The organism is Niabella yanshanensis, assembly GCF_034424215.1.
In the GTDB taxonomy this organism is placed as follows: Bacteria; Bacteroidota; Bacteroidia; order Chitinophagales; family Chitinophagaceae; genus Niabella; species Niabella yanshanensis.
Genome location: NZ_CP139960.1, coordinates 5,478,787 through 5,536,457 on the forward strand (window position 1 = coordinate 5,478,787; position 57,671 = coordinate 5,536,457).

Genomic DNA, 57,671 nt, shown 5'->3' on the forward strand with positions numbered 1-57,671 from the left:
GGGGGTCTAGTTCCAGGGATTCATCACTGGTGTGAAGTGTGGCGCTGCCAATACCGAGTTTATTGATTTTAGACAGCTCTAATCTCAAGGAAGCGATAAAGCCAACCTGCGTTATTTTATCTCCCAAAAGTGTTTGCGATATATGGCGGATGTCCTGCAGGCTATTGGAAATGATTTCCCGGCAGGTTTGCAGTTTTACATTTTGATCCTGGCCAGCTTCCTGCATCAAGAGGTTAAGGTATATGGAAGCTGCGGATAATTGTTGTCCAACGTTATCATGCAATTCCCGGCTAATGTCGTCAAAGGCCTTTTCCTGTATTTCTATGGTACTGGTTAAAAGATCTTCGTTGAATTTTGTCTGGAGCAGCTGTTTTTCCCTCGAATTTTGTTGTTGTTTTTTATAATAGGCGACCACAAAAAAGATGATGAATCCCGCCAGCAATCCGAAAAGAAGAATTCCTGTGATAATAAATACATATATTTCAGATACATTATTGTTCATTTGGTCTGCGCCTGCTGTCCAAATATATAACAATCCCTGTAGTGAGGTAGTATTGCATATTAAGAATATAGGTTATGTCAGACAAATTCAGTGTGCTGTTGTTAGTTCTCAAAAGAAAATTATAGAAGCTCCAGCAGAAGAAATTAAAAGTGTATAGTATTAATGTGGATGTGTTATACCAAAATAAGCCTTGCCGGAGCAATTGCTTTTCTTCTGTATTTTGCAGCATGTTTTTGAATAAAAGCAACGAGCAGAGAACATATATAATATTAGATGGCAGCATCGCATTGGTTGGTACCGTCCAAACGCTCTGCATCAGACCTGTGTTGATCATGGAAAATATAATAAACGCAACCCAGGACCAACAAATTATAATTCTTGATTTTTTTAAATAATGGAAATAAAAAAGGGTGATAAAAAAGTACTGTAGCGGCTGGTAAATATGATAGGGCGGGCAGCTGTTTCTATACTCTTTAATAAAAATACGAGTTATTGATTCGCTAATAAAAGTAACCAGAATAAAAATGGTCAGGACTCTGTAAGGATTACTTAACTTTTTAAAGTTATAAAACCCCATCATCCATGTGATTAGTAAAACGATGAGATATACTAGGAAGCGCGTGCTCATATTTACTCAACTGTATTATTATGGTTGAGGCGTTGGCTCCGGTTCTCCGCAACGATCGGGGCATGCGTCAGTATGATCGTAAAAATCGCCTTCATCTTCCACTTCATCATCAGTGAGTTTTAGTGTTTTCTGTACTGTAGTACCCTTCTGTCCACTTTTCCCGGGCACCGTACCCCGAATGATAAGGGTTAAAGCCTGGTTTTTATTTTTACTATAAGGTTCAGCTTTGCCAAAATAAACGCTGTACCCGACTATATTAGATAATTTATCGATCTTTCTTATAGATTCATCCATGCCTCTTAAGGCCTGCCTCGAAATCCAGAAGCCACGTAAAGTAGTTTTACCATCAGCGGTTACCAGTTTATAAGCATCACCCAATGAATCCTGAGCTGCCAGGTAGTTGGATATGTATGCGTCTGCAACTTCTTTTGTAATAGGCCCGGCTTTAGTGGGGATAGGATTGGCCGTTCCGTCATTATCTCTTTTTATAACCCGGTCGTAAACATAGAAGGATAAAAAGCCTAATAATATTAAAAATAAATAGAAAGGAATACGCTTTACAGATATCGTTTCGTTTTGGGCCATGTGGTAGTGTTTAAATTGCGGTAAATGTATATATTTATAAGTTATAATTATAGTTTTACCAATTCTTTTCTTATTGCTTCCAGGCAAAGTCCCACACGGCTCTGTACGTTAAATTTTTTAAATAATGCCTCCCTGTAACCATCAATGGTGCGTTCACTGAGGTTCATCTCTGATGCGATTTGCTTGTAAGTAAGTTCGCTACAGGCATATTGTAGAAAAATAGCTTCTTTGGGACTTAAGAGCGGCCCTTCTCTTTCATCGGCTTTCATCAATATTCTGCGAAAATTGATATTACCTGCATCGGCATTGTAATAGCCCTTTTTATTAATCTCATCCAATGCTTTTTCAAGCTCGTTGGGGTGCGTGTCTTTTAAAAGATAGCCGCAACAGCCTGCCCTGAACATCGATATGATAGCATCATCGTCGGCATTCATTGATAATGCCACTGGTTTGATTTGGGGATAGCTATCCGTAAGCCATTTAACTGTTTCAATGCCATTCATAACAGGCATATTCACATCTATGAGCATGATTTCCGGTAACTCTTTTTTGTGTTTTATTTTTTCCTGGAGGTCTTTACCATTACTTGCTTCCAGTATTACTTCATATACGTTGAAGCTCTCCAGCATCAGGCTTAACGATTTTAAGAAAAGCTGATGGTCATCTACAAGACCTATTTTAGTTTTCATCGGTTTCTAAAGTTTGGGGTATAACAATAACGATACTGGTGCCTTTAATGGAGGATTCGTGATGGATGGTACCTCCTAAAAGTTTGGTACGGTATTGCATGTTTTTTAAACCCATTCCTTTGTTTTCTTTGTTTTGGAATCCGGTTCCGTTATCCGCCACTGTAATTTCAGCATCAGTACCTTTTCTGTAAAAATAAATATCTATCACTTTACAATTGCTATGTTTTAAGGCATTTTGTACAGCCTCCTGTATAATTCGAAAAAGAATGATCTGTTTGGAAGAGGGGAGAACGGGCTCAGCATGTATATGAAGGTTAGCGCTTATGGCATTTCCTGCATTTACCCTTAATACTTCAGCTTTCAGGTTGTCCAACAGGTTAAATTGAGATAGCCAGTCTTTATCAAGAGATTTAGACAAAGACCTCAATTCCGTAATAGCTTTTCCTATAGTGGCGTTTGCAGTCAGCAAAGTGTCTGGCGGCGTTTGGAGGCTTCGTTCTGCCAATCCGATCAGCATACGGGAAGTACTTAAAAGCTGACCTACATTATCATGCAGTTCTTTGCCGATCTGGGAGAATGTTTGTTCCTGCACCTCTATCTGGGAACGTAACAATTGGCTGTTAAAATCTTCTTCAAGCAACCGCTTTTCTTTGAGGTGTTTATAATCTCTGCGTTTGTAAGCCATTAATAGAACAACTATAAATAAAGTAATTAAAAGAAAAAAGACTGAAGCACCCAGTATTACGACAATATCGTTCGATAATTTTTGCATAAGATGCCATAGCTGATATACAGGCTACAAATAAATAAAAGAATATTGTGAAATCGCCATAAAGCACCCAGCGTGCTGCTGCTGGTGTCTATTACATATTTATAGGATATAAATATAAAGAATGCTCCGGCATAATATGTGAAAATACCTACTACACACCAAAAAATACTTGTTTCGGGAATACTGACCTCCTCATGGGTATTGATGAGCTTGGAATAGAAAAAGTACAGACTAAGAGCAACAATAACAATGCTTTCAAAGGCTGAGCTCCCCGAGCTGAATTGTGAGATACCGTCACCATTTACAATCAATAATATGGAAACAGCAGCATATGAAATTAATGCGGCGTACATTACCTGAGGGCTGCAATGCAACAGATATTTTAAAAAGAGCGTCAGAATAACAAGAAAAGATGCGGTGGCATTAAGCTTATATACCCAATAATTATTTTGCAGAAGAATAAATTTTGTGGGAACTGCCAGGCGCTCGATAATGGAAGCTGTACAATTACAGATTAATTGAATCAGGCAGAAGATCAGAATTAGAAGGACCTCTTTAGAAAGCATTTTCTTACTTCTTAAAAGAAATGCAACTGCTATAGCAGGACCAACAGTATCCAATATGTTTAATATTTGAGAAAGGGTTTTCACACTGATTGTCTCAGATTATTGTTCTACTTCTTCGGCTTTATTATCGCATCCGGGAGGGTAAGGGCATCCATGTGCCGGCCTTTCCACACCGCGGTTTTTTGCCTTCCCGTTATCGGCACGGGCGCATATCTCTATTACATTCAGCTTTTCATTGTCAGCAGAAAAACGCACTTTTATTTCCTGGCTGATGATGATGCCCTTTGCCTGAGGGTTCTCCTTTAGGAGGCTTTCGATTTTTTCTCTGGTGAAGTAAAATTCGAGCTTGCACTGATTATTTTCTAACATTTTTAAGGTGTTTATAATACACAGAATGATCAGCAAACCTACAAAGCCGGATGAATATGCAGTACGGGAAAAATCCCGTATTTATTCCTGTAAATCCCCGTTGTGCTTGCCTGCGTTGGCTTTTATTTTTGACTCATTAAAATTATTAGACCTTAATACGGCTAATTTATGCAACGCACCACTTCCATCTATGAACGATCCACCGGGCGGGGTTAGAAAATGCTACAATTGTAATTTTCCAACCCTGCCATTATTTCCAACAAAGTATACAGCATTATTGGCCTTATCGTAGGCGCAGGTATTAAAACCTTCTTTGCTTATTTGTTTCCAATGCCTGCCACCGTCTTTACTGATGTCAATGCCCGTTATACCGCAGGTAATAGCCATGTTTCTACCGGTAAAGCAAACAGCACTTCTATAACCGGCTGGCATAATATCTGGTAGCCGCCAGGTCTTTCCTCCGTCGTGACTGTATACAAAGGCGCTATCCCTTTTATCGCGATCATTATAATTTCCGCTGGCTACCAGCAATAGGTTGTCCTGTGCCGCAATGCCGTTGGCGCCGGTCATTTGCTGTCCCTGGGTAGTGGGTAAGTTTATAGCTTTATTTTTGGTGAAAAAACGGGAAGCGGCGCCACCGCTTACGATACAGTATCCCAATCGCGACCATATAATATTGGAGCCGCTGGCTGCAAAAAAAGCTTCACCGGGTTGGGCATTAGGCAAACTTAGTTGATTGGTTGGCTGCCAGCTGTTGCCGCCATCTTTTGTTTGAGCCACAAATATTTTATTATTGATGGGGTCGCCTACCACCATTCCTTCTTTCGCATTTTTAAAAGTCATGGCATCTAAAAACATAGCGCTATCCCGGTTCTCGTATACTTTGGTCCAATTTTGCCCTCCATCCGATGTTTTTAAGATATACGCGGGTGATGCTATCCCCATAACAACAGCAGTTTTTTCATCCAGTGCTTCTATATCCCGAAATTCAGTTTTTTCATAACCCCCGATAATTTGCCATTGCCATGTTTCTCCTTCGTCAACAGACCGGCCAACGGTGCCACCGCTACCGCTTACCCAAATGGATTTGCCTTTAATGCTGAGCCCCCGTAAACTGGTCTTGGAGCCTTGTACAACTATTTGAACCTGCTGGGCCTGTACCTGTATAATGGCGAAGGCAGCCAGCAAGAGGAGTAATGATTTTTTCATTCTCTAAATTTATGAAAGATGGAATTAAATTGCAGAGAACCCAACCGGCTTATTTTTCGGCGCCTGTTAGTTGATGGATCATAGAATTAAAAATGAAAAAGTGGAACGGGTAAACTGCATACCAATAAAGGCGGCCCGCTAGTCCGCTGGGACGGAAGGTGGCAGTTTGATAAAGTATATCGTTTTTGATGGTAAACTCCAGCCAGGCTTCGCCCGGCATCTTCATTTCTGCAAAAAGAAGCAACCTCTTTTCCACGCGGTTGGCATATAGTACGCGCCAGAAATCAACGCTGTCGCCAGGTTCCAGGATTCGTATATCTCTTCTGCCCCTGCTTAATCCCACACCGCCGAATAGTTTATCCATAAGGCCTCTTAATCTCCAGAGCATGGAAGAAGAGTACCATCCCTTTGAGCCCCCGATACCAAATATGCGGTCCAGCGTTTCAGGTTCATTCGTTACTGCAGCTTGCTTCTTATCTCTGAAACAACCTTTTTCCGGCACTTCCAGGTACTGCCAAACATTTTTCTTGTGAAAGTGATCAGGAAATGAATCATGCCAGCTGGACAGCACATCGTTTTGTTCAATCTTATCAAAAGCCAGTTGAATCGCATTGGGATAACTGATCAATTGTATGCCTAATTGCCAGTTAAGGTTATTGGGTTGGGCTACCACATCCACTTTCATACTTTCCACCAGGTTTTTTGCCAGTGTATAACTGGTAGATGTGATAAAATATAGCCAATAGGAAGAAAGACGCGGAGAGAAAAAAGGCACTGTTATAATGCTTCTCTTCAGCTTTCTTGCGCGGGCATATTGAAGGATCATTTCTTTATAGGTCAGTATTTCTTTGCCTGCTATGTCAAAATGTTGATGGTAAGTAAACGCTTTTAGCTTTACACCGGTCAAAAATTCAATCACATTCCGTATGGCAATGGGTTGGCACCTGGTTTTGATCCATACGGGCGCCACCATCACCGGAAGCTTTTCTGCGAGATCCCTGATAATTTCAAAGGAGGCACTTCCTGAACCAACAATAATACCGGCTCTTAAGGCGGTTAATGCATATTGGCTGCTTTGAAGCGCTTCCTCAACCGCTTTTCTTGAATAAAGATGCCTGGATAGCTTTTCTTCATTTACAATCCCGGTTAAATAAATGACCTGGACAGCAGTTGTATCTTCTATAGCCTCCCGGAAATTCTGGGCGCTTTGCTTTTCGGTTTTAGAAAAATCGCCGCCTTCTGCCATCGAATGTATGAGATAGTATGCAACATCCAACTCCCTTGGAATAACTGATAAGCTTGCCTTATCCGAAAGATCACACTCAACAACCTCCAGCGTTCCTTTAGCATCTTTATATTTTGAGGTACTGAAACGGCGTTGATCCCTGACAGCGCAAACAATATGATGTCCTTCTTTCAATAACTGAATTAAAAGACGTTTTCCAATATAACCTGTGGCGCCGGTCAGGAGGATTTTCATGATTGGAACCTGTCAAAAGTCCTGCCACAAAAAACTTTAACCTTCCGATAGGCCTGCAGCGTCGGCTCCGTCATCAGGATGATTATTGCGAGTGTCCATTGCATATTGCTTAGGACTGCTTCCAAATTTCTTTTTGAATTCGGTACTGAAATGCTTTCGATCCTGGAAACCTACCGCATAACAAACCTCATAAACAGCCATGTTGGTACTTCTCAGCAGCGCTGCTGCTTTTTGTAGTTTCACTGACTTGATAAAATCATTTACTGACAGGTTGGTTACGGCCTTCATTTTTTTATAAAGCACCGGGACACTCATGGCCACCTTTTGTGCCAGCATGGGGACATTGAACTCCCCGTCGTCCAGATGACTTTCGATGATTGCTAAAACGTTCTTCAGGAATTCATCATCCAGTGGAGTGACTACGGGCCCGTTGGCTGTATTGCGGTCGGAACCGGTGAGTATGCCTTTTCGAATGCGAAGCTCCACATATTGACGAACCCTTTCACTGGTGGTCAGCAGGTTGCCTACATTCAGTTCGAGAATGGTACGATTAAAAGGTTTTGTAAGATACAAGTCGGCTCCTTTATGCAATCCTTCAATATGGTCCTGCTGCGTGGATTTGGCAGTAAGTAATATAACCGGAATATGACAGGTTCTCACATCCGACTTGATCCTGTTACAGAAGCTTAGCCCATCTTCCTCGGGCATCATTACATCGCTGATGATGATATCAGGCAGGTACTCACTTGCATAGCTCCAGCCTTCAGCAGCATTGTCTTTTACTACTACCGCATGCGTTTGCTCCAGTATTTCCTGGATATTTTGCCGGATACCCGGATTGTCGTCAACCACCAGTACTGTGAATTTTTTAAGACTGGTTTGCTTTTCATCAATGACGACCACGGGCGCTGCCTGGCTGTCTGGTTCTGAAGGCAGCGTTTCCGGCAATGCTTTATCTAAAGTTACGTGGGGAGATGGTGTATGGATCCGCTGGTTAAAATGTTCGGATCCTTTTTGCAGGAATACTGAAAAAGTCGTGCGCCGTTCGTCTGGTTTATTTTCAGAAAGTTCGCTTTCCACTTCAATACGTGCGCCATGAAGCGCGGCTATTTTGGCAGATAAAGCCAGGCCGATACCATAGCCTTTATTTTGCGATCCGCTATCGTTTACCTGGAAGAAGTTATTGAATAGCTTATCCTTATATTCGGGAGCGATTCCTCGCCCGTTATCAGACACTGATACCTTGATATAATGCTGCACATCTTCTATATGCACTGCTATCTTGCCTCCATCGGGCGTGAACTTAAATGCATTGCTGATCAGGTTAAAAAAAACTTTTTCCAGCTGCTCTGTATCAAAATACAGGATATGATGTTGAATATTATGGGTAAAAGAAATATGCATATCCCGCACCAGCGATATTTCGGTGAAATGCTCATAAATATTTTTAATAAAGGCTATAATATCATGAGGTGCTATTTGCAGGCGCATGTTTTCAGTTTCTGCCTTCCTGAAATCCATGAGTTCCTCAGATAAGCGTAACAGATTGTTGGCATTCTTCTTAATATGTTGAAACTGTTGTTGCAGGTAACCGTCGCTGGCCCTGTCGGTGATCATTTTGTCAACCGGCGACAGGATTAATGTTAAATGTGTTCTTATCTCATGCGTAACATTGGTGAAAAAATCAAGTTTATGCTGATGTAAGGCCTCCTCTTTTTTTATGAGTTCCCTTAAATAGAAAAAACGGATCACAACAAACAAAACGCCTGCAAACAATAATATATAGATGAGATAAGCCCACCAGGTGCGCCAAAAAGGAGGTAATACTACAATCGACAATTCTTTGACCTCGCTCCATATACCATCATTATTTGCTCCTTTTACGGCCAGTATATACTTACCGGGCTTCAAATTCATGTAGGTGGCAGATGGGTTATCTGTTTCAGTCCACTGCTCATCAAATCCTTTTAGTTGGTAAGCATACTTGTTTTTTTCAGGCTTCAGGTAATTTAATAATGCAAATCCTACCGTGAAAATATTCTGATCGTAACTGAGTTTTAACCCGGCAGAGGTTACAATATCTGTTATGCCGGGGTGGTTTAAAGTAGTTAGTCCGGTGAATTGTATCGGTGCGGGTATGTTATTGGAGCGAAAAGATGCCGGATCAAAACTTACCAGGCCATTAAAGCCTCCGAAATAAAACCGTCCGTCATCCCCTTTAAAATAGGCATTATAATTAAAGGTATTGGATGGTAATCCGTCTGTCTTTGTGTAACGTTGATATTTTGAAGTAGCGGCGTTGAGCTTTATAAGCCCGTTGCCTGAGCTCAGCCATATATATCCTTTGATATCTTCCAGTATGCCATAAATGGTAGTTTGCTCGCCGGGCTTGCTGAATCTGAATGAATAGACTTTTCCGGTGAAAGGGTTGTATTTTCGCAGCCCGCTTTTTTCTATACCAAACCAGATATTTCCCTTCTTATCTTCCTGTATACAATTAAAATAAGCATGAGACGAATCCGGTAGTCCGGCAAAACGGTTGGCCGGTTTTACTATTTTTTCCCCCGCGCGTATTAAAAATAATCCCGATGAAGTGGCCATCCATATATTATTTTTTGAATCGGGGAATATCTTTTTGATGTCCCGGCCCTTTAACGCTGATCTATTGTAACGATGGCTTATGTCAGAGAGTGTTATACCACTTCTATTAAAAACCTGCACATCTTTCAGGCCGCCCTGCACCCCTAACCACAAATTATTTTCTTTGTCTTCAGCAATAGTGGGGATTTCTGATCTTAAAAAGAGTGGGTCCTCAGGATGATAAAAATATTTTTTAAAGGAACGGCCTTCCCATAAATTCAGCCCGCCTGCATGGGTGCCTATCCACATATTCCCGTCTCTATCCCTGAAAATAGATTTTATTAAATTAGACCCAATTGCGCTGTTTCCATACGTATAATAAGTAAAAGTATCCTGTTGCTTATTGTATTGATTCATGCCGCCACCTTCTGTACCGATCCATAAGTTTCCTGTTTTGTCAGAGGCGATAGAGCTTACTACATTATTACTCAGCCCGGCAGCTGTGCCATTATTTTGCCAGGTACGGAATTGCGAGGAAAAAGGGTCAATTACATTAATGCCTCCGAAAAAAGTGCCCACCCATACCAGCTTATTTTTATCTATATAAATGCTATGTACGGAGTTTTGGCTGAGACTGTGTTTGTCTTTCGGATCGTTCCGGTAGTTTTCGATGGTTTGGGACACCCAGTTTATTCTGGATAACCCCTCCTGGGTTCCTACCCATATATTACCATCCATATCCGGCTTAATCACCCTGATGATATTATTGGTTAATTGTAGACGGGTTGAATGGGTGTTAATACGGGTAAAAGTTCCGTCGCTTTTATTCAACAGGTTGATGCCCTGGCTTTGCGTACCTATCCAGAGATTATGATACTTGTCGGTATTGATGGTGGTGACAATATTGCTGCTGATGCTCAACGGGTTTAAGGGATCATGGCTGAAATGTTGGTATTGAAGTCCCTGCCGCGTTGCTGACATGCGGGTAAGACCGGCATAAGTGCCTACCCAAACCGTATTTTCATGGTCTACAAATATAGATCGTATCCGCTGCTCGAAAACTCCATCCTTTTTTGAACTGCCCCATTGTTCAAAAACAAAGTCCTCCCTGTTTTTTATTTTGAAAATACCGGTATCGGTTCCTGCCCAGATATTGGACTGCTGATCCTCGAACAGGCATAAAATGGAGGGCTGTCGTCCGTTGCCGAATCTGGCCCGGTGATATTTATTGTTCTCGATATCGTAGATCCACAAGCCATTACTGCTTCCCATCCACAATAGATTCTTTCGATCGATCAACAATGAATTGATGTCATTTTCGGCGGCGATGCGATCCTGCGTTGGCGGTTTGTATGTCCTGAATTCTCTTCCGTCGAACCTGTTTAAAACATCGCCCGCAGCCAGCCATATAAACCCCGATCGATCCTGGGCTATGGCATAAACGCTGTTGCGCGAAAGACCTGCTTCTGTATTCCAGCTATTGAAGGTTGGTTTTTGAGCTTTTGCGTTCATTGTAAACGCGAATACACTTAAAATCCTGAAAGCAGTAAATAAAATGTTTAAAAAAGTAGAGGCCATTTCCTGGCCTGAAACTACAATTTGTTGGGGACTTTAAAATACTTTTCCTGAATATCCTGTCAGAACGCGGATTTGATCTTATTATGTAAATCAGCATTTTATAGTACCCTTTATAAAAACCTCCTGATTTATTTAAGAAAACCCCCGATTTTTTTGAGCTGGAAAATACCTGCTTCTGACCAGTTCGCCATATATATAGTAGATATCAGACTGTATCAGCCTGATAGTAATTAAAAAAGTCTTCTTTTTTAGACTTGTTCATCGGGTTATTCAACCAGATGAATAATTTTTTTATTGAATATCAGTCTTTTACCCGGCGTGTTTATAATTACCCCCTTTTTTATTTAAAAGAGCCGCCTGTACCATTTTAAAACCGGATCTACATTCATCACCTGATGAGCGATCCGCGTTAACGATTGATATACCAACCGGAGCTGCGCATTCAAACCAATATTAACAGACTCTTCAAACGCAAGTGCAAATGGAAAAATTAACGGGTATTCTATTTTTTAAGCGGGTTATGGTTGTCTCGCTGGCTTTGATGCTACCTTATCTGTCGTTTTCGCAGGACGAGGATACAGTAACATCCGTTCAATATAAAAGTCCATTCCAGACTTTTCTACCTCCAACCGGATCTCTGGACTCAGTTAACGGATCGCGGCTTTTATCTTTTCCGGTAACAAATATAGAAACGGCTTTACACGGACTGCTTTCCGGTTTGGACATCCGCATGTCGTCGGGTGAACGGTTCAGTGGAGGTGCACTGAACCTGAGAGGGCAAACACCTTTAGTTGTAATAGATGGCATAGTAAGGTCCTGGTCTTCCATTAATCCCGAGCAGGTGGAGCATGTTACTGTATTAAAAGATGCGGTTAGTTTAAGCCGTTACGGGATGCGGGGTGCCAATGGCGTACTGCTCATTACCACCCGGCGCGGAGGAATTTCCAAACCAAGAATTTCTGCAACCGCACAAGCCGGTGTACAGCAGCAGCTTTTCCAGGCAAAATACCTGGATGCTTATAATTATTCCTTATTGTTGAATGAGGCAATAGTGAACCAGGGCGGTACCGCCCGCTACACCCAGTCTGACCTGGACTTATATAAATCGGGTGCCGATAAATTCGGGCATCCTAACGTTGACTGGCGGGATCTGCTGACCAACAGGAATGCGGGCATGCAGCGCTACAACGTCAATATTGATGGAGGAGGGGCCGCCGCCCGCTATCATCTCGATTTTGACTATCTGAACCAAAATGGCTTTTTGAAATCGGGAAAAGATCTGAACTCCTACGAAACCAACGATTATGCAGAGCGCTATCTGATAAGAGCTAACGTAGATGTGAAAGCCACTAAAACAACAACCCTGGGTGTGAACATCTTTACACGGATACGCGAACTGAATCAGCCGGGTGCAACGGTAGCCACGATATACAATAATCTTTATTACACGCCTAATAGCGCTTACCCGGTTTTTGATCCGCGCGATTCCCTGGCTGGTACACTTCAGTACCGGGATAACCTTTATGGTAGCGCCTTTAATTCAGGCTATAGGAGAACTTTTGACAGGATACTCTATTCTGATGTAGCCTTAAGACAGGAATTACCCTTTATTAAAGGCTTGTATGCCAAAGGTATTGCATCGTTTAACTATTCATTCGGGCAAACGATCAATCGCTCCAAAACATTCCCGGTATACTCCATGTCCATTGGAACGGTTAATGACACCACTTACTCCCAGATCGCGACAGCGGGTGCCCAGGCCAACAGTATTACTTATAATGGTCAGAACCGGCAATTTTACATGGAAGGAGGGCTGGGCTATGATTGGTCAGGAGATAAGCATCAGCTTCATAGCGAGTTATTATACAATATTGACCGGTCGGATATCGGTGGATTCGGAGATCTGCCTGTTTTAAACAAAAACATCCTGAATACCTATTCTTATAATTATAGCGATAAATATTTTGGAGATGTATCTATTGCCTATTCTTACTTTAACCGTTTGCCCGAGGCCAATCAGTGGGGATTATTTCCTTCTGTAGGATTGGGATGGAAACTGTCATCTGAAAATTGGTTTACCTCTAATGCAATAGACCTTCTTAAACTAAGGGCCTCCTATGGTAAAGTAGGTAATAATCTGAATATTGGCAATTTCACCTACCTGGTAGAATATGCTGAAAGTGGTCCTTTGTTCTATACCGGAACATCTACGACACCCACGTCAAGTGCAACCATCAGGGAGCCGGCTTTGGTGAACAAAGATTTGAGATGGGAAAGTTCCTGCAATCTGAACCTGGGAGTAGATATGGGTTTGCTGAACAACCGGTTGTCGCTGTCTGCCGATTACTTTAACAATACTATTACTGACAATCTTATTTTACGGAGGAGCGGTGCCAGCACTGTTCTGGGCTCAGCTTTAACCGTAGAGAACCTGGGTGAATTGAAATATTCCGGTGTTGATATCAGCGCTGACTATAATAACGGGGCAGAGAAAAAGTTTAACTACTTCATTAACGCCAACGTAGGAATAGCACAGTCCAAATTAGTGTTTGATGATGAATTACCGGTCTCTTATTCATACATGGCGAGAACAGGCCAGCCGGTGAACCAGGCTTTTGGTTACGTAGCTGATGGCTTCTACAACACGCAAAGCGATTTGGATAATGCTCCTGTTATTGAAGGTTACACGCCTCAACTGGGCGATATAAAGTATAAAGATCTCAATAACGACGGATGTATCGACATCTTTGACGAAACTGCCTTAGGCAACAAAGGACCCCGGTTTTTTTACGGATTATCTTTTATGGCCAGGTGGTCGGGTATAGAATTTTCGATGTTGTGGAACGGCTCTCAAAATAATAATGTGTGGACGAATGTATTGAATAACCTGGAGTTTCAAACAGGCGCTAACAATAGTATTGGCCAGGCATCAGAAATGCATTTAAACCGATGGACCGCAGCTACCGCTGCAACTGCTACTTACCCCCGGTTGAGTTTAGGCTATAACCCCAATAATCACCGGGCCTCCAGTTTCTGGCTGAAAGATGGTAGTTACATAAGGCTCAAAAATGTAGAGCTGGCTTATAACCTTCCTCAAAACTGGATCAATACCATTAAGCTAAAGGGAGCCAGGATTTTTATCAATGGCCTCAACCTGCTCACGTTTACCAAACTCGAAAATATGGATCCCGAAGTAACCGCATCCTTGTTACCTAATACCCGGGTGTTTAACTGTGGTTTAAACCTGAAATTTTAACAGACAGGGATACCTGGCAAACCAACACGACAAATTTAAAAACTGATGAAAGCTATTATATATACATTATTGATTGTAGTGCTGATGGCATTGGCAACTACATCTTGTAAAAAGGAAGTGGAGAAAATTCCTTTTGAAAGAAATGACCTCGACAATATTTTCGATGTGCGCGATTCGAATGCCGATCAGGCCAAGAAATATCTGTACGGAATTTATACCTATCTCCCCGAAATTTATGGCCGTCTCAATGGTGGGTTTTTGGAGTCGGCGACAGACGACGGCGTTCATATTAATTTCGATAATACCACGGGCTCATTTCGTCAGAACTGGGTGTCTTCACGAAATGTGTTTGAAGGAACACTATGGGCACAGAACTATGAAGGCATCAGAAGGGCTAATGTTTTTTTGGCCAATATTGATAAAGTACCGGTGCGACCTGCTGTTTTAAAACCGCAGATGAAATCCGAGGCCCGCTTTTTAAGAGCCTACTTTTATTTTGAATTATTGAAGCGATGGGGCGGTGTACCGGTAGTGAATGATGCTGTTTATGAATTCGATTCCAAAATTGATATTCCCAGGAAAACTGCCGGTGAAACTTTTGATTACATTATAAGTGAGCTAGATGCAGCGGTGGAGGACGCGCTGCCATTGGCCCAACCCGATGTTACCTGGGGTATGGTATCCCGTGGCGGTATTATGGCCCTTAAGTCGAGGGTGCTTTTATATAAAGCAAGTCCATTATTTAACACTGGTAACAACGTGGACTACTGGCGTGAAGCATCGGTAGCCGCTAAGCAGATTTTAGATGCTAACTATTACAGTTTAGCCAGCAACTACATCACTTTGTTTAATTCTGTGAGACTAACCGGTACCGCCCGTGAAATCATTTTCACAAAGATAAAAACCGCAGGTATAGGTATAGAAACGCTCAATGGACCGGTTAGTTATGTACAGGGTTCGGGAGGCGCCAACAATCCCTCTCAAAACCTGGTAGATGCTTACCTAATGAAAACGACTGGTAAAAGAATCAACGAAGCCGGGTCGGGCTATGATCCTGCCCATCCTTACGCTGACAGGGATGACCGGTTTGCTGCCAGTATTTTTTACAATGGGAAAAGCTGGTTCAACCGGCCGGTGCAAACTTATGATGGCGGATTGGATAACCCGTTCAATACGCAAAACAAAACCAGAACGGGTTATTACCTGCGAAAATTCATGGGAGCTTTTGAAACATCGGCCTCTATATCCAACCAAACACACAACCATATCCTGTTTAGGCTGGGTGAGATAATGCTGAACTATGCGGAAGCTGAAAATGAATTAAATGGTCCGGGAGAAACTTCTTCACCGGTATACCAGCAACTGATCAATATACGTAAAAGAGCAGGTGTTGCCGCCGGTGTTGATGCGCTGTATGGATTACCCGTTGCGGCAACCAAAGACGAAATGCGTGAAATTATCAGGAATGAAAGGCGTATTGAATTGGCTTTTGAAGAGCATAGATTCTGGGATATAAGAAGATGGAAGATTGCTGAAACGGTGATGAATCAACCAGTGAAGGGAATGAGAATCACCAATGGCTCTACCTTAACGTATAATATATTCAATGTAGAACAATCCACGTTCGACGCATCGAAGATGTACTGGTATCCCATACCATTTTCAGAAATACAGCGGAATCCATCATTAACCCAAAATCCTAATTGGAACTAAAATAATAATCCAATATTATGAGAAATATTTTCCTGTTGCTGTTTATATTTTTTCTGAATATGGCCAGCGCTCAAAATACAAAAACGATAAACGGGCGTACCGTAAATCAGGACGGGTCGCCGGTTATTTATGCTACTATTAAAATAGCGGGAGCTGGATCCAAACAAGTGCTGTCATCAGAGGACGGATCTTTTGCCATGGAAGTGAGCAATTGGGACCTACTCGAGGTAAGCTCGGTTGGTTATAATGCTACGAAGATTACGATAAAGCCAGATTCCAGCTATTACTTGATCAGGTTACAGTCTAACAATACAGAAATGGGCGAAGTGGTGGTAACCGGCTTTCAGAAGCAACGAAAACTTACCGTTACAGGAGCTATCAGTACGGTTAGCGGAGCGGAGCTGGCACAAAGTCCTTCGGCCAGTTTTCAAAACGCATTGGTAGGCCGTATGCCGGGTATTTTTCAGCAACAAACTACGGGGCAACCTGGAAGAGATGCTGCCAACGTATTCATCAGGGGCGTTAGTACTTATGCTACTACCGGAGGCATCAATACACCCCTGGTTATAGTAGATAACATGGAGTTCGATTATTCCAAGCTCAGCCAGATAGACGTAAACGAGCTGGAAAGCTTTTCTATTTTAAAGGATGCCGCCAGCACCGCAGTATATGGGATAAGAGGGGCCAATGGTGTGATTGTGATTACTACTAAAAGAGGTAAAGAAAGCAAACCCGTTATCAACGTTACCATTAACAACGGTTTACAGTCGCCCACATTTTTGAGAAAGCCGCTGGGCTCTGCAGATGCATTGTCATTGATACGGGAACAGCTCATACAGCAGGGTGCCAATGCAGATGTGGAAGAAGGCGGCCTTTATTCCCAGGCATCTATCGATAGTTTCAGGTATAGCACCAATCGCTACAAGTATCCTAGCGTGAACTGGTACGATGAGTTGATCAGGAAATACGCGGCGCAAAATAACCAGAACATTGATATGTCGGGTGGTAATCGTATTATGCGTTACTTCTTTACCTTATCGCATTGGTTCCAGGATGGTATATTAACCGAAGTACCCAAAAGTGAGCCTTTTAATAGTAACTACTATTTAAGGAGGTTCAATTTGCGTACCAACCTTGATTTTACCGTTACTAAAACGTTGACTGTAAAAACCGACCTGAGGGCCAATTTCAGCGAGATCAACGAACCTAATTTGCCCGATGTAATGACTGGCGGGGCCTGGCCAATGTGGAGGCGTATTACAAGTGGTGTGTTAACACCCTGGTTGTACCCGGTAAACAACCCAGATGGAAGCTATGGCGGAAGGATCGGTAACTATAGCCTGAACCCCAAAGGAATACTGGAATATGCCGGTTATAGCAGGGAATTCAACAACGACTTTAATATAAATATTACCGGTAACCAGAAACTAGGCTTCATAACGAACGGCCTTGAGATAAGCGGCGCCTACTCATTTGCGCAAAACACAGGTTTCACCAGGAATTTAACCCGGCCCAGATTTCCAACTTATATCTATAATGATGACGGATCATATACCCCGGTATTCAGTGATCTGACTAGGTTGGCTCCTTTGAGTAGGTCGGCAGGCATTACAAGGCCGGTGAGAAGAACGAATAAGCAACTGCAACTTTCTTACAACAGGAGCTTTGCTTCCTTACACAGCATATCCGCTAACCTGGTGGGTATGGAAGTCATCACCCGAACCATTAATGGAGCTTCAGGTCAACCTAACAGAACTGAAGTGTATAAAGGTGTCAACGGGCAGTTTGTCTATACCTATGACAATAAATACATCGTAGGTTATACGGGTTCTTACAGCGGAACAGATAAGTTTAAATCTTCGCAGAAATTTGGTTATTTTCCAGCTTACTCTGCTGGATGGATCCTCTCTGAAGAAAGTTTTTTCAGGGATCATGTAAAATTTGTAAACCTGTTTAAGATACGTGGTTCTTATGGTACAACCGGTACAGATAATATTGCAGCAACCGATTATCTGTATGTAGACCGTTACAACAGATCAACCAATAGCTATTTATTTGGCGAAGTACCCAGTGGTATAGCTACTATCTCCCCGGCGTCCATTGCTAATGAAACTATTACCTGGGAAAAGAAGCGCGCTTATAATATCGGGGCAGATATAAAGCTGTTTAATAATAAGATTGATATTGTAGTAGACAGATTTGACGAATTACGTTACGATATTTTGTCTACCCGTGCTACCGTACCCACTTTCGCTTCCATTGAACTAACGCCTACCAATATCGGGCGGGTATCCAACAAAGGCTGGGAATTTGAATTAAAATATAAAGATATGGCAGGTAGCAACCTAAGCTATTTTGTTGGAGGCAATCTGTCTATTGCCAAAAATACCATTGTATTCAGAGACGAACCCTTTAATTTTCGGAACCCTTTAAACATGACAACAGGCAATCCGGTAGGCCAGATATTTGGATATAGAGCTTTAGGCTTTTTTCAAACCCAGGAAGAAATTGACAATGGACCTAAAGATTTCAGGAGTAACCTAAAGCCTGGCGATCTGAAGTATGAAGACATAAATGGAGACGGTGTTATAAGCGACCAGGATATTGTCCCTATCGGTTTGCCCGGGGTACCGCCTTATACTTTTGGTATTTCTGCCGGCTTTAGTTACAAAGGCTTTGATCTTTCCGTATTATTCCAGGGAGCAACCGGTAATAATCTGGCTGCTAATACTATGCTGCAGATTGGTAATGTTAACGGTGCTCCGCAGGAAATACATCAGCAAAGATGGACGCCCGAAACCGCAGCCACGGCCGAGCTCCCCAGGCTAGGCGGGCCCAACTGGGACCTGTCCTCGTTTTGGTTAAGAGACGCAAGTTACCTGAGGTTTAAAAATTTTGAACTGGGATATACGCTTAAAAGCAAGCTCTTAAATAAGGCAGGCATCAAAGCATTCCGGATTTTTGGAAACGGTCAGAATCTGATTACCTGGTATAGGTTAAAGATCTATGATGTAGATCCGGAATCACAGAATAACAATACGGTTGCAGCCTATTCTGATTATCCGCAAATGAAAGTGGTAAACCTGGGCTTACGCGCTACATTTTAAAATTCAGTTCCCTGGTTATCTAAATTAAAAAAACAAGCTGATGAAAGCAAAATATGTACTATTGACCATACCTGTTTGGATTAGTCTCTTGATAGGCTCATGCAGGAAAGATTCGGAGAGCAGTCTCTTTGATGTAAACCCGGATGATATTCCATACAATGAACAGAAGGTTTTTTCGGACAGTATCCAGACAATGGAGTTCGTTACCTCTATTTATAGAAATCTTTCTTATAACTACTTTTTAGACAATGCGGAACACAGTGGAGGTGGCTACTGGAGCTTCGCCGATATCACAGACGATGCCGAAAACCGGTGGAGTGGTAACGCCCAGATTGCTCCGATGTTTAATCTTAATACTTTTCCTTCAGAGTCTGGCTGGTCGCGCTTCAACAATGCCTGGACCATGGGGTATAGGAATATACGGTGGTGTAATATTTTTTTAAAGAACAGCGGGCGGGTACCTATTTCTGGCCCTGTTAAGAGCCGCTTGGCGGGCGAAGTTAAATTTTTAAGGGCCTATTATTATCTGCATCTGTTTAGGTTATATAGTGGTATTCCCCTGGTTGGGGATAGTGTGTATACACTTACAGATCCTATAAAAGCAACCCGCGCAACTTTTGCAGAAACTGTTAATTATCTCAGTAAGGAGCTGGATGAAGCCGCTGCAGCGCTGCCTTTAAAGCACCAGGCCAGCGATTTTGGAAAGCCCACAAAGGGAGCTGCCTTAGCATTGAAGTCTAAATTGCTCTTGTATGCGGCAAGTCAACTCTTTAATGGCAACAATATAGCAACCGATCCCACCGTGGCTCCACTGATAGGGTATACGGATTCAGACCCTCAACGCTGGAAAAAAGCAGCTGATGCCGCAAAAGCCGTGATCGATCTGGGCCAATATAGTCTTTTACAGGGGAACCCTGCAATCACCTCACAACACGGATTATACCTTGCAACAACGCAAAGGGTGAACGATGAGCTGATATTTTCCATTCTTCCAACTTCGGGCAGATTTACTGAGAACAGGTTATTACCACCAAGCAGGGGAGGCCAATACTATTCCTTTCCTTCACATGCTTTGGTGGATGCGTTTGATATGAGTAATGGAAAACCGATTGCCGATCCGCAATCTGGCTATAGTGAGACGAGCCCGTTTGTCAATCGTGACCCAAGGTTTTATGTTACCATTTTGTACCAGGGGGCTTTGTGGCTCAACAATAATCTTACTACATCTTCGGCAATCAATTTTGCGGTAAATTCTACAACAGGCGATGTTTTTGGCACTTCTACAAGGACAGGCTTTTTATTCAGAAAGCTTTGTAATGAAAGTGCCACAGGGGGCGGGGGACTCTCTACCAATGCAGGGCTAATTGTAAGCAGGTATGCAGAGGTGTTATTGAATTACGCCGAGGCGCTTAACGAGTTTCAAGGTCCCGGCCAGGAAGTATACCAGGCAGTAGAAGCGATACGTCAACGTGGGGGACTGAATCCCTACACATTACCGGTTTCTTTAAATAAAGATCAAATGCGTGCTGTTATCCGAAATGAAAGAAGAGTAGAGCTGGCTCTCGAAGAAGCGCATCGTTTTTTTGACATCAAAAGATGGAAGATTGCCGAAGATGTTAATAAAGGACCATTGGTAGGAAGACGCTATGCTACCCCGGCTTCAACCGGTGAAAGGGTAACGGCTGAAACCCGCGTGTTTATAACACCCAAAATGTATAATTTCCCCATACCGCTAACTGAAGTAAATAAAGCCGGAGGTGCCATATTACAGAATCCCGGGTGGTAAGATTGATCAATTAATAATCAGAAATTTTAGTGGACAAACAAAGTATGTATAGAACCTTATTGACAATTGGATTACATCTCATTGTTGCGCAGGCTGGTGCCCAGGAAGATATGGCCCGGTTAATTAAAGAAAATTTTGCCTTTGCCGATTCGCAGTATCAGTATATGATGAAGCAACTGCCGCCGGATAAAATGCCCCAGTCTTACGATGAGAAGAATAAAAAATTTATAGCTTATCAACGCACCTGGTGGTGTACCGGCTTTTATCCCGGCTCTCTCTGGTATATTTATGAACAAACCGGCGACCCTGTTATCAAAAACGAAGCTGAAAGGGCTTTGAAAGTAATTGAGCCTAATAAAACCTATACCGGCAATCACGACCTGGGCTTTATGATGTACTGTAGCTTTGGTAATGCTTACCGGATAACAAAGAATGGATCGTATAAAAATATTATTATTCAGTCTGCGGCGGCTTTGGCAAGCCGTTACCGGCCCAGGGCAAAAGTCATACAATCCTGGAATACCAATCAGTATTTTAAAGGCCCGGTGATCATAGATAACATGATGAACCTCGAGCTGCTGTACTGGACAAGCCTCAATGGCGGAGACGCAAAGTATAAAGAGATTGCGGTAACGCATTCCAATACTACGCTCCAACATCACTTCAGACCTGATTTTAGTTCCTTTCATGTTATCGACTATAATATGGAGACGGGTGATGTCATCCGCAAAGCTACCTGGCAGGGTGCAGCCGATTGCTCGGCCTGGTCGCGCGGGCAGGGCTGGGGTTTATATGGTTATGTAATGATGTACCGGTTTTCCAAAGACAAACGCTATTTGGATCAAGCCAGGAAAGTGGCTGGTTTTATATTAAATCATGTCAACCTTCCAAAGGATAAAATACCCTACTGGGATTTTGATGCGCCGTATATTCCTCATGCGAAAAGAGATGCTTCAGCCGGCGCTGTAATTGCTTCCGCTTTATTGGAGCTGGGGCAATACACTAAAGGAGCTGAAAAGGAAGGATATGTGAGTAACGCAAAGGATATGATTATTTCATTATCAGGTGAAAAGTATAAAGCAAAAGTGGGTGAGAATGGTGGTTTTCTGTTAAAGCACAGTACGGGCGCACTGCCTTCCAATTCTGAAGTGGATGTGCCATTGATTTATGCTGATTATTATTATCTTGAAGCCCTGAAACGCTATAAAGACTGGTACTTATAACTATACTGATATATTAAGCAACTCATAAACCATCAGGATGAAAAAAAGAATATATAAAGTAACGGCTATATTATTTTGGATTGTTTCCTGTACCAGTAGCCAGGCCCAATCCTGGGAAGGTCCTAAAGAAAAACCCAATGATCACATTGATGTAAAATTTGGTCCGCTAAACAAAGGAAAAAGAACCGACGCCGATATGCAGCGGTTTCGTGAATATGGCCTGGGACAATTTATACATTGGGGGGTATATGCCATTGCAGGTGGCGAATGGAATGGCGTAAAAGCTCCTACAGCCTCGGAATGGATAAGAGTATGGTCGGGTAATACCGCTCCCCCCAACTGGCAGCAGACCTATGATAATCTGTACAAGCAGTTCAACCCAAAAAATTTTGATGCGAAGCGATGGGCTAGCCAGGCAAAGCAAATGGGTGCCCGCTATATGATCATCACCACCAAACACCATGATGGTTTTTGCCTGTGGCCGAGCAAGTATACCGGTTATACGATTGCACAAACACCTTACAAAAAAGATATCGTTAAGCAATTGATAGATGCGTATACTGCCGAAGGAATCGACGTATATCTTTATTTTTCAATCATCGACTGGAACAATAAAGATTACAGAACTTCTGCACCTAAAACAGAAGAAGAAAAAGAATCCTATAATCGTTTTTTAACTTTTACACGCAACCAGTTATTTGAGTTAATGGATAATTATCCGAAGATGAAAGGATTTTGGTTCGACGGTACATGGGATAAGGCATGGATCAATGCTTATGAGTGGACCTACCAACTGGAAAAGGATTTGCGTAATGCGCATCCTGGTCTAATTATCGGGAGCCGTTTTAGAAACGATGAGCATGGTAAAAGACATTTTGACTCAAATGGCGACCTGTTGGGTGATTATGAGCAGGGTTGGGAGCGTAAGCTGCCGGCCCAGTACGAATGGCTGAATGGTAATGATTGGGATTGTGTAATGACCATACCGCCTAATGGTTGGGGATATATCAAAGACTGGTCGCGGTTTTATACCAAAACATCCTATGATTTAATTGATATGCTGATGCATTCGGTATCAATGGGTGGCAATTTTGTGCTTAATTTCGGTCCGGATGGAAACGGGAAAATGCATACCGGGGAAGATAAGCTGGCTAAAGAGCTGGGTGATTGGATGAAGCTCAATGGCGAGGCTGTTTACGGAGCTACCCACGCGGCACTGGCGCCTTCCCCGTATGGCTATTACACGCAAAAAGTAAATGCGTTATATCTAACTGTTTTTAACCGTCCGGTTAATAACCAGATCAGGTTAAAAATTCCAAGATCGGCAACCCAGGTGCCCGAGGCGGCAAGTCTATTGGCAAATAAAACATCTTTAAAAATGAAGTTCGTTGATATAGGTATCGATTTAGATAAAAATGTTTATTTTGATATTACCCTTCCCGCAAGCTTTATGAGTAAAGATCCTTTTGTAATTAAAATAGATACCAAAACGGGGAAGATCAATGCCCTTGAGCTGGAAAAAGCCCATATGTAGCATGAGTCAGCCGGTTACATTTGGTGACGCTACTTTCAGAGTTACCCTAACAAAAATGAAAGGCTCAGCTATTTCAATCCTTTTAAAAAGTAAATGCCCGATATGCAAAGAAGGAATTTTTTAAGATTATCATCTTTATTAGGCTTAGCAGGCTCCATACCTTTTTCCAGGAGCGTAGCCGCAGAAAAAGAAAATGCATCCTCTTTAGCAGCACCCGCCAATGACCGAGCTTATTGGGTTTCGCTTTTAGATAAGATCGCAACACCGGTATTGCTGAACATGAGTAAAGGTGAACTGCGGAAAAATATGCCAGTGGAATATAGCGCTACATGGGACGGGCGCAATAAGCAGGTGGCTTATATGGAAGCGTTTGGGCGTTTGATCGGCGGTATTGCTCCCTTCCTGGCCTTACCTGTTGATGGCACTGCTGAGGGTAAAGTGCGTGCGCGATTATTAAAACAAACGCAGGAAAGTCTTGCTCATTCTGTAGATCCGGAGAGTCCCGATTATTTGTTTTGGGGAGAAGGAAAAACAGCTCAGCCGCTGGTAGATGCAGCACATATTGCACAGGCATTTTTATATGCACCCGATGCATTATGGAAACCGTTAGACGAGAAAACCAAACAGCATTATATTCATGAATTTAAAACGATCCGCCGGATAAAACCTTTTAAAAGCAACTGGTTATTATTTGCTGCCATTATTGAAAGCTTTTTGCTAAGCATTGGAGAAGATATAGATGCCTCAAGAATAGATAATGCTATTGACCAGGTGAACCAATGGTATGTGGGTGATGGCTGGTATAGCGACGGGGATCAGTTTCATTTTGATCATTACAACGGGTTTGTAATGCATCCCATGTTGGTAGATGTGTTGCGGGTAAATGTAGCACATGGCCGACGCACTGCAAAAGAATATGAGACCGCTTATAAACGTATGCAGCGTTATGCGTCGTTCCAGGAGCGTTATATATCACCCGAGGGGTCTTATCTTGTGGTAGGTCGATCCTCTACTTACCGGGTAGGCGCTTTTCAACCCCTGGTTAAATTAGCTTTAGAGCAAAAATTACCTAAGGAAATTCAACCGGCCCAGGTTCGTTGTGCGCTTAGCAGGGTAATGCGGCGTATGTTTATTCCATCAACTTTTACTAAAACAGGCTGGCTTACCATGGGCCTCGTTGGCGGCGCACAAGCTGATCTGGCCGATTATTATTCTAACACGGGTAGCATGTACGTAACATCTTTGGTGTTTCTCGCATTAGGACTTCCTGTTACCGATGCATTCTGGTCGGCTCCTTTTACAGAATGGACGCAGCTAAAAGCATGGTCGGGCAAGCCTTTTCCGAAGGACTATGCTGTGGGATATTAATATCGGAGGTTGATTTTATCGTAATATGACCTGTCTTGCAGGTTCAATCTGTTTATATGCCGGCATCTAATCCTGGTATTGCTTTTAAAAAAGAACTGGTTAGAGTTCTGAACCGGTTAGAGGGTGACTGGAGTTACCGGGAAGCTGCTGCTGTAATAAAGCCTGTGCTGGCAGGATACATAACACCATCCTACCTTATTGATATGTCGATAATGGAAGATCTCTTTTTTGAGGAGCACAGGCATATCTACATATCTATACAGCAAAAGCTATCACCGTTGGAAACAATGGATTACAGGATCCATTTTTTTACGCAGCCTCATTCTATTTCCGATGATTTGATTCCTTATTTGCAGGTGTTGGATATGATCCTGATTTTTCAAAGAAGGGAGGAGTTACAGCATAGCTCCGTTACAAAAAGATTGGAACTGGTCATTAGTCGCTTAACTTATGATGAACAGAAATTAACGATCCGGCTGGCCAGGAAATATCCGGTAGCAGTAAGGGCCTGCCTGGGCTTCTTCCTGGCAGGAATGAATCAGGTTCTGTTATCTTCTAAAACACTGCAGACGCTTAGCCCGGCCACTTTAAGCCGCTATAAAAAGGAGTATAGCAGGTTATAGCTCAAATCCTGGCCTTACATTACCTGGCCATTGTTTCCTGCATGCATCCCTCATAATAGGGAGGATGAGACTGGGTAACTTGTTTCATTTTTGCAGTGAAACTTTTTATCATGATCTCACGCCGGAACTTTGTCAAAAAATCTGCTTTAATCTCAGCGGGACTTATCATACAACAGCATGTGAGTGCTGTTGCAACAATCAAAAAGAAACCAGCCGTTATTTGTATCGGCGCCGGGCTGGCCGGCCTTTCCGCTGCATATGCTTTAAAGCAAAAAGGCTACGAGGTTGCGTTGTTAGAATCGAGAGACCGGATAGGGGGGCGTGTGTTTTCGCATCAAATTACTGATCAGCTGGTGATTGAGCTGGGTGGCGAATGGGTAGGCAATTCGCATAGTCGTATCCGGGAACTATGCGGACAGTTTAAGCTGGATCTGGTCAATAATCAAATGAATACCCATTTGATTTATAAAGGCACTTATGCTCCTGCAGGAAGTTGGGATTTTAGCGAAGCCTGGAATAAAAAATGGGATCAATTGCTAAAAGGCTATGCTGATTTAACCGATAAGGATAAGCAGTATCTGGACCAGTATGACTGGTGGCGCTACCTGGTGAATAATGGATGTGATGGCCGGGATCTGGAGATTAAGGAATTGCTCGATAGCACTGATTTTGGAGAGAGCATCCGTCAGGTATCAGCTTTTGCAGCGCTGGCAGAATACGCAGAAAGCAGTGAGAAGAACGAAATGGATTTAAAAATTAAAGGCGGTAATCAGCAATTGGCTATAAAGCTGGCCAATGCTATTGGCCGGGAAAATATCCTGTTAGGTTGTACGGTTATGAAGGTGGATCAAGCTGATAAAGTAACGATTACCAGCGCTGATGGAAGACAATTTACCGCAGATAAATTAATCTGTGCCATCCCGACGTTTGCAATGTCGAAAATTAACTGGAGCCCGGTTTTGCCGCCAGAAAAATTACAGGCCATAAATGCTTTACAATATGCCCGCATCAATAAACACGCCGTGTTGTTTAAACGGCGGTTTTGGAAGGAAGATGGGTTTGATATGGTTACAGATCAGCTGCCCCATTATTTTTATCATGCAACAAAGGGGCAACCGGGTGCTGAAGGTGTATTAATTTCTTACAGCATAGGTGATAAGGCTGCGGTAGTAGCGAACCAGAATGATATAATGAATGCTCGCACCATCGCAGATACGCTCCAACCTCTTACAAAAGATGCAGCTTACCTCATACGTAAGCAGGTGAATTATTACTGGGGTAATGATGCTGTTTCCAGAGGAGCCTATGCTTTGTACGGTCCCGGTCAATGGTTTTCTTTGCGTCCCATATTGAGTCGCCCGTTCAAACATGTACATTTTGCCGGCGAACACCTGGCCGATTGGCAGGGCTTTATGGAAGGAGCTATTAATACCGGTGAAGAAGCAGCTTTCCAGATTATGAGTTAGCCGGTTGTTGTGTATTTAGTCATCTTTTTTATTACGGCTCCATTTAGTTTGCATGTCTTCGTAAGCTTTTTTGCTGATGGTAGAATCATCTTTGCTTCTGCTCACGCCTTTTTCTTTGCGGGCGTTGATATTATTCACCAGCGAGTTTTTTACGCCCAACTTGTTAGTCGCACTTTTAGCTTTTGCCATTGTTTTTTGGAGTGAAAAACAAATAGTGTGCCCCGAAATTTTACTCCTGATCACAGATGGTGCGCTGATAGAACGCTATTCAACCTAAGGATCTGCCCATAAAGATTTTATAGGATCTCGTAAGCATCCCAGAGGTCTGCATCATTTTTTCGTTCTTTCATCTGGCTCATGAAAATATGACTTCCGTTACAACGGAGGTTGATCATTCCAAATAGTATTTTGTTACTGTTGATATCTGTAGACCGGGCCAGTTCGGTAGAATATACCAGTGGGCGCTTGCTTTTCGAATATTTACCGGCGCAGCCAATGGCATCCGCTCGCGGGTGACTATACCCTTCGTTGTCGCCGGATGAAATGACCGTGGCGTAAGGATTTACCAGTTGCATGAACTTTTCGGTAAAGTCGGAAGCTCCATGATGGCAGGATTTGGCTACATCTACTTCGAAGGGATGATCATTTCCGTATTGGTTTATGAGATATTCCTGGGAAAGCGTATTGAGGTCGCCGCCCAGCAAAACGGTTCTGTTGCCAAAATAAAGTTTAATCACCAGGCTGTGACCGTTGATGGTTTTGCCAACGTCTTTCCAATACATAAAGCCTTTTCCATTGGGTGTATTTTCCGTAAAAGGAGCAAGCACTTCGATGTTAAAAGGTTTCCCTTCGACGGTTGTATTGAGTATAGAGGATCCTTGCTCATATCTTTGAGTAGCCGTGATTCTACCTTCGCTGTGCGCTTTATGTAAAGCTTCCATGAAATTGGAGGTATCGCGGTTAAAGGGATGGGGTTCATTGATGTTCAGCAGATCGTCGAAAACATGGGTGAGTATGGTTTTGCCTGAATGTTTAATGGTGTTACCCAACCCCGTGGTATAGGGATTGTCTTTGGTCGCAAACTTTAGGATGCCGGGATGAATCAGGGTACCAAAGGTAAAGTTGTTGTCGTCCAGTATTTTGATAAGGCCTTTATAATGATCGGTATCAAAATGACTGATAATTACATAATCTATATGGATCTTTTTATCGGAATCCAGCAGGTACCTGAACTGCCATTTAGTGAGATAGCTATGCATGCTGTTATCGGGACCCGCGTCAATCAACAGGCGATATTTGCCTGTTTCTATCAGTACGCCATCTCCCTGTCCGACGTCCAGGAAGAATATTTTAAGACCCATATAGTCGGTTAGATTATCTGAGTGTATCCATCCATCAGGACCAGCTGTAGCAACCCTGTACCAGTTGCCCTGCTGTTCCAGTATCGTGACATAAGTGCCCATCAATATTTTATTGATGATTTTTTTACCTTTATCGTTGACTACCGATTCATATATTGGCGCTGCATTTTTTGCAGCGTATTTAAAGGAACTCATTTTGATTGGTTTAGTTGCTATAAAGCTAGCCATTTGCTGGTTGCCGGGTATATCTGATAGATACCTAATTCAGGTGGTTGTTGCTCTCCCGTAAAGCCTGACCTGAACTATGCATAGTTTAAGTGTTATTCTTCTATCCCAGAGGCAATCAGATATTTTTTAAGGCCAAACACCTTACCAGAGCCAAGGCCGGATAGCGGCTATGTATGTATGTTCGGCTTTGCATACAAAAATTCCCCACCGGTCAAAAAATATGCTATTTTGCATGCCCTTTTTTAAACTCTAAACGAATCAATAACGAAAAGCTGACAATGGATAAAGGATTTATACATATAAAAGGCGCCCGTGAAAACAACCTCAGGAACATTTCACTAAGCGTACCTAAACAAAAGATCACCATCTTTACCGGGGTATCCGGTTCAGGTAAATCATCCATTGTGTTTGATACTATTGCGTCGGAAGCACAGCGCCAGCTCTATGAGAACTTCACGATGTTTGTGCGCAATTTCCTGCCGCGGTATGCACCACCACATGCAGATGCAATTGAAAATTTAAGCATGCCGATTGTAGTGGACCAGAAGCGGTTAGGCGGAGGATCTCATTCAACCGTTGGTACGATCACCGATATAGCGCCTGTATTGCGATTGTTATTCTCCCGGGTGGGACAGCCTTTCGTTGGCAACTCAAATGTCTTTTCTTTTAATGATCCTGAAGGTATGTGCCCTGAATGTAGCGGCCTCGGTAAAAAAATGGGTGTAAAGGCAGACTCTTTTTTGGATAAGGATAAATCTTTGAATGAAGGCGCTGTTCAGGTGCCCGTGTTTGCTGCCTGGGAAAATGCGATGTACCAGGGATCGGGATTGTTCGATAACGATAAGAAACTGCGTGATTATTCTGCTGAAGAAATGGACTTGTTGTTGTATAGCAAACCTCTTAAGGTTAAAATGGCTTTTGGCGGTGGTGAAATGAATGTGACTTACCAGGGAGTTATCGAAAAATTCACCAAAGCGTTTATCAAGCGCGATCTTAAAACAATGTCGGAGCGCACCCAAAAAAAGGTGGCGCCCTATATCGGATTGCAGGAATGTCCGCTGTGCAAAGGAGCCCGTTTAAACCAGGCGGTATTGAACTGCAGGATCGCCGGCAAAAATATAGCGGAATTAGCTGCTTTGGAAGTGACGGAATTGATCAGCATTCTAAAAGATATTGAAGAACCGATCGCAGGTCCTATGCTGCACACCCTGAAAGAGCGCCTACAGCACCTGGTTGATATAGGATTGGATTATCTGAGCCTTGACCGGGAAACCAGCACACTTTCGGGCGGAGAATCACAGCGTATCAAAATGGTAAAGCACCTGAGCAGCAGCCTGGTAGACGTGATGTATATTTTTGATGAGCCCAGCGTTGGGTTGCATCCCCGGGATGTGCACCGGCTCACCGATCTGCTGAAAAAACTAAGGGACAAAGGCAATACGGTAATAGTGGTAGAGCATGACCCTGATGTTATAAAAGTGGCTGATCATATTGTAGACGTGGGGCCACATGCAGGTAAAAGGGGAGGAACCATTATGTTTGAAGGCAGCTTTGAAGGATTGTTGAGTTCAGCTACACTAACGGGGCAATATATGACGCAGGATGCTGTTGTTAAAAAAGATATTCGTAAGGCTACAGGCTTCTTACCTGTAGTTGATGCTCATGCCAATAACCTGCACCATGTAAATGTAAGTATTCCGGTGGGTGTACTCACGGCAGTTACCGGTGTAGCCGGATCAGGTAAAAGCTCTCTCATCCATCATGCTTTCCTGCAGCAATATCCGGATGCAATAGTGATTAATCAATCAGCTGTGGGTACGTCTACCCGTTCTAATCCTGCCACCTATACGGGTATAATGGATGATGTCCGTAAGGTGTTTGCTGCAACCAACCAGGTGAGTGCTTCTCTGTTCAGTTTTAATTCGGAAGGCGCCTGCGAAAACTGTCAGGGTGCCGGAGTAGTCTATACCGACCTGGCTTTCCTGGATGGAATTAAAATACCCTGTGAGATTTGCCAGGGCCGCCGTTTTAAGGAAGCTGTATTAGCTTATACGGTCGATGATAAATCTATAGCGGATGTGTTGGACATGACTATACGGGAAGCATCCGGCTTCTTTCAGCAAAAAGAAATCCAGAAAAAGCTAAAGGCATTGTTAGATGTAGGCTTGGAATACCTGAGTTTGGGACAGCCTTTGAGTACTTTGTCAGGGGGAGAGTGTCAGCGTATAAAACTGGCCAGCGAGCTGCATAAAAAGGGGAGCATTTATGTGATGGATGAGCCCACAACAGGTCTGCATATGTCAGATATTGAACACCTGTTAGCGATTATGAACCGGTTGGTGGATGCGGGTAACACCGTAATTGTTATCGAGCATAATGTAAGTGTGATCAGAAATGCCGATTGGATCATCGATATGGGACCTGAAGGAGGACATAAGGGCGGGCGGGTAATGTTTGAAGGAACACCGGAAGCTTTATTAAAGGCAGACGACTCTCTAACCAGCCAGTATCTCCGGTAAGCATATTTGACATCATGAGGATTTCCGTAAAATTGTTTTGCGATGCTTCCTGCCCCAATCGATCATAGATTGAATGATTGCTCCAAAAGTCCGGCAGTATTCCGTAGGTTCGTATTCCACGAGAACCGGCGTGTCGGGATACACGGTTCTTTTCACCAGCTTGTTCAGCTCCATGTCTTTTAATTCCTTTGATAACATGCGCGTGGTAATGCCTGGTATGCTGCGCTCTATTTCACGAAAGCGCCTGTTGCCATTGCACAGCGCATTAATAACAGGTATGCGCCATTTACCCCCGATAAAGTACAGGGTGTCCTGGAGCGCTTTTAATTCTTCTTCCTGGTTCCGCGTAATTGCCATAATATAACTGGTATACTCTGTGATACTGGTTACAAAAGTATACCATTTAGCTGGTAGTTTTGTAAAAAATTATACGATGAATCATACATTACAACACAAAGTAGCAGTCATTACAGGTGGTAACAGCGGTATCGGCCTGGCTGCAGCGAAAGAGCTGGTAGCGCGGGAGGCAACCGTATTGATTACCGGAAGAAGGAAAGAGGCTGTATATAAAGCGGCCGCAGAAACAGGGACCATCCCTTTTATAGCCGATCAGGCCAGTTTGGAGGATATTGAAAAATTGAAAGAGGAGCTGCAGGAGCGATTTGGTAAAATTGATATCCTGTTTATTAACGCGGGCATCACCGGCGGCTTTGCATCTATAGCAGACGTTTCTGTTGAAAATTTTGATTCGGTAATGAATATCAATTTCAGAGGGGCCTATTTTACATTGAGTAAGTTAATTCCCCTGTTGAGTGATGGCGCTTCGGTAGTGATCTTGTCGTCCATTGTAGCAGCTACTTACCACCCCAATAGTTCGGTTTACCAGGCCAGCAAAGCGGCGCTTAACTCCATAGCCAAAACGGCAGCAGCAGAACTGGCTTCCAGGAATATCAGGGTGAATATTATCAGTCCGGGGCCCCATAAAACAGAAGTGATGAAAAAAGCAGGACTAGATGCGACAACCCTGGAGCAGATCAATGATCAGCTGGTAAATTCCATCCCGTTGAAAAAAATGGGAGACCCTGCAGATATCGCAAAGCTGGTTGCTTATCTCTCCGGTCCTGAAGCTGGTTTTATTACCGGTTCGGAAATTATTGTAGATGGCGGTATGATGTTATAGCCAATAGCATCTGCAGGAACCGGGATTGGTCGGCCGGTATTCCTGAAAACAGGGTCAAATAATTTTTACAGGTTTATGGTGTTCGTTGATCGCAACCAAAGTAAATGAACCGGTGACAACCTTATCCCTGCCTTCCTCCAGCATTTTTTCAAGAAATATATCTACACGAATACGCAGGCTTGTTGTACCTACCCGCTCTACGCTTCCTATCAGTTCAATTAAAGATGAAGCTGGAATTGGCCGCATAAATTCTACCTGCTCGCTGCTTTTAATAACAAAGCCTTTCCTGGCAAACCGGGTGGCCGTCATAAAAGCGGTTTCCGTCATCATCAGCAATATCTTTCCACCAAACATCGTGTTATGATGGTTGGTACTATCGGGAAAAACGGTTTTAAAAACATGGGTTTCTGCCTGTGCTAACTTTTCTTCAAGGGTCATACTAAATGGATTACCCTGCAAAATAACTGTTTTACAGCATTAGCTCCTTATACTTAACTTAATGGCGCTTTTGTAAAGGTTTGTATGGGTAGGCTATAGTTAGAAGGTATGGCACTATATATAAATGCCGGTAAGGAGATGCACAGATCTCCTTACCGGTTAAATTATTACTGGGAGGGAAAACTTTATTTACTTACGTTGCTGCTTACAATCTTAGCCAGGTCAAACATAGATACCTGTGTTTTGCCGGCAAATAGTGCTTTAAGTTTGTCATCGGCATTGATCATACGCTTGTTAACCGTATCCTGCAGCCCTTGTTTTTTAATATAAGCCCATACTTTTTTGATAATATCGGGTCTTGATGCAGGTTTGTTACCTATTACCGCAGCCAACACAGCACTAGGTGTTAGTGGCACTAATAATGCAGGATTGATTTTTCTCTTCTTTTTCGCTGCTGCTTTCTTAGGAGCCGCTTTTTTGGGCGCCGCCTTTTTTGCCGGAGCTTTCTTGGGGGCTGCCGCAGGTTTTGCCGCTGCCTGTTTTTTTGCTGGAGCCGCTTTTTTAGGGGCTGCTTTTGCCGGAGCGGACTTTTTAGCTGCCGCCTTCTTCACGGCTGCTTTTTTTGTTGCCATATCAGAGTTTTATGTTGAATTATAAACGGGTTAACCTACTAAAGTTAGGAAGAAATCAAATGCACCAACAAAATGTTGAAATAATATTTTAAAATCCAGGTATTTTATTTTCACCGGGTATCAGATTCTTTTTCCTGCTCCTTCTGCTGAACTGTTTTTCTGCCGGTTTCCACCTCTATTTCTCTGGTGGTAACCGCATAATCATTTGGATGGATATCATCCCCGTATGCCACAGCATAAGCTTTGGTGAACTCGGCGCCAAGGTAAAGAATAATGGAGGAGTAGTAGATCCATACAATCAATACGACCAGAGATCCTGCTGCACCGTAAGTACTGCCTACCTGGGTTTGGGAAATATAGATTGAAATGCCAAATTTACCCAGCATGAATAAAACGGCTGTAACGAATGCGCCTGCTATCACATCGCGCCAGCGGATCCTGGCGTCTGGCAGCACTTTAAAAATAACTGCGAATATAATGGCGCTGATTACCAGGGTTAATACCAGGTTGATAATGTAAAAAGCCACCACTGTCACATCCGGATACCTTGCCTGCAGGGCATTGCTGATACCCTCAATGACTCCCGACAAAGTCAATGATACCAGCAATAAAAATCCCAGGCTTACAATAACGGAGAAGGACAGGAACCGGTTCTGCAGCATTTTTAGCCAACCTTTTTTCGGTTTGGCTTTCAGTCCCCATATAGAATTAATAGAGTCCTGGATCTCGCCGAAGACGGTGGTGGCGCCTATCAGCAGTGTTATACCGCCAATAATGGCAGCAATCCTGCTTTTGCCGGCAAGCGATGCGTTTTTAATGATCTCCTGAAGCTGAATGGCTGTATCCTCACCAACAAATCCATTTAAAACCGCAAAAACTTCGCCTTCTACTGCCTCTTTCTTCAGGAAAAGTCCGCAGAGCGAAATGATCATCACCAACAACGGACCCATCGAAAAAACGGTGTAGTAAGCCAGTGATCCGCTTAATTTGGTGATCTTATGTTCTGAAAAACCTTTGAAGGTTTCTTTTAGTACATTCCAGATCCCTTTAAAAGTAAGGGGTTTTCTTTTACGGGCTGCCGCCGATAATATTGCCATACGGTATCAATTTAGGGCTGACTATTTATGAATGAGTAACCTGCTTTTTGTCAAAGCTTAAAAGGTGTGGTTGCATAATAAATAAGCATGCCAAATATCAATTTGGCAGAAGGGAATATGATGTCTTGAAAATAGTTGTGTTTATGATAGGCTGGGGTACAGGTTTAGAGCAAACAGATCATATCTTGTTGTACTTATGTATTTACCTGTGTAATTAAAATATAACCTTCGTCATATTGGGTGAAAATAAAGTCTTGTTTATTTAAAGATTTTTCCTCCATTACTTCATGTACCAGCGTTAAAAGAAGCGTACCCCTGTTGAACGGGTCATCGCTGTTCGATAAACGCATAGTATGCAGTAACTCGTCATAGTTCAGTTGTTTTCTCATATATAAACAATGTGGAGTATTCTATAAAGATACTAAAACTTCCATTTTTTCGATCAGCAGCATTATAATTTAGACAATTAATAATAACTAAAAGCAATATATTAATTATTGAAAAGAAAATCGTTGTTTCCTGTCAAAAGACGAAGCTTACGCTCCTGTGCCCCCAGGCTAACGGGCTGCTTGAAGTCCGTCATCTCTATGATCAATGCAGGAATAATAGCCTAAAGAAATTCCGCATTTAGTAAACAACCTCGGTGCAGTCGCAGGTACTTTTGTACGCGATTCTTTTAATTTATCAAAAAGCTATGTATACATTACTGGCCGTTTGTTGTCTTTTAGGTTTTTTTCAGCAGTATAATACCTCCGCTAAAGCTAGGCTTGCAGTTGCGGGAAATTATGAGAAATGGCTCCGTTCCAATCCGGCCAAAGCCAGGTGGATCGGGCTGTTGCTGATGCTGTTTGGCCTTGCCATGTTAATAATAGCCGATGGTTGGATGCTGGGTATTTTTACCTTTATCCTGCTGCTAATGGCAGGGGCCTGTTATACCATTGTATTGGCGCCCCTGGGGTTTGTTAAACTCAAACATATCCTGCTTATGGCTACCCTGAGTTTATTGATTGAATTAATGATATTGAAATAATGCCCGCCAACAAAAAATACCTGAGCGCACCTGGTCAAAGAGTTTTGAAAATTACCGCTGCATTCATAGGTGGCTACCTGGTCACACTCAGTTTTCACCAGTTGTTAATGCGGCTTTTTGATGCAAAGGCTATTGCCGTTACTGCTTCTTTTTCAACTTATCTTCTATGGTGTGCCCTGATGATACTGGCTTTTCTTTCTAAAAGCGGATGGAAGATCTGGCTTTGGTATATCATCCTAACCTTACTGTTTGCAGCACCTTTCCTTCTAAAATAGTTTTAAAGTCTAATTTGAATGAACAATCGTAATTATAATATCTATTTTCATACCCATACGATTAGCGGAATTATCATCAGTGCGATACTGTTCGTAATTTTTTTTGCCGGGTCATTTGCCTTTTTCAAAAGCGAAATATCCAACTGGCAGAAGAACGTTTCCAACCCGGCTGCTTCGAGGTATAACCTGGATTTTAATACCATAACGGATTCATTGGATCAACAATACGGGTTGTATGGCCGCAATGTTTCCTTTTATGTATATCCTCATACACCACGCCTGGGTGTTTCAGTCTCCGAATCAAAGGATACGACTAATAAAGCAAAGGGTGGTTTTTTCTATTACGATATTCAAAAGCATACAAGAGCTGATTATAAAGAGTCGTACGACCTGGGAGAATTTTTATACCGGCTTCATTTTCTGGCACAGGTAAATAGTATTGCTAACCTGGGTTTCCCTCTGGGTTATTATATTGCCGGTCTGGTGGCCTTTATATTCCTTTTCGCATTGATCACGGGGCTTTTGTTGCATTGGAATAAGATTGTATCCAATTTTTATGTGTTCAGGCCATGGGAGAAATTAAAGACAGTATGGACGGACCTGCATACCGCATTAGGTGTCATTAGCTTTCCGTTCCTGTTGATCTTTGCGGTTACCGGCAGTTTTTTCCTGGTAAGCTATCCCTTGTTTACACAGCCTACGGCTAAAATTCAGTATGCAGGAAATGAAGATTCATTAAATACGGTGCTGGGATACGGCCAAAGAAAAATAGATTTTTTGAACCAGCCATTACGGGATAAGGCTGATGTTAATTATTTCCTGCAGCAGGCTGCTGGCAAATGGGATCATACCCGCTTGTCTGGCCTTCAATTGGTTAATTACGGCGATGCCTCAATGGAAGTTATCATTGAAAATATATTGCCCACTCAACAAAAATTTGTAGGCAGCGGCGAAGTTATTTATAGTGCAGCTTCTAAGCAGGTAGTAGAAAGCAAGGACCCCGGCAGACCAGCCGGCTATACTGATGTGGTGCAAAACCTGGTTTATAACCTGCATTTTGGTAACTATGGCGGGTATGCAGTAAAAATACTGTACTTTTTCCTGGGCATATGCGGCTGTGTAGTGATCATATCCGGGGTATTGATATGGCTGACGGCCCGGAATAAAAAGAATATCCCTGAAAAGAAAAAAAGATTTAACGAGTGGTTGACGCATATCTACCTGGCTGTAAGTCTCGCTATGTTCCCGGTTACTGCCGCGGCCTTTATCGCAGTTAAAATTTACCCGGGGGGTGGTATGGCTTTTATATACCCGTTTTATTTCTGGAGCTGGCTGGTGGTAGCAGTTTTGCTGAGCATTCGGAAAAACAATTACAAAACGAACCGGGACTGTATGCTTTCAGGCGCATTGATCGGGTTGGCCATACCTATAGTAAATGGTATAGTAACCGGCAACTGGATATGGATAACTTATAGTAAAGGATATTCGGATATTTTATTGATCGACCTGTTCTGGATCATTCTATCTGCGGCTTCTTTTACCTGCTGGTGGTTGATTGTGAAAAAGCAAAAGCCGGTTGAAAGTGCCGGATTTGCATAGATACCAATCTGTCAATTTTTTACAGATGTAACTACAGTGACTGGTGATTATATATTGTTGTTCAAGAATATCTAAGTAATATTCGTCTTTTCATTGATCTTTTTTACAACCTGGTCCAGGTCTTCTACTGAAGCTACCATCATATTCAGTATTTCCTGTAACTCAGCCGAGATGCCGGCTTCCATATCCTTTATCAGGCTGGCAAGTCCCAGCAGTCTCATTAATGGGGCACGTACCTCATGCGATTGCGACCAGGCTATATCTCTCAGTGTTTTGTTATATTGCTCAATTGAATTAATATAGCGAACCTGCTCGGTAATATCCCGGAAAAATATGGATAATCCGGTTGAAGAAGGAAATGCTCCAACATCGAACCAGGAGCAGGTACCTTCATAGTAAGCCTTAAAATATTGCGATTGTCCCGTCTTCATCGCTTCCTGGTAGTTATAATAAAAAGGCGTATCGACGGCATCTGCATATACTTCCCATAAATTGTGATTGATGATGTCTTTTCTTTTACGTCCCAATATTTGTTCGGCGCGATTATTCCAATAGGTGACTTTCCAGGCCTGATCCACCGCAAAAAAAGCATCTCCGATCCGCTCCAGTACCATTTCCTTTTCCAGTAAGGCTTCCACAGCAGCCAGTTCTGCTTTTTTAGTAGCATCAATGTCCTGTAAAGTGCCTTCAACGCAAAACGGTTTGCCCGTGGCGTCTTTTTTTAACCGGCCTTTACCATGCACCCACTTCACGATCCCATTTGCCAGAACAATGCGATGCTCTTTATCGTAGCCGGGAAACATACGAATTGATGGTGAAGCTGGAGGGGGAAACAGGTTACGGTCGTCGGGGTGAATGGAGTTCAAAAATGTCTCATACTGTGGAGAAAAATGCCGTTTGTCTACGCCCAATATTTCATATATCTCATCAGACCAGAATAATTTGCCGGTGTCAAAATTGTATTGCCAGTACCCGATGCGCGCGATCTTTTGCGCCGCTACCAGCTTAGCCTGCAAATCAGTAAGGGTTTCTAATGCTTCTTCGCGTTGTGTGACATCAACACATAACAATAGGGTGTGATTGACTCCGCGGCTATTAAACAAAAATGAAGAAGCCTCCAACTTTACGACCGCCTTATCGGGCCTGAGGTAAGCGAGTATCGATGTGGTCGAATCGACGGGATATGCCTTATAGTTAAGGGTATTAAGTTCGGGCAATAAAGTAAAGATGTTTTTGCCGATAATTTTTTCCTTTGTAAAACCTAAAAGGTTAACTGCTTTCTGATTGATATCCAATAAAATCCCGGTATCAGTCTCATATATCAAATTCGCAATGGGCCCCAGGCGGAATAGTAGCTGGTGACTCTGTTGAATGTCTTGCAGTACCTCATCTTTTGCTCTTAGCTCGTTATACTTCCGGAGTTGGCCTTTTGAAAAGCGCTGCATAATGAAGTATAGCAATAAAGCAGTGAAGCAAACAAGCAAAAATCCTTTTGCGGTTTGATACCATAATACTAACTGGCCTGAGGGAAAGAAGAATGCTATTATGCGATCGCTCAGGTAGATCCATAACATTCCTGTTCCCAGGTAAAGTAGGGTTAAAGGGAGGGCTTTTAGGAATTTCATCACTTTTCTTTTTCTCTTCGGGGCTGGAAATATACTGCAAGAAATGATAACACAAAAAGTCTGCCCTAATGTACTGACGATCAAATATGCTTCACGCTCCAACCGTGGGAATAAAATAAGCAATGTGTTCTATTTGCTTTGGCGCGGCATTTGCATACATCTAATCTGTAAAATTCAAATGATGAGAAGTGAAGTGGAAAAAGCCGATGTCAGATTATTGTATCAGCTAAAAGATCAGAAGAGAAGATTTATTATACTGGCCCCTTGTCAAAACACAACCTCCCTGACCAATGGATCTCAAAAAACAGTGTTAACCCTCCATCACTATGACGCGCTGATAACAGCGCGGGCACATAGCAATACTTTAAAGGGAAAGTATACATTTATATTTGACCTGGAAAATGAAACCCATTTGTACAAGCTGGAGCAATTGTTGACCAGTGATACGCTTTATGATATTTGTATACAACCTAATGTCATAAAGTGGGGTGGTGAGCCGGTTGATTCGTTTCAGTAAAGTGTGATAAACTACCATTTGTTATGCTGGGTTTTGAAGGTTTGGTCCTTTAAACAGGGTTTAAATGCATTTAATCGGAATTAAATAAATTATTTTTTTGTTAATAACGATAAAGATTGTATATTGGGTCTAGTAATTTAAGTTATTGATTTTTTGCTTTTTAGATGCCGAAGGAATTTATTTAATCATGATTTTTTTAGTTGTTTGAAATGACGGGTTTTACCCGTCATTTTTATTGTTCAGGCAGTGCAAAAGTGTCGATCATTGACTGCTGCCTGATTTGCGTTGCTTTTTTTCTATTTTCATACGTTCCCGGATGCCGCCATCTACTCCCGGAGTGGGTAGCGATTCATAAAGGTTTCCTTTTGTGGGAGGCATCGGCGGCGTTATTTCGGCCTGGTATTTATGTACAATATTTGATCCTGCTCGTTCTATCATACCTGGAAAGCCCCGATGAGCGTTGATGCTTAATCTTGCTTTCCAACCAACAGCTAATTCCCTTCGATTAGAAAATATGGCGTGCATAACGGTATTGACTGCCTTTTGCGGATCGTCCATAGCGATCATGCGGGGAGCATGGCCCGTGAACACGCCTGCATGGTCCCAAAGAGGTGTGTCCAGAGCATAAGGTAAAATGGTGACCACTTTAATGTTTTTATAACCGGCCAGTCTTAACTCCTGTCGCAACGTATTGCCCAGCGTTCTGACACCTGATTTGGATATGGAGTATGCGGCCTGGTATGCGGTGGGAATCTCAGCTTCAACAGACGAAATATTAATGAGTACACCTGCATTTTGTTTTTTGAACTGATTCAATGCGTAATAACTGCCCGACATAACACCTTTTAAATTAACGTTTACCACACGTAGCTGATCCTCAAGAGGTATTTCCCAATACCTGCCTAACACAGCGATACCTGCATTATTGATCCATACATCTATACGCCCAAAGCGGTCAACTACCTGTTCCGACAGGGATTTTATATCTGCCTCGATGCTTACATCGGTTGGTGCTACCAGGGCCTTACCTCCCAGTACCGTTATCTCTTCCGCTACTTTTTCCAACTCTGCTTTATTACGCGATGCCAGAACTACCGTTGCTTTGGATCGGCCCGCCTCCAATGCGATGCCTCTGCCCAAACCACTGGACGCACCGGTGATGACAATCACCTTTCCGGATAATTGCTGCCGTTTCGCCGTACCGGGGCTTTGGGTTTTACAGGCCGTAAAAGCGGAGCCCAGTAGTATTAATAACAATATGTTGAATAAGGATACATGTTTCATTGCCTGTGTTTATAAATAATGTGTACCCATCAAATGGCAAGCACTATGCCGCAGCGGCGTTATGACCTGCCCGATGCCCGCACAGACGGAAAAGTACAGCTGGCTGCCGGTTAGGCGCTGCCACTGCTGATTCTGCAACGCAGGATCCATTAAAAATGGCTGCAATTGCTTTCACAAACTGTAGAAAAAAACTGCCCGGTTCCACAATGCGCCCGACGGTACTGTTTTTCGAAAGACGGCTGATGCTGGTAAAAATCAAAAAAATAGAAAAGGGTATTGCCTGTGGCACTGCCTTTGGACCGGCAGGCTATAAGAGGCCTTGTTGACTGTTCTGCTTTCGACGGTAATGTTTTATGATGGTGCAGCTCATCACTTCAACGGATACAGACAGGTTGCAATCGCTACAGGTCCCAAAACAGCATTCTCTTTTATAACTTAATAAATCTATTCTTATGTTTCATCATGTAAAAGAACTACAATTTAATGCACGGGTGTCCGCTCCCGATCCCCGTTTTGCCCGGATACTGCTGGAGCAGTTTGGCGGGCCCAATGGAGAACTGAAAGCTGCTATGCAGTATTTTGTTCAGGCTTTTCCCTGCAAGCAACCCCATCCTGATAAGTATGACATGCTAATGGATATTGCTACTGAAGAGTTCAGTCACCTTGAAATAGTGGGCGCTACTATCCAAATGTTGCTTTCCGGCGTCAACGGCGACTTGAAAAATGCTGCTGACGAATCTGAGATTATGCAAACTATGAATCCCACTTCTAAAGAAAGCTATATACATGAATCAATGATGAATCCACAGTTTGGCGTTTTATCAGGCGGAGGTCCCATTCTGTCTGATAGTAACGGTAATCCGTGGACTGCAGCTTACGTTAATGCCAACGGTGATTTATCTGTTGACTTAAGGTCTAATATGGCTGCAGAGTCGAGAGCTAAGATTGTTTATGAGTACCTCATGAAGTTTACTGACGATCCTTATGTGAAGGATACGCTTCGATTTTTGATGACACGTGAGGTGGCCCATTTCCAGATGTTTGAAGCGGCATTGCAAACCGTACAGCCGAATTTTCCACCGGGAACTTTGCAGGGGGATGCCCGTTATAGTAACAAGTATTTTAACATGTCGGAGAGCCAAAGCATGAGGGGACCCTGGAACCAGGGTACGAGCAGCCAGCTGAATGAGGATTGGGTGTATGTAGAAAACCCTTTACAACGGGTGCGGGAAACCAATGGATTGGTAGAGGAGAAAGTTGAGGGGACGAATCGTAGTAATGAACAAATTGAATCCATGGATAAAGCTTTAGGGCAGGAGAGAAGTGCTGAGGTGGCCAGTGCTACGCCGGATAGCAATATGCAATGGAGTACTTATGACAACGATAGTATTATTTGATGGCGTATGTTTTATGATGGGATAAAACAAACAGCAGATCCGGTAATCCGTGATCTGCTGTTTAATTTAGATGTGATGCCATTGCCCAGATTAGCGTACCGGAAACAGAGCATTAGCCAGGCTGTCGGCCATCATTTTATGATGACGGATGATCTTCAGTTTGTCAGATGCATAGCCCTTTACATTCGCGTTGGATCCGGCCTGCACTTCAGGTTCATGAAGCTGAATAGCTTTTTTAGGGTCTTCCACCATCATATAAATATAAGTTGAGTTGAACCGGTTCTGGTTCAAGTCGGCAGGATTAATGCCGCGGTAATATGCTATGTGAAGCAATGAGCGAGATTTTTTCAACGGTAATTTTATTTCCCGTATTGTAGAGAAAAGAGACTCGCTTCCACAAGGTAATTGGTGATGCCCCGATTTTTTGCTCTAAAAACAATGGACCCGACATCAAGTCTTTTGTGGCATCTGCTTTGAACCGGTTGAAGAAATAAAAGCCATGTTTGTAATTATCGGCGCAACAATACTGATCCTGGTTTTGGTAGTCCTGTTTTTTGTGAATAGGGCGCCTAAAAACAGCGACAATAACGGCGGCAGAATGAAATAGCATCTTGCTGCTGTCTAATAAATTTTAATACTTATCGTTTATGATTAACACGAAATTACATGGGCTACTAGACTACCTTGTGGGGGTACTACTGATCCTGGCACCCCGGATATTGGGCTTTGATATGCCCGGTAGTGAGCAAACCTTTTCTATGACAATGGGGGTGGTCATTATCTTATACAGTTTGTTCACCCGGTATGAATGGGGACTTGTGCGCATTCTCCCCTTTAAGCTTCATTTATTGATCGATTTTTTATCGGGGTTATTGCTCTTATCTTCAATGTGGATGCTGGGTACAAAGTCCTGGTTCTTCTTTGCCGTTGGGGCATTAACTATTGTGGTAACCACACTTAGCGGGCGCAGGCGATTTCCGAAGCTATAAATCGGAAATATTGTATAAAATGGCCTTGGCAGTTACGGGATAAATACACTCTTTTTAATCTCTGTGCCACACCGCTTAAAATACCACTATCTTATCCATGTCTGCCTTTTTGTCGGATAGGGGTGCTTGCTACTGGTAACAACACGAACGTTCAGCGACAGGTTGTTTAGTTACATCTTTTTCCAATATCAATTTCTGAAAGAAGTGGGAAACGGGGCTTACTTTTTTAAAAAAGAAGAGTTGGGTAAGAGAATAGGGTAAAAGCTACCTTTTTTGTACAAAAACTACCCAAAATCTGCTTCCTGTACAAAAATATACCATTTCCGAATGAAACCCACCCATCCCTGGTTCATGTCCATGCTACATTCGTTATCAAAGATGCACCGCCGGGTTATTCGCGTATAATTCACTAAAAGGTGAATAAGTTGAAGTTCAGGATGCCTTCTTCTTTAGATTGATCAAACAATAATCAAACGGCTCTTGACAAATTGGCGGAGCATAACTATTGCTGATAAACGTAAAACGATTGTATATGAAAGGTAGTTCGATAACGATTGTAGATATAGCTAAAAAACTAAATATATCAAAATCTACGGTTTCCCGCGCGTTAACCAACAATCCCAATGTAAATCCGGAAACCCGGCAGAAAGTATTAGCATTGGCCGACCAACTGGCTTATCAACCTAACATGTTATCGATCGGTTTACGAACGAATAAAACCAAAACCATCGGGATTGTAGTGCCGGAGCTGATCTCATCTTTTTACCCGACAGTGATGGCAGGTGCACAGGAAGCAGCAGCTCAACGGGGTTTTTCTGTGCTGACGGCCTCCTGTAATGAAAATTATGCAACGGAAGTGGCCAACTCAAAAGTGATGCTGGCCAATTGCGTGGATGGCGTATTGGTATCTATTACTAAAGAAACCATCAACTATGATCACTGGATGACTTTTTACCGCAGGGGTATTCCCATTGTATTTTTTGACCGGGTCTGTGGGGAAATGATGGTACCCAAAGTGGTGGTAAGCGACTATGAATCGTCTTTTAACGCGGTGGCGCACCTGGTGGCTTCGGGCAGGAAACGCATTGCGCACCTGACCGGCCCGGCGCAAATGCTGATCATGCAGAAAAGATTGAACGGGTACCGGGCCGCGCTTAATAAGCATGGTCTAACCTATGACGAAAGCCTGGTGATTGACACGGATCTGAATGTGACCAATGTAAAAATGCAGGTGAAATACCTGCTGGAGCAAAAACAGCCAGTTGATGCCATTTTCGCAGTAAATGATGCCATAGCAATGGAAGCCGTACAGGTTCTTAAAAAAATGAACAAAAGAGTACCGGAGGATATTGCTGTAGTGGGTTTTGGCGATCATTACGGATCGGGCTTTGCCGACCCTGCACTCACCACCATTGCCGTACCTAACAGGGAAATGGGCAAAACCGCTATGTCGTTATTGTTAAGTTTAATGGATAAAGAACCTGCCAGCTGGAAACCGATCACGCGTATCCTGGATGGGGAACTGGTAGTACGACAATCTACCATAAAACCAGAGCCAATGGTATCTTATGTTTCTTCTTACCCGGGTGTATTCCAGATGAACAGCCTGCATAACCGGGAGTTTTCTGACGATAAAAAATTAAAGGCGATTTAATGAGGCTTTTTGTAAAAATAGCAGGGTGCATTCTAATACCTTTTACTGCTTTTTCTCAAAACGGTTATTATAGCCGGTTGGATAAGGATACGCTGGTGATGGGCAATGGATTCATTGAAAGAAGGTTTTCCTGGAATAAGGGTAACCTCATCACCTACAGTCTTACCAACAAAACCAGTAAACATACCTGGTTAAATCAATCCCGGTCACCGGATTTTTCAGTGTCAGGTGACAAGGTACCTGCCTCCAATAGCTCATTTACTTACCGGGAAGTGGCTGAAAACTCCATCCGGCCCCGATACCTGGAAGCTACAGTAGGTTTCACCTTAGGAACAATGGAAGTAAAGCGGGTTTTTCGTATTTATAAAGATTGCCCGGTTATCGCCTGCGATACCTATCTCAAAGGATCGATGAACCACCATTCGGAAAGATCAGCCACCAGCCAGGGAGATCAGAAGAATATTGAGTTTGCTGCCGATATGCAATCAAAGCCTGTACCGGGTATATTGGATCAATTTAAACCAGGAGGCTATCACTGGCAAACAAGGGTAGTGGAATTTTACGATATCACAGATTGGAACAATAACCTGGTTTTTGAAACGAATATCATCCCTTACCGGAAAACTTCCTACAGGGGTAATCTTTTGTTTGCACAGGATATGGAAGCAGATGCGGGATTTTTTCTTCTTAAAGAAGCGCCTTCTTCAACAACACAACTGGCATACCCTGGCAATGATTTTACTACGGAGTTCGGCCACTTTATGGTTACGGGACCGGGCTTAACACCTAAAGATATCAAAGAAGGCGAATGGCGTAAAGCATACAGTGTTGTGACCGGCGTATATAACGGAGGAGAACTCAATCGTCTTACTGCCCTGCGTAGCTATCAAAAAAATATGCGTAAGCTGCTTCCGGGGCGTGACGAGATGGTGATGATGAATACCTGGGGCGACAGGAGCCAGGACTCCAGGGTGAATGAACAATTCAGTTTACAGGAGGTTGAAAAAGCGGCGCAGTTAGGCATCACCCATTTCCAGATAGATGACGGCTGGCAACAGGGAAAAAGTCCGAACTCAGCAGTAGCGAAAGGCTCTTTTGAAAATATCTGGAATAATCCTGATTACTGGACGCCTGACCTGGTGAAGTATCCCAATGGTCTGGGACCGGTAGTTGAAAAGGGAAAAAAACTGGGTGTGGAAATCTGTCTCTGGTTTAATCCAAGTGTACAAAACAATTATGCCGACTGGGAAAAAGATGCGCAGGCCCTGATAAAGTTGTATCAAATGTATGGTATCCGCACTTTTAAAATAGACGGGTTGGCGATACCTACCAAACAGGCGGAAATTAATCTTCGAAAATTATTTGACCGGGTGTTGGAGGCCAGCGATAATCAGGTAGTATTTAACCTCGATGCAACAGCCGGGCGCAGGAGTGGCTATCATTCTTTCAACGAATATGGCAATATCTTCCTGGAAAACCGTTACACAGACTGGCAGAACTATTATCCCTATTGGACTTTACGGAATCTCTGGTTATTGTCTAAGTATGTGCCTGCCGAGAAATTACAAATCGAGTTCCTGAACAAATGGCGTAACACCGGTAAATATGGAAAGGATGTTTTTGCTCCCGCTCATTATTCTTTTGAATACCTCTTTGCTATCACTATGGCTGCTCAACCGCTGGCCTGGTTTGAAGGGACCGGTTTACCGGCGGAGGCCTTCGAACTGGCCAAGGTAATCAAGGCTTACAAAAAGATCCAGCACGACTTTCATAAAGGAACCATTCTGCCTATTGGTGACGAACCGTCAGGCCGGTCATGGACAGGCTTTCAATCTATACATAAGGGTTATGGTTACCTGCTTGTTTTCCGGGAGAAAAATCCACAACAATATGTAACTATAAAAACCTGGTTACCGGAAAATACGAGGTTGATGGGCACAAAGATCTTAGGAAGTGGCCCAAATATAAACCAGGTTACCGGGCCGGGCGGCCTATTGAAACTGCAGTTGCCGGGGGAGAACGATTACGTTTTATATAAATACCAATTAGCCGGATCCGGCCATTCAAAATAGAAGATTGATTCATGCGATTATTTTTACTAACGTTTTGCCTGTTGAGTGGTATTGTCCCGCTTATTGCTCAACGAAATTTTAAGCTGCAATCGCCCGATGGCAGGCTGTCTGTCAGCATCCAGGTGGGAAAGCGCATTACCTATTCAATTGTTCATGAGAAAGACTTAGTGCTAAGCCCTTCGCCGGTGGCTATGGAACTGGAAGATGGATCGGCTTTTGGGGTGGGATCGACCCTAATACGGCAGCAAACTACAACTATAAACCAGGAGATCAGGACGACACTATATAAAAAAAGTTCCATTACCGATCATTACAAAGAATTGGTATTGGAATTTAGAGAAGGCTTTAACCTGGTGTTCCGGGCTTATAATGAGGGGGCTGCCTATCGTTTTATATCAACCCGGCAAACTGGCTTTCATGTAAAAAACGAACCGGTGGTTTTCAACTTCGCCAAAGATTATGATGCATGGGTGCCGTATGTCAAAAGCAAAGCCAAAGATATAACGGGACAATATTTTAATTCTTTTGAAAATACCTATACCTATACGCCTTTAAGCAAAATGAGCCCGAACAAGCTGGCATTTACGCCGCTGCTGGTGGCATTGGACAATGGTAAAAAAGTTTGTATTGCAGAAGCTGACCTGGAGAGCTACCCGGGTATGTACCTGGTTAATTCTGATGGAGCTACTTCTTTGAAGTCCAATTTTGCTTCTTATCCGTTGGCAACAGAACAGGGTGGCCATAACCAGTTACAGCAATTGGTTACGTCAAGGGCGCCTTATATCGCGCGGTGTAAGGGAGCAACCAATTTTCCATGGCGGATATTGATTGTATCAGCAAGTGATCGGGAGTTGCCCGATAACGATATGGTCTATAAGCTGGCTGCTCCTCAACGGATCAATGATCTTTCATGGATCAAACCTGGTAAAGTAGCCTGGGAATGGTGGAATCACTGGGGTATTTCCAGGGTTGATTTTGAAGCGGGGGTTAATACGGCTACCTATATGGCTTATATTGATTTTGCTGCTAAAAACGGTATTGAGTATGTGATACTGGATGAGGGTTGGGCGGTTAATTTAAAAGCAGATCTCATGCAGGTGGTACCGGAGATCGATCTGGAGAAACTGATTGCTTATGGAAAGCAAAAAAATGTGGGGATCATTTTATGGGCCGGTTATTATGCTTTTGACCGGGACATGGAACAAGTATGTAAGCATTATGCTGAAATGGGAGTTAAAGGCTTTAAGATCGATTTTATGGATCGCGATGATCAGCCCATGGTAGACTTTCATTACCGGGCGGCGCAAACAGCAGCCAGGTATCAACTGCTCGTAGATTTTCACGGCACGTATAAGCCAACCGGTTTAAACCGCACCTATCCCAATGTGATCAATTACGAAGCAGTGAACGGGCTGGAACAAATGAAGTGGACCGGGCCTGAAATGGATATGGTAACCTATGATGTAACTATGCCTTTTATACGGATGGTGGCGGGTCCTGTAGACTATACGCAGGGCGCGATGCGTAATGCTACCAAAAGAACCCACAGGGGTATTAACGACGAACCGATGAGTCAGGGTACCCGCTGCCGGCAGCTTGCCGAATATGTGGTGTTCGAGTCTCCTTTAAATATGTTATGTGATAGCCCCGATAACTATGAAAAAGAAGCCGAATGTACAGCGTTTATTGCGCATATCCCCACTGTTTGGGATCGCACCATCAGTTTAGACGGAGCTGTTGGACAATACATCGCCATTGCGCGGCAAAAAGGCGACTATTGGTATGTAGGTGGATTGACAAACTGGGAGGCCCGCACCATGGAAATCGATTTGTCATTTTTGGGCGCCGGCGATTTTACCGCTGAAGTTTTCAGGGATGGGGCAAATGCCAGCCGTATTGCATCTGATTATAAAAAGGAGATAACCGACATTCCATCTAACCGGAAAATGGCGCTGAAGATGGCGCCGGGTGGAGGATTTGCTTTAAAAATTTACAGGAAAATAAAATAAGTGAACATGATCAGCAGAAGTTTTATAACGATGATCGTTACGGTTTGTATGGGAATGGGGAGCAGTAATGCACAACAGCTGATAGCAAATGTGTATGGCCGCAATACCCAATCCCTGAATGGTAAGTGGAACGCTATTATAGATTTATACGATCAGGGCGGGAAGAATAAGATCTACCTCAATAAGAAGCCGGAGGGTAAAACGGACTTTTATGAATATGCTTTTGAGAATGGGTTGAGGCTTAATGTACCGTCTGACTGGAACAGCCAAACACCCGAGCTAAAGTATTATGAAGGTACGGTATGGTATGCCAGGCGTTTTGATGCAGCTAAAGGACAGGGAGAACGGATGTTCCTGTACTTTGGCGCAGTAAGCTATCGTTGCCGCATTTATTTAAACGGGCTGGAGATTGGCAGGCATGAAGGAGGGTTTACGCCTTTTCAGATAGAGGTAACGAAGGCTGTTAAAGAATCAGGAAATTTTCTGGTGGTAGAAGCTAATAATACCCGTACCACAGACGCAATGCCTGCAATGGCTTTTGACTGGTGGAACTATGGTGGGATAACGCGCGATGTTTCCCTCGTAAAAACACCAGCGGTTTTTATTGAAGATTATTTTGTACAGTTAAATAAATATAAGACGGACCAGGTAGATGCCCGCATACAGCTCTCAGAAAAAGCAGCCAATAAAACTATAGAACTAAACATACCCGAGCTGAACGTAAAACAAAGGTTGACTACCGATGCCAATGGAATCGTTGCGGTTTCTTTTAAGGTAAATAAATTGGAGCGCTGGTCTCCGGACTTACCTAAACTATATAAAGTGATCATTAGCTCCGACACCGATAAGATAGAAGAGCATATAGGGTTTCGCAATCTGTATGTAAAAGGCGAGGATATCTACCTCAATGATCAGCCGATATTTCTGAAAGCAACCAGTTTTCATGAAGAAATACCGCAGCGGCTGGGACGAGCTTTTTCCGAAGCAGATGCCATGATGTTATTATCTGAAGCAAAGGCGCTGGGGTGTAATATGATTCGCCTGGCACATTATCCCCAAAATGAACATACGGTTCGACTGGCAGAAAAAATGGGTTTCCTGCTTTGGGAAGAAATACCGGTTTGGCAGGGTATCGATTTTGAAAATAAAGAAACCCGTTTAAAGGCTGGCAATATGATCAGGGAAATGGTGACACGTGATAAAAACCGCTGTGCACTTGCATTCTGGGGTGTAGCCAACGAAACCCAGCCTTCGGAGCCACGCAATGAGTTTTTAAGATACCTGGTTCAAACTTGTAAAAGCATAGATACTTCAAGACTGATCACTGCGGCATTTGATTTGGTTCGTTTTGATAAAGCAAAACAACAGTTTGTAATGGATGATCCTTTTATAAAAGAACTGGATGTAGTAGCCGTTAATAAATATATGGGCTGGTATCACCAATGGCCGGTCAGTCCTGATAAAGCTATCTGGAATGTTGCCAAAGGACAACCATTGATCATCTCTGAATTTGGAGGAGAAGCCCTGCTGGGGCAAACGGGCAATGCCGATATAGTAAGCTCCTGGAGTGAAGATTACCAGGCTACGCTTTACCGTGATAACCTGGCCATGTTTAAAAATATACCCAACCTGCGCGGCACTGCACCCTGGATCTTGTTTGATTTCCGGTCACCCTTCCGTTTTCATCCCACCAACCAGGATGGCTGGAACCGTAAGGGACTGGTTTCTGACCAGGGTATTCGAAAAAAAGCCTGGTACCTGATGAAGGCCTATTATGATAACATTAAATAAATAAAAGAATACTGCATATATGAAAAGACTTATTGTAGGTGCTATTTTCCTTTTAGGATATGGAACGCTTCATGCGCAAAAACCTAATTACGACGAATCGAAGATGCCGCCTTATACTTTACCCGATCCGTTAAAAATGGAAAACGGGCAGGCGGTTACCAGCGCTAAAATGTGGAAAGAAAAACGCCGGCCGGAGATACAGAAATTGTTTGAAACGCATGTATATGGTAAAGCGCCGGCTCATCCCAAAGACCTTCATTTTAAAGTGTTGAACGAAGATAAGTATGCGGTGGGTAACATGGCTACCCGTAAAGAAGTAGCCGTTTACTTTACCAAAGATGAGAAACAGTTTATGACCGTGTTAATGTATATACCTAATAAACGCAAAGGCGCAGTGCCCATGTTCTTTGGTTTGAATTTTAAAGGAAATCATTCGGTGAGCGAAGATCCGGGCATTACGCAGTCTGTTATTCGTATGAAACCCGGGCCCGACGGCGTGGAAGGCCGAACCGGCGTTTTTAAAAGAGGCGCTGAAGCTTCGCGCTGGCCTATAGAAATGTTGATCGCCAACGGCTATGCGGTAGCTACCGTATATCGGGGTGACATAGACCCCGACTATGATGATGGCTATCAAAATGGCGTGCAGCCTTTGTTTTATAAAGAAGGTCAAACAAGACCGGCAGCTGATGAATGGGGTACCCTGGCGGCATGGGCCTGGGGTTTGAGCTGCGCAATGGACTATTTTAAAACCGATCCCGATATTGATAGTGAAAAGGTTGCAGTAGTCGGCCACTCCCGTCACGGAAAAACGGCTTTATGGACAGCAGCTATCGATCCCCGTTTTGCAATGGCTATATCTAATGATTCGGGTTGTGGTGGTGCGGCACTTACCAAACGTATATATGGCGAAACGGTTAGTATTGTCAATAAGCTTTTCCCTCATTGGTTTTGCGACAATTTCAAAAAATATAATGATAAGGAAGAATTGCTGCCTGTAGACCAGCACCAGCTGATTGCTTTAATGGCGCCACGCCCTGTGTATATCGCAAGTGCTATAGATGATAAATGGGCCGATCCCAAAGGTGAGTTTTTATCAGGCGTGCATGCAGAACCTGTGTACAAATTATTCGGACTTGACGGCCTGAATACTACTAAAATGCCCGCAGTCGATCAGCCGATAAGAGAAGGTTCTATTGGTTACCATGTGAGAACCGGGGATCACGATATCAACCTGTACGATTGGCAGCAATTTGTAAAGTTTGCGGATCAATTCTTTAAATAAAGCCAATACTCCCTGAAATGAAAAATGGTAAAGTTATACTGGCGATGATGTTGACGGCTTGTATTGCCCTGGGTAATCATACAAATGCTCAAAAGGAAATACCCTTTAAAGTTGTCGTGACCAAAGCATTGGCTGCCGCTGAAAAGCAGTCCCTGCTCATGGCAAAGAAGTATGAAGGACAGGAGGGAAGGCTGCCACGTACATTTGAAAATAGTAAAGATGTATCTTCTGATTCGCGCTGGTGGTGCAGCGGCTTTTTTCCGGGTGTTTTATGGTATTTGTATGAAAATAACAGGAGCCCGGAATTGCTGCAATATGCAAAGCTATATACAGCAAGGGTAGAAAGGGAAAAGTATACTACCGATAATCATGATGTAGGCTTTATGTTGTATTGCAGCTTTGGTAATGGTTTAAGACTTACCGGAGATTCATCGTATAACGAAGTATTATTGACCGGCGCGAAGTCTTTAGCCACCCGCTACAAACCAAAAGTAGGGTTGATCCGTTCATGGGATCATAATAAAAAGCTATGGCAATACCCTGTTATTATTGATAATATTATGAACCTGGAATTGTTGCTATGGGCAAGCCGCTATTCGGGTGATCCTGTTTTTAAACGGATCGCTATCTCACACGCCGATAAAACAATCCAATATCATTTCCGCCCCAACTCCAGCTCCTACCACCTGGTGTCTTATGATACACTCAGGGGCCAACCGCATTTAAAACAAACCCATCAGGGTGCAGCCAACGAATCGGCCTGGAGCCGCGGCCAGGCATGGGGTTTATATGGCTATACCTACCTGTACCGGGAAACCAGGGAACAGCGTTACCTGGACCAGGCCAGGAAAATAGCTGCATTTATTATCGATCATCCCCGGATGCCAAAAGACTGTATTCCTTACTGGGATTTTGATGCGCCTCAAATTCCCAACACCCCCAGAGACGCTTCTGCAGCGGCTTTGATAGCAGCAGCCTTAACCGAATTGACTGACTATGTGGATTTATCGACATCAAAGAAGTATATGCAGGTGGTAGAGACACAGATCCGCACTTTAGCATCACCTGAATATACAGCAATAATTGGTGAAAATGGCGCCTTTATTTTAAAGCACAGTACAGGAGCCTATCCCTTGAAATCGGAAGTGGATGTGCCATTGACTTATGCCGATTATTATTACCTGGAAGCACTCACCCGTTTAAAGAATAGAAAATAACTATTGTTTCATTCAATATTAAGAGAAAAAATAAAAGGAATCAGTTTAAGCGTATCAGTATGAAGAAAGCAAAGCTATGTTTAAAGGTATTGATGATAACGGGACTATTGTTATCATTTATGCCGTCTAGGTCCCAGACGCAGGAAATTGATCTTTCCGGCACCTGGGGGTTTCAAACGGACGTCATGGATTTCCGGAGAGGGTCGCTCTCTCCAAGGTATAAACATGCATTACAGGAAACGATTGTTTTACCCGGAATTACCGACGACTACCAGATCGGGTATAAAGTGCCTTATCGGTATATAGACCGGTTGACCCGGAAATATGAATATATGGGGCCTGCCTGGTACCAGCGGGATATTGCCATTCCCAAAGAATGGAAGGGAAAACGCATTTTCATGTACTTTGAGCGTACCCACTGGCTTAGCTCTGTCTTTGTTGACACAAAAGAAGTAAGCAGGATCGATTATATCAGCGTGCCTCATAACCACGAGTTGACTGAGTTTGTAACACCGGGTCAAACGCACCGTATTACTGTTGGTATAGACAACCGCTTTCAATACAATACACATAAGTGGGATCACGCACACACAGAGTTTACGCAGATTAACTGGAATGGCATTTTGGGGGCGATAAAGTTAGTCGCTATTGACCCGGTTTATATCGACGACTTGCAGGTCTATCCCAATATCGCTGAAAAGTCGGTCAAAGTAAAAATGCAGATTCGCAATCGTACCAATAAACCTGTAAATGGAGTTGCCCGCTTTGTTATAAATGGAATTAATTATCAACTCCATAAAAAGATTGATTTAAAAATTACAGACACCCTTGCATTAGTAGAGGAAACGATTGTATTAGGCAAGGAGATGAAGTTATGGGATGAATTCAATCCCAACTTATATACTATTAAATGTACGTTAAACACAAAGTCTGAAAAGACCGGCTATCAACATGATAAGGCTGCTACGTTTGGCATGCGTGAAGTGACACAGGGAAAAAATCATGTGATGCTCAATAATCGCCCGATCCATTTGCGGGGTACCGTAGAAAATGCGGTCTTTCCAAAAACGGGCCATGCTCCTGTAGATGATGCGGAGTGGGAACGGATCATAAAGATCCTGAAAGATTATGGCATGAATCACCTGCGCTTTCATTCCTGGTGTCCTCCGGCAGCGGCTTTCAGAATGGCTGATAAGCATGGAATTTATTTTGAAGTAGAAATGCCTATGTGGGGTAAAGATGCCGAGCCGGATGAGGCGCGTTATAATTTCTTTCGCCGGGAAATGCGCGCGATCCTGAAAGAATATGGCAATCACCCGTCATTTGTATTGTATTGCAATGGAAATGAAATTACGGGCAATTTTGACTTTATTGAAGAACTGACAGCCGATGCCAAAGCCTTAGATAGCCGCCATTTATTTAGCGGTTCTACGGCCCGTACGAGGGTGAAGTCAGATCAATATTATGTTTCCCAACAAACCAATAAAGGTCCGGTAAAAGTATACGAAGGGCTTCCCTATACTAATTGGGATAGAAGCAAAGAGTCAGATGTAGACGTACCGGTGATCTCCCATGAATCGGGCCAGCGCTGTATTTACCCTGATTTCAGGGAAATCAGGAAATACGATAAAAGCCCTGTAGAAGCACGCAATTTTGAAGTATTCAAAGAGCTGTTGGATAAAAACGGCATGCTCGACCAGGCCCATGATTTTTTCCGTGCATCAGGCGCCTTAACGGTGTTGGAATATAAAGCGGTGACAGAGGCCTTGCTGCGTTCTGCTAAATCAGCAGGCTTTCAGCTATTGTCTTTAAATGATTTCCCCGGCCAGGGCTATGCGCCTGTAGGATTGCTGGATCCTTTCTGGGATTCTAAGGGACTCGTTACCGCCGGGAAATTCAGGGAGTCCTGCGCACCTACTGTGGCATTGTTGCGATATGCACAGAGCTCTTATTTCAATAATGAAAGCTTTACAGGTAATGCTGAAGTATACAATTTTAGCAATACTCCTTTAAAAAATGCCCGGATCAAATGGTGGGTGACCAATGCCCATGGTAAAATAGTTAAGAAAGGGAATTTGAAAACGCAAAGCATCGGGAATGATGGGGTATTTCCGGTTGGGTCTTTTGCTTTCGATCTGAAGGGGTTTAATGCGGCACAACAATTAACGGTTCATGTTTCGGTAAATGAACAGGTGCGGAACAGCTGGAATATATGGGTGTTTCCGAAGAACGAAACTATCATGCAATCAACGGATGATATATTATACACCACTACTTATGATGATAAGGCAAAACAGTTTTTATCGCAGGGGAAGAAAGTAGTATTGTGTCCGCTTCCGTCCAATGTTAAAGGCCGCGCATCAACCTTTCATAATCATTTCTGGAATCCTATCATGTTTGCATGGGCGCCTATGACCATTGGCGCATTGATCAAAGAGGATCATCCCGTTTTTAATCGGTTTGTTACTTCTTATCATACAGATTGGCAATGGTGGGATATACTTAACAATGCAAAAGTTATAGAGATGCAAGATGCGCCAAAGGAACTAAGGCCTTTCATACAGATTATAGATGCCTATGACAATAATGAGAAACTGGGCATTGGCTTTGAAGCAAAAGTGGGTAACGGAAAGCTGCTGGTACTGGCGGTGGATACACAAAAGGACATGAGTAAACGACCTGCTACCCGCCAGTTGTTGGCTAGTGTGGATGAATATGTGAAAAGTGACCAGTTTGAACCACGGGTGGCCTTAGATGAATCTTTTATCCGTTCATTCTTGCTAAAATAATTTGATAAATGATGAAAAGAACAGGAATGGCTATTATGGCAGCTGTCGTAAATGTTATGTTTCTACAGGCACAGGAAATAAAAATAACGGAGTATACCACATTAGAGCAGGTATATGACGCGCCTGTTAAATCGGAAAAATCTTTGCCGTTTAACGAGCTGAACAAAGAGTCGGGATATGTGCTTTATGAAGCAATAATAAAAGTGAACTCCAACGGAGAGGTTTTGGAGTTGGAAAATGTAAGAGATTATGCTGCAGTATATACCGACAGCACATTACAGGGCACGATTACGGATAACGACAAAAAGCTGCCGTTGAACATAACTGCGGGAGAATATACTTTACGGATCTATACCGAAAACATCGGAAGAATTACCTATGGTCCTGAAATACTGGATAATTCCAAGGGATTGTTTGGTGGTATGAAACTCGATGGAGTAACGATAAAAAACTGGACCATAACGCCGCTAAATATCAGGGAAGCCGATGTTCAGCATTTAAAGTTTTCAACGGCAAAGGCCGGAAAACTTCCGGGTTTTTATAAGGGAATATTCGATGTTACTATTCCTAAAGACCAGTACCTGGACATGTCGGGCTGGGGTATGGGCGAAGTGTGGATCAATGGCCAGTATATCGGTGCTTATTGGGAGAAAGAAAAACTGCAATCAATACAGGTGGTTGCCGACCTGCTTCAAAAGGGAAAAAATGAAGTAGTGGTCTTTGAAATGAAAAACAATAATCAAAAGACGATCAGGCTTACCGAAAAGCCTGTGTTTAAATAAAATTTAAGAACAGATAGATACATGATATATATTAAAAAGATCACCGGGGCCTTATTGTTGGCAATGGCCGGCGTAACAGCTGTTGCCCAGTTTTCAAAGAGTAACCCGGTGTATAAAAATGCGGGGAAGCCGGTGGAGGAGCGCGTTGCAGACCTGGTAGCCAGGATGACCCTGGAAGAGAAAGTAATGCAGCTCAACCAGTACACATTAGGAAGAAATGATAATGCCAATAATATGGCAGATCCCGTGAATGATATACCTGCCCAGATTGGTTCGCTTATTTATTTTAGCAGTAATCCTGGATTACGCAATAGGGTACAGAAAAAAGCGATGGAGCAATCGCGCCTGGGTATACCCATATTGTTTGGGTATGATGTAATACATGGGTATAAAACGGTATATCCTATTTCGCTGGCGCAAGCCTGTTCCTGGAACCCGCAGCTGGTGCAGCAGGCTTGCGGGGTAGCTGCGCAGGAAGCCCGTATGTCAGGCGTAGACTGGACCTTTTCTCCTATGATCGATGTAGCCCGCGATGGGAGATGGGGACGTGTAGCCGAGGGATACGGGGAAGATCCTTATACCAATGCGGTATTTGCAGTAGCTTCTGTAAAGGGTTACCAGGGTGATAATTTAGCTGCGGCAGATAAGGTTGCTGCCTGTTTAAAACATTATGTGGGGTATGGAGCATCAGAAGCCGGCCGGGATTATGTATATACTGAAATTTCGGAGCAAACACTTTGGGATACCTATATGCCTCCCTACGAAGCAGGTGTAAAAGCAGGAGCAGCTACTTTAATGAGTTCGTTTAATGATATCAGCGGAACACCCGGCACGGCCAATCGTTATATACTTAGAGATATACTAAAAGGA

The 57,671-nt window shown here is 43.1% G+C and carries 44 protein-coding genes (2 of these 44 only partly in view); 26 read left to right on the forward strand and 18 right to left on the reverse strand.

What is annotated here, in order from left to right; all coding sequences use genetic code 11:
* The 8 genes from U0035_RS22660 to U0035_RS22695 all read right to left on the reverse strand — a co-directional run.
* Positions 1-535, reverse strand: the 5' portion of a protein-coding gene (locus U0035_RS22660; protein ID WP_162817881.1) for a sensor histidine kinase. The gene continues 272 nt to the left of window position 1, outside the view; 535 of the gene's 807 nt are visible here — the first part of the coding sequence; its start codon is at positions 533-535; the stop codon falls past the left edge of the window.
* A gap of 613 nt (positions 536-1,148) precedes the next feature.
* Positions 1,149-1,715 carry a hypothetical protein gene (locus U0035_RS22665; RefSeq protein WP_114791236.1) on the reverse strand — a complete coding sequence of 189 codons (567 nt, stop codon included), beginning with the start codon at positions 1,713-1,715 and terminating at the stop codon, positions 1,149-1,151.
* Positions 1,716-1,762: 47 nt separating this feature from the next.
* On the reverse strand, positions 1,763-2,404 hold the full coding sequence (locus U0035_RS22670) for a response regulator transcription factor (RefSeq protein WP_114791237.1): 642 nt from the start codon (positions 2,402-2,404) through the stop codon (positions 1,763-1,765).
* The gene (locus tag U0035_RS22675) at positions 2,394-3,176 is read right to left on the reverse strand and encodes a sensor histidine kinase (protein ID WP_114791238.1); all 783 of its coding nucleotides are present in this window, start codon (positions 3,174-3,176) and stop codon (positions 2,394-2,396) included. Before U0035_RS22675 ends, U0035_RS22670 begins: the two co-directional genes overlap by 11 nt.
* A 665-nt stretch (positions 3,177-3,841) precedes the next feature.
* On the reverse strand, positions 3,842-4,111 hold the full coding sequence (locus tag U0035_RS22680; RefSeq protein ID WP_114791240.1) for a hypothetical protein: 270 nt from the start codon (positions 4,109-4,111) through the stop codon (positions 3,842-3,844).
* Positions 4,112-4,333: 222 nt separating this feature from the next.
* On the reverse strand, positions 4,334-5,320 hold the full coding sequence (locus U0035_RS22685; protein ID WP_114791241.1) for a YCF48-related protein: 987 nt from the start codon (positions 5,318-5,320) through the stop codon (positions 4,334-4,336).
* Positions 5,321-5,369: 49 nt separating this feature from the next.
* On the reverse strand, positions 5,370-6,800 hold the full coding sequence (locus U0035_RS22690) for an SDR family oxidoreductase (RefSeq protein ID WP_114791242.1): 1,431 nt from the start codon (positions 6,798-6,800) through the stop codon (positions 5,370-5,372).
* Positions 6,801-6,836: 36 nt separating this feature from the next.
* Complete coding sequence (locus U0035_RS22695; protein ID WP_162817882.1) at positions 6,837-10,892, reverse strand: hybrid sensor histidine kinase/response regulator transcription factor; 4,056 nt, start codon at positions 10,890-10,892, stop codon at positions 6,837-6,839.
* Positions 10,893-11,439: 547 nt separating this feature from the next.
* Between U0035_RS22695 and U0035_RS22700 the strand changes: the two genes are divergently transcribed.
* The 9 genes from U0035_RS22700 to U0035_RS22740 all read left to right on the forward strand — a co-directional run bounded on the left by U0035_RS22700 (position 11,440) and on the right by U0035_RS22740 (position 27,034).
* Complete coding sequence (locus tag U0035_RS22700) at positions 11,440-14,214, forward strand: SusC/RagA family TonB-linked outer membrane protein (RefSeq protein ID WP_114791244.1); 2,775 nt, start codon at positions 11,440-11,442, stop codon at positions 14,212-14,214.
* Positions 14,215-14,259: 45 nt separating this feature from the next.
* Positions 14,260-15,927: a RagB/SusD family nutrient uptake outer membrane protein gene (locus U0035_RS22705; RefSeq protein ID WP_114791245.1), complete on the forward strand. Its 1,668-nt coding sequence runs from the start codon at positions 14,260-14,262 to the stop codon at positions 15,925-15,927.
* Between the two features lie 17 nt (positions 15,928-15,944).
* A complete protein-coding gene (locus U0035_RS22710) occupies positions 15,945-19,034 on the forward strand; it encodes a SusC/RagA family TonB-linked outer membrane protein (RefSeq protein WP_114791246.1) in 3,090 nt (1,029 codons plus the stop codon).
* A gap of 40 nt (positions 19,035-19,074) precedes the next feature.
* Complete coding sequence (locus U0035_RS22715) at positions 19,075-20,820, forward strand: RagB/SusD family nutrient uptake outer membrane protein (protein WP_114791247.1); 1,746 nt, start codon at positions 19,075-19,077, stop codon at positions 20,818-20,820.
* A 29-nt stretch (positions 20,821-20,849) separates the two neighbouring features.
* Positions 20,850-22,043, forward strand: coding sequence for a glycoside hydrolase family 88 protein (locus tag U0035_RS22720; protein ID WP_245957736.1), 1,194 nt, complete (start codon positions 20,850-20,852; stop codon positions 22,041-22,043).
* Positions 22,044-22,080: 37 nt separating this feature from the next.
* A complete protein-coding gene (locus tag U0035_RS22725; RefSeq protein WP_114791248.1) occupies positions 22,081-23,577 on the forward strand; it encodes an alpha-L-fucosidase in 1,497 nt (498 codons plus the stop codon).
* A 102-nt stretch (positions 23,578-23,679) separates the two neighbouring features.
* On the forward strand, positions 23,680-24,945 hold the full coding sequence (locus tag U0035_RS22730) for a DUF2264 domain-containing protein (RefSeq protein ID WP_114791460.1): 1,266 nt from the start codon (positions 23,680-23,682) through the stop codon (positions 24,943-24,945).
* Positions 24,946-25,001: 56 nt separating this feature from the next.
* Positions 25,002-25,568: a hypothetical protein gene (locus U0035_RS22735; protein ID WP_114791249.1), complete on the forward strand. Its 567-nt coding sequence runs from the start codon at positions 25,002-25,004 to the stop codon at positions 25,566-25,568.
* 179 nt (positions 25,569-25,747) lie between these two features.
* Positions 25,748-27,034 (forward strand): flavin monoamine oxidase family protein, encoded by a 1,287-nt coding sequence (locus U0035_RS22740; RefSeq protein ID WP_245957737.1) that lies wholly within the window; start codon positions 25,748-25,750, stop codon positions 27,032-27,034.
* 15 nt (positions 27,035-27,049) lie between these two features.
* Here U0035_RS22740 and U0035_RS22745 read toward each other — a convergent pair whose 3' ends face one another.
* Together U0035_RS22745 and U0035_RS22750 are read right to left on the reverse strand one after the other, a co-directional pair.
* A complete protein-coding gene (locus tag U0035_RS22745; protein ID WP_170138307.1) occupies positions 27,050-27,223 on the reverse strand; it encodes a hypothetical protein in 174 nt (57 codons plus the stop codon).
* A 107-nt stretch (positions 27,224-27,330) separates the two neighbouring features.
* Entirely contained in the window at positions 27,331-28,590 is a 1,260-nt protein-coding gene (locus tag U0035_RS22750) for an SH3 domain-containing protein (RefSeq protein WP_162817883.1), read from the reverse strand.
* Positions 28,591-28,901: 311 nt separating this feature from the next.
* Here U0035_RS22750 and U0035_RS22755 point away from each other — a divergent pair, with 311 nt between their 5' ends.
* Entirely contained in the window at positions 28,902-31,142 is a 2,241-nt protein-coding gene (locus tag U0035_RS22755; protein WP_114791252.1) for an ATP-binding cassette domain-containing protein, read from the forward strand.
* A gap of 12 nt (positions 31,143-31,154) precedes the next feature.
* On the opposite strand, the gene U0035_RS22760 is transcribed toward U0035_RS22755, so the two are convergent.
* Positions 31,155-31,499 carry a winged helix-turn-helix transcriptional regulator gene (locus U0035_RS22760; RefSeq protein WP_114791253.1) on the reverse strand — a complete coding sequence of 115 codons (345 nt, stop codon included), beginning with the start codon at positions 31,497-31,499 and terminating at the stop codon, positions 31,155-31,157.
* A 76-nt stretch (positions 31,500-31,575) separates the two neighbouring features.
* On the opposite strand from U0035_RS22760, the gene U0035_RS22765 reads away from it, so the two are divergent.
* On the forward strand, positions 31,576-32,322 hold the full coding sequence (locus tag U0035_RS22765; protein ID WP_114791254.1) for an SDR family oxidoreductase: 747 nt from the start codon (positions 31,576-31,578) through the stop codon (positions 32,320-32,322).
* 54 nt (positions 32,323-32,376) lie between these two features.
* Here the strand turns inward: U0035_RS22765 and U0035_RS22770 are convergent, their stop codons facing one another.
* The 4 genes from U0035_RS22770 to U0035_RS22785 all read right to left on the reverse strand — a co-directional run bounded on the left by U0035_RS22770 (position 32,377) and on the right by U0035_RS22785 (position 34,878).
* Positions 32,377-32,760 (reverse strand): acyl-CoA thioesterase, encoded by a 384-nt coding sequence (locus tag U0035_RS22770; protein WP_114791255.1) that lies wholly within the window; start codon positions 32,758-32,760, stop codon positions 32,377-32,379.
* Between the two features lie 185 nt (positions 32,761-32,945).
* Positions 32,946-33,392, reverse strand: a complete 447-nt coding sequence (locus tag U0035_RS22775; protein ID WP_114791256.1) for an SWIB/MDM2 domain-containing protein — start codon at positions 33,390-33,392, stop codon at positions 32,946-32,948.
* Positions 33,393-33,502: 110 nt separating this feature from the next.
* The gene (locus U0035_RS22780) at positions 33,503-34,489 is read right to left on the reverse strand and encodes a YihY/virulence factor BrkB family protein (protein ID WP_114791257.1); all 987 of its coding nucleotides are present in this window, start codon (positions 34,487-34,489) and stop codon (positions 33,503-33,505) included.
* Positions 34,490-34,683: 194 nt separating this feature from the next.
* Positions 34,684-34,878: a hypothetical protein gene (locus tag U0035_RS22785; protein ID WP_114791258.1), complete on the reverse strand. Its 195-nt coding sequence runs from the start codon at positions 34,876-34,878 to the stop codon at positions 34,684-34,686.
* A gap of 305 nt (positions 34,879-35,183) precedes the next feature.
* Here U0035_RS22785 and U0035_RS22790 point away from each other — a divergent pair, with 305 nt between their 5' ends.
* Genes U0035_RS22790 through U0035_RS22800 form a run of 3 tightly spaced genes read left to right on the forward strand, consistent with a single transcriptional unit; the run spans position 35,184 to position 37,393 of the window.
* Entirely contained in the window at positions 35,184-35,519 is a 336-nt protein-coding gene (locus tag U0035_RS22790) for a hypothetical protein (RefSeq protein WP_114791259.1), read from the forward strand.
* On the forward strand, positions 35,519-35,794 hold the full coding sequence (locus U0035_RS22795) for a hypothetical protein (RefSeq protein WP_114791260.1): 276 nt from the start codon (positions 35,519-35,521) through the stop codon (positions 35,792-35,794). The genes U0035_RS22790 and U0035_RS22795 overlap by 1 nt, the downstream gene beginning before the upstream one ends.
* 18 nt (positions 35,795-35,812) lie before the next feature.
* Complete coding sequence (locus tag U0035_RS22800; protein ID WP_114791261.1) at positions 35,813-37,393, forward strand: PepSY-associated TM helix domain-containing protein; 1,581 nt, start codon at positions 35,813-35,815, stop codon at positions 37,391-37,393.
* Positions 37,394-37,464: 71 nt separating this feature from the next.
* Here U0035_RS22800 and U0035_RS22805 read toward each other — a convergent pair whose 3' ends face one another.
* Positions 37,465-39,018 carry a PAS domain S-box protein gene (locus U0035_RS22805; protein ID WP_114791262.1) on the reverse strand — a complete coding sequence of 518 codons (1,554 nt, stop codon included), beginning with the start codon at positions 39,016-39,018 and terminating at the stop codon, positions 37,465-37,467.
* A 178-nt stretch (positions 39,019-39,196) separates the two neighbouring features.
* Here U0035_RS22805 and U0035_RS22810 point away from each other — a divergent pair, with 178 nt between their 5' ends.
* Entirely contained in the window at positions 39,197-39,535 is a 339-nt protein-coding gene (locus U0035_RS22810) for a hypothetical protein (protein WP_162817884.1), read from the forward strand.
* A 261-nt stretch (positions 39,536-39,796) separates the two neighbouring features.
* Here U0035_RS22810 and U0035_RS22815 read toward each other — a convergent pair whose 3' ends face one another.
* On the reverse strand, positions 39,797-40,819 hold the full coding sequence (locus U0035_RS22815) for an SDR family NAD(P)-dependent oxidoreductase (RefSeq protein WP_114791264.1): 1,023 nt from the start codon (positions 40,817-40,819) through the stop codon (positions 39,797-39,799).
* A 452-nt stretch (positions 40,820-41,271) separates the two neighbouring features.
* On the opposite strand from U0035_RS22815, the gene U0035_RS22820 reads away from it, so the two are divergent.
* A complete protein-coding gene (locus U0035_RS22820; protein ID WP_114791265.1) occupies positions 41,272-42,216 on the forward strand; it encodes a manganese catalase family protein in 945 nt (314 codons plus the stop codon).
* Between the two features lie 90 nt (positions 42,217-42,306).
* Here U0035_RS22820 and U0035_RS22825 read toward each other — a convergent pair whose 3' ends face one another.
* The gene (locus U0035_RS22825) at positions 42,307-42,549 is read right to left on the reverse strand and encodes a DUF4142 domain-containing protein (RefSeq protein ID WP_114791266.1); all 243 of its coding nucleotides are present in this window, start codon (positions 42,547-42,549) and stop codon (positions 42,307-42,309) included.
* 314 nt (positions 42,550-42,863) lie between these two features.
* Here U0035_RS22825 and U0035_RS22830 point away from each other — a divergent pair, with 314 nt between their 5' ends.
* The 10 genes from U0035_RS22830 to U0035_RS22875 form a co-directional block, all read left to right on the forward strand.
* Entirely contained in the window at positions 42,864-43,205 is a 342-nt protein-coding gene (locus U0035_RS22830) for an SPW repeat domain-containing protein (RefSeq protein ID WP_114791267.1), read from the forward strand.
* A gap of 532 nt (positions 43,206-43,737) precedes the next feature.
* Positions 43,738-44,859, forward strand: a complete 1,122-nt coding sequence (locus U0035_RS22835) for a LacI family DNA-binding transcriptional regulator (RefSeq protein WP_114791268.1) — start codon at positions 43,738-43,740, stop codon at positions 44,857-44,859.
* On the forward strand, positions 44,859-46,931 hold the full coding sequence (locus tag U0035_RS22840; RefSeq protein WP_211316439.1) for an alpha-galactosidase: 2,073 nt from the start codon (positions 44,859-44,861) through the stop codon (positions 46,929-46,931). Before U0035_RS22835 ends, U0035_RS22840 begins: the two co-directional genes overlap by 1 nt.
* 11 nt (positions 46,932-46,942) lie before the next feature.
* Entirely contained in the window at positions 46,943-48,940 is a 1,998-nt protein-coding gene (locus U0035_RS22845) for a retaining alpha-galactosidase (protein ID WP_114791269.1), read from the forward strand.
* A 6-nt stretch (positions 48,941-48,946) separates the two neighbouring features.
* Positions 48,947-50,731 carry a glycoside hydrolase family 2 protein gene (locus U0035_RS22850; protein ID WP_114791270.1) on the forward strand — a complete coding sequence of 595 codons (1,785 nt, stop codon included), beginning with the start codon at positions 48,947-48,949 and terminating at the stop codon, positions 50,729-50,731.
* Positions 50,732-50,750: 19 nt separating this feature from the next.
* Entirely contained in the window at positions 50,751-52,013 is a 1,263-nt protein-coding gene (locus U0035_RS22855) for an alpha/beta hydrolase family protein (RefSeq protein WP_114791271.1), read from the forward strand.
* 17 nt (positions 52,014-52,030) lie between these two features.
* Entirely contained in the window at positions 52,031-53,230 is a 1,200-nt protein-coding gene (locus U0035_RS22860) for a glycoside hydrolase family 88 protein (RefSeq protein WP_114791272.1), read from the forward strand.
* Between the two features lie 59 nt (positions 53,231-53,289).
* Positions 53,290-56,019 carry a DUF8487 domain-containing protein gene (locus U0035_RS22865; RefSeq protein WP_114791273.1) on the forward strand — a complete coding sequence of 910 codons (2,730 nt, stop codon included), beginning with the start codon at positions 53,290-53,292 and terminating at the stop codon, positions 56,017-56,019.
* Positions 56,020-56,027: 8 nt separating this feature from the next.
* Positions 56,028-56,801: a hypothetical protein gene (locus U0035_RS22870; RefSeq protein ID WP_211316440.1), complete on the forward strand. Its 774-nt coding sequence runs from the start codon at positions 56,028-56,030 to the stop codon at positions 56,799-56,801.
* 21 nt (positions 56,802-56,822) lie between these two features.
* Positions 56,823-57,671, forward strand: partial view of a glycoside hydrolase family 3 N-terminal domain-containing protein gene (locus U0035_RS22875; RefSeq protein WP_211316441.1) — the start only. The gene runs 1,362 nt beyond the window's last position; 849 of the gene's 2,211 nt are visible here — the first part of the coding sequence; it begins with the start codon at positions 56,823-56,825; its stop codon lies off the right edge, out of view.

Coding starts and splice junctions, on each gene's coding strand:
- U0035_RS22665 (WP_114791236.1), bottom strand. CDS start 1,715: ATGGCCCAAAACGAAACGATATCTGTAAAGCGTATTCCTTTCTATTTA.
- U0035_RS22670 (WP_114791237.1), bottom strand. CDS start 2,404: ATGAAAACTAAAATAGGTCTTGTAGATGACCATCAGCTTTTCTTAAAA.
- U0035_RS22675 (WP_114791238.1), bottom strand. CDS start 3,176: ATGCAAAAATTATCGAACGATATTGTCGTAATACTGGGTGCTTCAGTC.
- U0035_RS22680 (WP_114791240.1), bottom strand. CDS start 4,111: ATGTTAGAAAATAATCAGTGCAAGCTCGAATTTTACTTCACCAGAGAA.
- U0035_RS22685 (WP_114791241.1), bottom strand. CDS start 5,320: ATGAAAAAATCATTACTCCTCTTGCTGGCTGCCTTCGCCATTATACAG.
- U0035_RS22690 (WP_114791242.1), bottom strand. CDS start 6,800: ATGAAAATCCTCCTGACCGGCGCCACAGGTTATATTGGAAAACGTCTT.
- U0035_RS22695 (WP_162817882.1), bottom strand. CDS start 10,892: ATGAACGCAAAAGCTCAAAAACCAACCTTCAATAGCTGGAATACAGAA.
- U0035_RS22700 (WP_114791244.1), top strand. CDS start 11,440: ATGGAAAAATTAACGGGTATTCTATTTTTTAAGCGGGTTATGGTTGTC.
- U0035_RS22705 (WP_114791245.1), top strand. CDS start 14,260: ATGAAAGCTATTATATATACATTATTGATTGTAGTGCTGATGGCATTG.
- U0035_RS22710 (WP_114791246.1), top strand. CDS start 15,945: ATGAGAAATATTTTCCTGTTGCTGTTTATATTTTTTCTGAATATGGCC.
- U0035_RS22715 (WP_114791247.1), top strand. CDS start 19,075: ATGAAAGCAAAATATGTACTATTGACCATACCTGTTTGGATTAGTCTC.
- U0035_RS22725 (WP_114791248.1), top strand. CDS start 22,081: ATGAAAAAAAGAATATATAAAGTAACGGCTATATTATTTTGGATTGTT.
- U0035_RS22730 (WP_114791460.1), top strand. CDS start 23,680: ATGCAAAGAAGGAATTTTTTAAGATTATCATCTTTATTAGGCTTAGCA.
- U0035_RS22735 (WP_114791249.1), top strand. CDS start 25,002: ATGCCGGCATCTAATCCTGGTATTGCTTTTAAAAAAGAACTGGTTAGA.
- U0035_RS22745 (WP_170138307.1), bottom strand. CDS start 27,223: ATGGCAAAAGCTAAAAGTGCGACTAACAAGTTGGGCGTAAAAAACTCG.
- U0035_RS22750 (WP_162817883.1), bottom strand. CDS start 28,590: ATGAGTTCCTTTAAATACGCTGCAAAAAATGCAGCGCCAATATATGAA.
- U0035_RS22755 (WP_114791252.1), top strand. CDS start 28,902: ATGGATAAAGGATTTATACATATAAAAGGCGCCCGTGAAAACAACCTC.
- U0035_RS22760 (WP_114791253.1), bottom strand. CDS start 31,499: ATGGCAATTACGCGGAACCAGGAAGAAGAATTAAAAGCGCTCCAGGAC.
- U0035_RS22765 (WP_114791254.1), top strand. CDS start 31,576: ATGAATCATACATTACAACACAAAGTAGCAGTCATTACAGGTGGTAAC.
- U0035_RS22770 (WP_114791255.1), bottom strand. CDS start 32,760: ATGACCCTTGAAGAAAAGTTAGCACAGGCAGAAACCCATGTTTTTAAA.
- U0035_RS22775 (WP_114791256.1), bottom strand. CDS start 33,392: ATGGCAACAAAAAAAGCAGCCGTGAAGAAGGCGGCAGCTAAAAAGTCC.
- U0035_RS22780 (WP_114791257.1), bottom strand. CDS start 34,489: ATGGCAATATTATCGGCGGCAGCCCGTAAAAGAAAACCCCTTACTTTT.
- U0035_RS22785 (WP_114791258.1), bottom strand. CDS start 34,878: ATGAGAAAACAACTGAACTATGACGAGTTACTGCATACTATGCGTTTA.
- U0035_RS22790 (WP_114791259.1), top strand. CDS start 35,184: ATGTATACATTACTGGCCGTTTGTTGTCTTTTAGGTTTTTTTCAGCAG.
- U0035_RS22795 (WP_114791260.1), top strand. CDS start 35,519: ATGCCCGCCAACAAAAAATACCTGAGCGCACCTGGTCAAAGAGTTTTG.
- U0035_RS22800 (WP_114791261.1), top strand. CDS start 35,813: ATGAACAATCGTAATTATAATATCTATTTTCATACCCATACGATTAGC.
- U0035_RS22805 (WP_114791262.1), bottom strand. CDS start 39,018: ATGAAATTCCTAAAAGCCCTCCCTTTAACCCTACTTTACCTGGGAACA.
- U0035_RS22810 (WP_162817884.1), top strand. CDS start 39,197: ATGATGAGAAGTGAAGTGGAAAAAGCCGATGTCAGATTATTGTATCAG.
- U0035_RS22815 (WP_114791264.1), bottom strand. CDS start 40,819: ATGAAACATGTATCCTTATTCAACATATTGTTATTAATACTACTGGGC.
- U0035_RS22820 (WP_114791265.1), top strand. CDS start 41,272: ATGTTTCATCATGTAAAAGAACTACAATTTAATGCACGGGTGTCCGCT.
- U0035_RS22830 (WP_114791267.1), top strand. CDS start 42,864: ATGATTAACACGAAATTACATGGGCTACTAGACTACCTTGTGGGGGTA.
- U0035_RS22835 (WP_114791268.1), top strand. CDS start 43,738: ATGAAAGGTAGTTCGATAACGATTGTAGATATAGCTAAAAAACTAAAT.
- U0035_RS22840 (WP_211316439.1), top strand. CDS start 44,859: ATGAGGCTTTTTGTAAAAATAGCAGGGTGCATTCTAATACCTTTTACT.
- U0035_RS22845 (WP_114791269.1), top strand. CDS start 46,943: ATGCGATTATTTTTACTAACGTTTTGCCTGTTGAGTGGTATTGTCCCG.
- U0035_RS22850 (WP_114791270.1), top strand. CDS start 48,947: ATGATCAGCAGAAGTTTTATAACGATGATCGTTACGGTTTGTATGGGA.
- U0035_RS22855 (WP_114791271.1), top strand. CDS start 50,751: ATGAAAAGACTTATTGTAGGTGCTATTTTCCTTTTAGGATATGGAACG.
- U0035_RS22860 (WP_114791272.1), top strand. CDS start 52,031: ATGAAAAATGGTAAAGTTATACTGGCGATGATGTTGACGGCTTGTATT.
- U0035_RS22865 (WP_114791273.1), top strand. CDS start 53,290: ATGAAGAAAGCAAAGCTATGTTTAAAGGTATTGATGATAACGGGACTA.
- U0035_RS22870 (WP_211316440.1), top strand. CDS start 56,028: ATGATGAAAAGAACAGGAATGGCTATTATGGCAGCTGTCGTAAATGTT.